This is a genomic window from bacterium (assembly GCA_036382775.1).
Classification (GTDB): domain Bacteria; phylum Hydrothermota; class Tepidihabitantia; order SM23-42; family JAOAFX01; genus DASVHD01.
In genome coordinates this window covers 57672-114593 of sequence record DASVHD010000038.1, presented here as the reverse complement: position 1 = coordinate 114593, position 56922 = coordinate 57672, and the positions used below count along the sequence as shown (strand labels likewise).

The following is a 56922-nucleotide window of genomic DNA, read 5'->3' as shown; positions in this document are numbered from 1 at the left end:
GTTAAGTTATTTAACCATTTATCCGCCAATCAGCATGGCGGAATTCAACCAGTTAACCAGGTCGTCTGGGATGGTTCAGACGACGTGGGCCGTTCGGTCCCCGCCGGTGTTTACTTTGTCCGGCTGGAAGCGGATGGGCAGGAAAGAATAGAAAAGGCGATTCTTTTAAGGTAATCCCGTGTTTTTCTTCGAAAAACGGGACGCTCAATTTTCCAGTCAAATCAGGAGAAAGATTTGGGGAAAATTGGCGAAAGCGATCTTGCTTCGCTAAAAGATCGAGGTTAAGGGGTTAGGAGGTTACGAAGAGCGGAAAAGACGAGGTTAAGAGGTTATGAAGAGCCGATGTTATGAAATGGATTTTCTTTATCATCGCCTCTCAACTTCGCACCTTCTTAGCTTCAATCTCTATTAGCTTCCTGACTTCCGCTTTTTGAATTCAAAGATTCAAACCTAGCGCTTCACCATGCGTTTCACATAATCTTTCACTTCGTTGACACCAAGTAAACGGCAGACAATATAGAAAACAAGCAGACTTACAGAACCTGCCAATAAGATCGCAATAACCTGGGTGATCAATGTAGCTTTTATGGTAGGAAAAGCCAATTTTATAAAGATCAAACCGCAGACCCCGGCGATCCCAGAAGATATCGTCAATAGACCTGAGTACTTCAGGATAGGTTTTATGTCGAATTGTCCGATCTTACGGGGCAGGTAGTAAAATAGAATAACCAGGTTGGCAAGCGCAGCTACCGAGGTGGTTAAAGGAAAAGAACGAAAACCAATGAACCACATAAGTACAAGGTTGAGCGCGATGTGGACTCCGATCGAGGCGAAGCTTGCGTACATAGGTGTTTTTGAATCCTTGAACGCATAAAACACGGCAGCGAGATTGCGTATGCCGGACATGAACGGTACGCCGATCATGTAAAGTATAAGCGCCTGTGTTGTCGCCCGAGTGTCAAACCCGGTGAATTTTCCTCTTTCATATATGATCTTTATGATCGGATAGGAAAGGAACGCGATGATAACGGACGTCGATATGGTCAGGAACAGCACCAGTTTCAGAGCATCGAATGTTGCCTCGCGCAGTTCAGGGAATTTCTTCTCAAGGACGAACTGCGAAAGCGCCGGCAGCGCCACGGTGCCGACTGCGATTCCGAACAAGCCCAGGGGGAGGTGCATGACCCTGAAGGCGTAATCAAGCCAGGTCATGCTGCGTTCCTCCAGAAACGATACCATAATGACATCCACCGCGACATTGATCCTCGAACCGGCAAGTCCGATCGCCACGGGTATGAAGATCGCCAGTACTTTCAAAAATTCCTTATCCTTGAGATTCACATAAAAATAATAATGGAAACCTTTTTTAAACAACATGGGGACCTGGATAAAGAACTGCATTAAGCCACCGACCAGAGCGCCGATAGCGAGAGCAAAGATCGGGTCGATGCCACGCCGTGCCAGGTATGCATACAGAACGATCGTCGTAACGATGGAAAACAGGTTGAACGCGGCAGGCGCCAGCGACGGTATAAGGAACTCGTTTTCAGTGTTCAAATAGCTCATTGCCCATGCCGCCAGGGCGATGAACAGCAGGAACGGGAACATAACCGCGGTCAGCTGACTGGTTAGTTCGAGTTTGCCCGGGATGTTCACGAAACCGAAGGCGATTACGCGGGTGATGTACGGCGAAAGAAAAATACCGGCTAGCGTTATGATACCTACGAAAATAAACAGGATATTGAATATGTTGCTGGCGAGTTTGTTCTGTTCGGTTATGCTTTTTTGTTTCTGCGCGGTGAGAATCGGAACGATGGCTGCCGAGAGAGTGGATTCAGCGAAAAGATCCCGCAGCAGGTCGAGGATGCGAAATGCAGCGAGATAAGCATCGGTGGCGCGTCCAGCACCGTAGAGGAACGCCCGGACTGATTCCCTTGCCAAGCCAAGGACCCGGCTGACCGCTGTACCGAACGTGAAAGCCCTGACGCCCCGGGTAATATCGGCCATGGATGAGTAGATTATATTGAAATGCCTGCTTAAGTCAATGAGATTTCTATAAAACGGAAATCTTCGATTACGGTGATGCGAAGAGAAATTACAGTGATTTTATTCATTGACTTTAATATTCTATTATATATAATAGTATCTATTGACCCAAATTTATGCAGATGCACAAAATAGTTATATTATTATCATAAATAGTAATAATGAAGGAGGATAAATGAAACCCCTAGTTGCAATAAACGGATTTGGCAGGATCGGGCGCCTGGTTTTCAGGGCCGGGTACAAAAGCGATAAATTCGATATTGTCGCTATTAATGATATCGCAGATGCCAAGACCCTTGCTCATCTCTTGAAATACGATTCAGTTCACAGGATATTCAATGCTGAGGTCGAAGCAAAATCCGATGCCATCGTGGTCGATGGCAAAACCTACAAGGTGCTTGTTGAAAAAGATCCGGCCAAGCTTCCCTGGAAGGATCTTAAGATCGATTACGTGATAGAATCAACCGGAAAGTTCAACGAACGCAGCCAGATCGAACAACATATAAAGAACGGCGCCAAGCGGGTGGTTGTTTCCGCACCGGCAAAGGGCGAACCCAGGGTTCCGACATTCGTCATGGGGATCAACGAAGAAAAGTACGATCCCAAGAAAGATATTATTATCTCCAACGCTTCGTGCACGACCAATTGCTTTGCGCCCATGGTAAAAGTCCTGCATGAAAAATACACGATCAAAAAGGGGTATATGACTACGATCCACGCATACACGAACGACCAGCGGATACTTGACCTGATGCACAAGGACCTGCGCCGCGCGCGGGCTGCGGCCGTATCAATGATCCCGACTTCAACCGGAGCAGCCAAGGTCATCGGCGAGATCTTCCCTGAGCTTAAGGGCAAGCTCGACGGCGTCGCGATCCGGGTTCCGACTGCCGACGTGTCGCTCGTAGATTTTGTCTGCTTCGTTCAAAAAGAAACAAATAAAGACGATGTCAATAAGGCGTTCAAGGAAGCAGCGGTCGGTAAAATGGGGAAATACCTCAGGTACTGCGATGAGCCATTGGTGTCGATCGACTTTGTCGGTGATCCTCACTCATGCGTGTTCGATCCTGCATTGACCATGGCTGCGGGCGACATGGTGAAGGTGTTCGCCTGGTATGACAATGAATGGGCGTATTCGGTACGGATCGTCGACATGCTTGAATACATCATCGGGAGAGAATAATGGCGAAGCTGTCAGTAAAAGACCTGTCGTTTGACGGTAAAAAGGTCTTTGTCCGGGTGGATTTCAATGTGCCGTTGGATGATAAAATGAACATTACTGACGACACGCGTATCCAGGCTTCGCTGGACACGATCCAGTACATATTAAAGCACGGCGGCATACCCGTGCTCGCTAGCCATCTCGGCAGGCCCAAGGGAAAGGTCGATCCGAAACAGAGTCTTGCGCCCGTGGCAAAAAGGCTTGAACAATTACTGGGCAGAAAGGTGATGTTTGCCGGCGATTGTGTGGGCGTTGAAGTAAAAAAGATCGTCACGGGGTTGAAAAAAGGCGATGTTCTGCTCCTGGAAAATCTGAGGTTCCACGCCGAGGAAGAAAAAAACGATTCCGATTTTGCCGAAGAGTTGGCTGCGCTTGCTGATCTCTACGTGAACGACGCTTTCGGTTCGGCACACCGCGCGCACGCTTCGACCGAAGGCATGGCGCATTATTTTAAAGAACCCGCAGCCGGTTTTCTTATGGAAAAGGAAGTGCGATATCTCGATGGGGTCCTTAAAAGTGCGAAAAGACCGCTCGTGGCGATTATCGGCGGCGCGAAAGTATCAACCAAAATCGGCGTACTGAAAAATCTCCTTAAACTCGTCGACAACCTGGTGATCGGTGGCGGCATGTGCTTTACCTTCTACAAGGCAAAGGGTTATGCGGTCGGTAAATCGCTTTGTGAGGATGAATTTATCGCTGAGGCAAAAAATCTACTGGGAGATAAAAAGCTGTATCTGCCGGCGGATATCGTCGTAGCCAAAGAAGCAAAACCCGGCATTAAAGGAACCGTCGTGGCCGCGGATAAGATACCGGCGGATATGATGGGCGTGGATATCGGATTCAGATCTATCGGAGACATTAAGGTTCTGATCGGCAAGGCAAAGACCATTGTCTGGAATGGTCCCATGGGGATCTTCGAGATCGAAGAGTTTGCCAAGGGTACGGTAGAGATCGCTAAGGCGGTCGCTGACGCCACTGCCAAAGGCGCGGTTTCAGTCGTGGGCGGCGGTGATTCGGTCGCGGCGCTGGAAAAATTCAACCTGGCGGATAAAATCAGTCACGTTTCCACAGGCGGCGGCGCGTCGCTGGAATTCCTGGAAGGCATTGAACTGCCAGGAGTTAAAGTACTGAAGGAGAAATAAATGGTGCCTGTCATAGCGGGAAATTGGAAGATGAACAAGGACCCAGCAGAATCCAGAGCGCTGGTCTTGAAACTCCTGGAACTTGCTGGCGATGTAAAGGACCGCGATGTCATTCTGATACCGCCATTTACCTCATTGCCTCATGTGGCTGAAATAATAAAAAACACCAGGTTCAAACTCGGCGGTCAGAACATGCACTGGGAAAGAAGCGGAGCTTTCACGGGCGAGATCTCAGGGTTGTTCTTAAAAGCCGCTGGCTGCGAATACGTGCTGATCGGGCATTCGGAAAGACGTCATGTCATGGGCGAGACTGACGAGTGGATAAACAAAAAACTTAAGACGGCGCTCGAGATCGGGCTTATTTCGATCTTTTGCGCCGGCGAGACCGAGAAAGAAAGGGAACAGGGTAAGACCGAGGAAGTGCTCAAGACCCAACTGCAGCGGGGATTGAAAGGCATTGAGAACGAAGTGCACAAGATGATCTTTGCCTATGAACCGGTCTGGGCGATCGGCACGGGCAAGACCGCCACGCCCCAGCAGGCGTCGGAAGCACACAAGTTCATCCGCAGCCAGATAAACAAGCCGGTGACAATACTTTACGGCGGCAGCGTCAAAGGCGACAATATAGATACGCTGATGAAGGAAAAGGAACTGAACGGCGTGCTGGTCGGCGGCGCAAGCCTGAAAGCTGAAGAATTCGCGAGAATCATTAAATATAATAGTTATTAAGTTAATATGTAATTGTGTAATTGAGTTATTTCAGATAAACCCTTGACTTTTTGAAGCCAATATGTATAATTAAAATCTGTTGAAATATCGCTGATATTTTGAAAAGAAATCGAATGAAATACTTGAAGGAGATATAATGTACGGAATAATCTTGGTCATTCATGTTTTGATCTGCGTCCTGCTGATCATCGTTGTTTTGCTTCAGCAGTCGCGCGGCGCCGGCATGTCCAGCGTTTTCGGCGGCGGCGGCGGCACGGATGCGTTGTTTGGCGGCAAGGGCTCGACCCCGTTTTTCATTAAATTGACATCAGGTCTGGCGATCGGATTTTTCGTCACCTCGCTTTCGCTGGTTCTGCTATCACGGCGGCCCAGTGCGAAGAGCGCGGTGCAAAAGGGATTGGAGACGGAATTACCCGCGGAAGAGGGGACAGGCATACCAACCGAGGGCGGCCCGGTGATCCCCCACGAACCGGGTACAGGTACGGGCACTGAAGGAGGTAAATAATGTTCGCGGTCATTAATACCAACGGCGTTCAATATGTCGTGACCAAAGGCGAGAACATTAAAATCCCGGCCCGCATCGGAGAACCCGGGAAAAATATCGAATTCGACAAGGTCCTGATGTTCAAGGAAAACGGCAATACGGTCGTAGGCAAGCCCTATGTCGACGGCGTTAAGGTTAAGGGTTTGGTTAAGAAACACGGGAAATCATCCAAAGTCATGGGTTTCAAATTCACGCGGCGGGAGAACTATCGCCGCAAACACGGGCACCGGCAAGATTTTACTGAAGTCGAGATCACCGATATCATCGTGAAAAAAGATTAAGGCTACAGGGAACATATTAGGAGGATAAATGGCACATAAAAAAGGTACCGGTACTGCGAAAAACGGACGAGATTCAGCCGGCAAGAGGCTGGGCGTGAAAAGGTTTGACGGCCATCAGGTTAATGCGGGCACGATCATCGTGCGGCAGCGCGGAACGCGGATCCATCCAGGCATGAACATCGGCGTCGGCAACGACTTTACGCTTTATGCGCTGGTTCCGGGCCGGGTCCAATTTGCATACCGAAAAGGCGGCAAAAGAATAGTATCGATCATACCCTAACTGGTATGATCCGTTCAATCCCTTTTTGACCACCGCAACATATTAAACAAATAGTTTGTGCTGAAGAGATCCAGCGCTCAGATCTTGCGTCTGAACTGTTGAGCCTGGATATTGAGTAGTTCGCGGTACTTGGTCACGGTCCGCCGGGAAAGAATGATGCCCTCCCGGCTTAATTTCTTGGCGATCTGGGCGTCCGAAAGGGGCGCCGAATTGTCTTCCTGAGCGATAATGTTCTTGATCTTTTCGTGGATCAGCCGTTTGTCGATCTTGGCGACCGGCGCGCTGAAAAAATACTTCATCTTGTGAATGCCCCACGGCGATTCCAGATATTTGTTGGCGATCGCGCGCGATATCGTCGAGGGATTTACATTGAGCATGCCGGCGAATTCGGTCATGGTTATGGGCCGCATATTGCCGGGACCGCGTTCAAAGAAGTCCCGCTGGTATTCCAAGAGCTGATTCACGATCTTATGCAGGGTTTTGCGCCTTTGTTCAATGGCGATGATCAAGTTCTGAGCAGACTGGGCTTTTTTCTTGATGAACTCATATTCCTCCGGTTTCAGGTTCGCCTTGTTCTTGAGCATTTCCAGGTAATAGGTTTTGACCCTGATGCGGGAGCTGTCATTATCGTTCAGATGCCCGATCAGCTGGTTGTCCTGCCACTTAATGACAAAATCCGGCACGACATACCTGGGCATTGCGGCTGAACACTGAAGACCGGGGCACGGATTCAGTTTCATTATGGCTTTCTTGGCTTTCAGATACTGTTCTTCCGAAATGTTCAGCGAGTTGATTAAACCCGAAGCGTGGTTATGTTTCAATTCGCCGAGGTGGTCCCTGACCAGCATGTATTCAATGCTGTCGGGAGCATAGCCGCCCGCTTCGAGTTGGGCAAGCAGCGGTTCCTTTATGTCGCGCCATGCGCATCCGACCGGGTCGAACCGCTGGATCTCCCTGATGATCCTATTTATATCGCTGATATCGTAGTCCTCTTGAGCCATCTCTTCGGGCGAGGCGGCCAGGTATCCGTCTTCTTCTATATTACTGATGATCAGCTCGGCGATCGCCAGGTCCTTGCCCGTGAATTTTCTTTCGGCCTGGCGCTGGAGGTGGGAGTACAACGGATCACTATCCGCTGGTGCGTTGTCCAGCGGATCGAATTCATCGTCGACCGGTTCCGTCGAGACGGTCGATGCCTCGGAAAAAAGTTCCAGGATTGAAAAATCATCCTTTTCTTTTCCGGTATCGCCGGTTTTGTCATCGGTAGCCGGCGTTTCTTCAGATGATGTGTCCTCGTCCTGCGGTACTTCCTCCAGGACCTGATTCTCCTCGAGCGCCTGCCTGATTATTGTTTCAAGTTCAAGGTTGGGAAGTTCCAGCAGGCGGAGGTAGTAGGTCAGAGTGGGCAGCAGATACTGCTTGACTTCGTGCCGGTTTTGAAGCGTTGGGTATTTTTTGATCATAAGTCTTCATAATATTATAATCACGAGGCACGCATTGTCAAGGGATGCAGTCTCTGACTGCATTTGCAGGATTTTGAACGGACCTGAAGGTTACGATTTTAAGGGTGCAGGTTGCTTACTTTTTTAATATCCCGCGCGATCGCGGTTCGCAGCGCAGCGTCATCGGCAAAATGCCGGATATCCCTGATGCGTTCCAGGATCCTTACCTGGACCGGAATATCATAAAGATCGCCGGTGAAATCAATAATGTGAACTTCAACCAACCCGTGACGGCAGAACATTCCGCCCAGGTGTTCTTCATTATCAAATAATACCGTTACTTTGTAGACGCCATCAAGAGGCAGCAGTTTTTCCTGCTCGACCTGCAAGTTTATGGTGGGGAAACCGAGATGCGTGCCTTTTCCTTTCCCCTTGACCACCGCTCCGTGGATTGCGTATTCCCTGCCCAGAAGGTGGTTAGCCGCCTTGATGTTGCCGAGCAGGAGGAGTTCGCGGATCCGGGTGCTGGAGATCGTGCCTTCGTCCTTGACCTTCGGTACGATATCGACTTCAAACATTCCTGACGCGAGGTCTTTGAGGATCTTGGCCGAGCCCTTACGGTCCTTTCCAAAGTGAAAGTTCTCGCCGACGACAATCCAAGCCGGCGCGATCATTTTATGAACGTACTTTGCGAACGATTCGGGGGTCAAACCCGCGAACTCCGCGGTGAAGTCGATGTAAAAAATAAAATCAAGTCCGAGTACCTCCAGCAGCTTTTCTTTTTCACACCGGGGCGTCAGGTAAAATATTTCCTTGGTTTTAAGAACAAAGATGGGTAGGGGATCGAACGTTATGACACCGGTTTTTTTCTGCGTGCCAGCCAGCTCCAGCGCACGTTGGATCAGCGCCTGATGCCCGCGGTGGACACCGTCAAAACCGCCCACCACGCAGACCGCTTCGCGGGTGATATCGTCACGCACGCTTGGCAGTATTTTCATTTTCTTATTCCTGGTACCGGGAATGTATCGCGTAACAAACAGTGTTGTTTCACTTACGCCGGGGCCGGTCCGCGTTCAGATGCCGGCTGATCTCAGCGAGGACCAGTTTTTGGGCGATCGTCATTTTTTGCGGCATACGCATGCCGGCAGCCATCCGGTGCCCGCCGCCGCCGAACCGGCGTGCCACTTCATTCACATCGACCAGGCCGTCGCTGCGCAAGCTGACACGCGTCCCGCGCTTTTCCTCGCGCAGGAACACCGATACGTGGACATCGGTGATCGCCTGTAGAAAAGAAAGGAAATGCTCGGAATCCGACATCCGGGCGCCGGTTTCGGCGAGCATCACGAGCGACAAATGCATAACGCCGATGCCTTTTTTGATCTTGATGGTGTCGAGAACCGCGCTCAGGAGGCGGGTGCCCTGGAGCGTTCTGCCGTGCAGATTTTTAACCAGCGTCGATGGCTGTACCCCCCGGCTGACCAGGTCGGACACTACCGCGAACACGCTGTTGGTTGTGTTAGGATACGCGAAACCTCCGGTTTCGATGTATATCCCGCTGTAAAAGATCCCCGCAGTCTTTGATGTGATTGGGACCTTTAGGTCCTTGAACATGCGGTATATGATCTCGCATGCGGAAGATGCTTTTTCATCCACGTAGTTGACATCTCCGAACCCGTCATTGCTCCGGTGGTGGTCGATATTGATGATGGTTTTATGTTTCCAGGGGATCTTTTTAAAATGATCTTCCGGGATCACCCGGTCAATGCCGGCCGAGTCTACGGCAATAAGCAGGTCGAACGCCGGCAGGCGGTTAAGAAAGGCGCGGCCGTCCATCAGGAATGAATGCTTGGATGGCACCACGGATTGACAATACAACTGGGGTTTTGTTCTAGTGAAATGTTCGACCAGCGCGGCGCCGCATAACGCCGCGCAAATGCCGTCGCTGTCCGGATCTATGTGCGTGCCGATAAGGATGCGGTCATTCTTTTTTATGGTCCTTATCCAGCTGTTCAAAAAGTTTTTCCATTTTTTGTTCATACTCATAGCTTTCATCGAGCCGAAACTCGATCTCGGGGATGAACCTGAGGCTGACCCGCTGGGCAAGCAGCGTTCTGACAAATCCTTTTGCGTGTTCCAGGGTCTTCAGGTCGCTCTTCTTATCTCCCATGGTTGTAAAAAAAATTATCGCGTTTTTCAGGTCCGGCGTCAGGAATACTTTCGTGATGGTCACAAATCCCAGCCGCGGGTCGTTCACCTCGCGGCTGACGATCACGGACAGTTCTTTCGCCAACTGCGCAGCGACTCGCTCGGCGCGCATGGTTAGAGTACTTTTTGGACGGCAGCCGCGTTCATACGTCCGCCGGGATGACCGTGGATTTGGAGTTTAGCAGGGTCACAACGCCGCTTCTTTGAATGTATTCAGTCGCTTCTCTCAGGATCGAATCAACGATCCGCTGGTCGTTGCTGCAGGTAACCAGGCCAAGCTGGGTCCGCTGCCACAATGACAGATCTCCATACTCGCAGACCGATACGTTGAATTGGTTATGGATCTTTTTTTTCAGACTGGCGATGACCCGGCGTTTGTCCTTGAGGGACTGGCTGTTCTCGATCAACAGGTCGACGCTGCAATAGCCCACGAAACATTTATCCGGCATCGGTCTTTTGTACTTCTTCCACCTTGTAGAACTGGATGGTATCACCTTTTTCAAGGTCCGCGACGTTTTCAAATCCAATGCCGCATTCATAGCCAGCGACGACTTCCTTAACATCATCCTTGAACCGTTTTAGGGATGTGATCTTGGCGCGCTCAATTTCCTTGTTGTTGCGCAGGATCGAAGCGATCGCGTTGCGGATGACCTTTCCGTCCTTGACATAGCTGCCTGCCACCAGTCCCAATTTGGTGATGTTGAACACTTCGCGCACTTCGGCCTCGCCGATCAGGATCTCCTGGATCTTGGGTTCGAGCATGCCGACCATCGCGGCGCGGATGTCTTCAAGCGCCTCGTAGATCAGGCGATAGGTTCGTATTTCGACCCCCTCGCGCTCGGCGGCTTCCAGGGCGTTGGTGTCCGGTCCCACGTGAAAACCGACGCAGATCGAACCGGTCACCTCGGCCAGGAGGATGTCGGATACACTGATCTTGCCGACGCCTTTATGGATAATGTTGATGCTGACCTCTTCCATGGTCAGTTCATTAAGTTTCTCGTCGAGTACCTCGAGCGAACCGGCCGTATCGGTCTTCAACAGGATCCTTAATTCTTTCATTTCGCCACTCTTGATCTTTTCTTGTAGGTCGAGCAGCGTGACCTTTGCCTTGGCCACTTTCATTTTCCGGCTTCGCTCCAGCATTTCCCGCTGGTAAGCCAGATCGCGCGCCTGGCGTTCATCATCGACGACGAGGAATGGTTCGCCCGCCTGGGGCAGACCGCCGAAACCGAGCACAAAGACCGGCGTTGAAGGACCGGCTTCTGCCACGCGTTCTCCCTTTTCGTTCAGCATCTCGCGGACCCGTCCTGATAGCGAGCCGCAGACAAAGGGATCACCGCGTCTGAGCACGCCTTCCTGGACAAGAACGGTCGATACATTTCCCTTACCCCGTTCCTGTTTCGCTTCGATGACAACGCCTTTGGCTTTCTTTTGAAGAGGGGCTTTAAGGCCGAGTTCCTCGGCCTTGACCAGGATCGCGTCGAGCAGGTCGGTTACGCCCTGATTCTTGATCGCCGATGTTTCAACGCTTATCGCCTTGCCGCCGAAATCCTCGACGATGACGTTGGCTTTTGCGAGCTGCGTCTTTACCAGGTTCACGTTGGCTTTGGGCGAATCGATCTTGTTGATCGCGACGATCATCGGGACGTTCGCGGCCCGGGCGTGGTCGATCGCTTCGATCGTCTGCGGCATGACCCCGTCATCGGCGGCCACGACGAGCACGACAATGTCCGTGACCTGAGCGCCGCGCGCCCGCATGCTGGTGAATGCCTCATGACCCGGCGTATCGAAGAAAGTTATTTTCTTGTCATGGTAGACGATCTGGTGAGCCCTCATCTTTTCCGTGATCCGGCCGTACTCGGTTTCCGCGATGCGCAACTTGGTGATGGCGTCCAGCAGCGTTGTCTTGCCGTGGTCGACGTGGCCCATCATGGTTACGACCGGCGGACGTTCAACGACCTCGCCCTGTTCTTCCGGCGCGATGTGTTGTTCCACAGTAACGGATTTCATGACGCACTTGAATTCATCGCAGAGCACGGATATCGTATCGAGATCAAGACGTTGGTTAAGACTTGCCATGACCCCCAGATCGAGGCATTTCTTGATCACTTCGCTGGGCGTTACGTCGAGCGCCTGCGCTAATTCGGCAACGGTCATGAAATCAGTGACTTCCACGACCTTTTGCTGTGCGACCTGGCGGGCCGGTGTCGTTTCCTCTTTGCGGTAATGTTTCTTAGTTTCCCGCCGCTCGATCTTCACGAGGGTCGATTTTATCTTTTGCTTGATCTCCGCTTCGTTGATCTTTTTCGGTTTTTCTTTCGTGCCGCTGACGTGATGCCTGGTGAATTCTTTCCTGAGCCGCCTTTTCTCCTCGGCGATCTTTGCCTTCAATTTATTGATCTCGTCTTCGGTGAGGGTCGACATATGGCCCTTAGCCTTGATGCCGATTTCTTCGAGCAGCTTGATCAGGGCGTCGCTTGAAAGCCCGAAGGTCTTGGCGACGTTGTGGACCTTATTGGACGACATTATCTTCCTCAGGCGGCGGCGGTACGGCAGGCCTTAGTTTTTCCAACAGCTTGGTCACGGCTTCATCATCCAGCGACAGCAGGAACTTGAGCTCTTCCGGCGTGGCTTTGAGCACGCTGAGGACGTTGGTGTACCCCTTTTCGATCAGTATCTTCTTTAACGTTTTGCTGACCCCTTCCACATCTTCGATTTTGGCTTCAGCCAGCAGTTTTTCCTGGAGTTCCTTCTTGTATTCCGAGACCTTTTTAATCTCGATCTCGATCCCGGTCAATTTTGAGGCGAGGTCCACATTGACGCCGTTCTTGCCGATCGCTTTTGAATAATCATCATCCGGGACGACTGCCAACACGTGCCCTTCGCTTAAAGCCAGCACCAGCTTCACCTTGGCTGGCGATAGGCTGCGGTTGATCAGCAGGTTGGCGTCCTTTGACCACTGGATGACATCGATCTTTTCCCCGGATAGTTCCTTGACTACGGATTGGATCCGGCTGCCGCGGTAACCGACGCATGCGCCGATCGGGTCGATCTTGGGATCGATCGTCTGCACCGCGACCTTTGCCCTGACGCCTGGTTCACGCACGATCTTTACGACCTGAATGATCCCATCCTTGACCTCGGGTATCTCGTAAAAGAGCAGGCGTTCCAGGAACTTCGAGTCGGTCCGAGAAAGAATGATCTTGGGTCCCCACTGGGCGCGGTCGACCTTGAACACGACCGCCCTCAGGGGCGAATTTAGGCGGTAATGCTCGGTGCGCATCAGACCATAGCTTGGGATGGTGGCTTCGACCGGGCCGAGGTCGACCAGCACTTCGTTGCGACTCACGACCTTGATTATGCCTTTCACGATCTCGCCGACCTTCTTTTCGTATTCGGCCAGGATCCGGTTCCGTTCCGCTTCGCTGATGCGCTGGGTCAGGGCCTGTTTCACGGACTCAATGGCGGTCCGGCCCAGGTCGGAGAGAGTGATCTGCAGCCGGTATTCATCGCCGACCTTGTAATCGCTGTTCTTTTCCTGGGCAGAGGCAAGGTCGATCTCCTTGTCCTTGTCGGTCACCGTCTCCACGATCTTTTTGACGATAAAGATCCGGATCTCGCCGGTGGATTTGTTGACGACGACGTCGGATTCGACGCCTTTTCCGAATTTCCGCTTGATCCCGCTTTTGATCGCCTCACCGAGTGAATCAACCACGTAGTCGAATTTTACGCCCCGGGAGCGGGCGATCGATTTCATATTGTCAATTATTATATTATCTTCGTTTGCCATGTTCTATTTCCTCCATGACTCTTGCTCTCACAATGGTGCTGAAGGCGATGTATTCTTCGCCGCTGTCGGTGGCGATGGTAACGCCGCTCTCGTTGACGTCCCGAAGGTGACCTTTTATCCTGGTCTTGCCCAGGTCGATCTCCGCAATTTTCCCCAGCGCCCATTTGTAGTGATCAAGTTTTTTCAGCGCACGGTTGATGCCTGGCGACGAGACTTCAAGCGTATATGACGATGGGATCAGGTCCGCGCTGTCAAGCTCCTGCGAAAACTGGGAACTCACGCGCCGGCAGTCATCGACCGTGACGCCGCCAGCCGTTTTGTCAATGAACACGCTCAGGATCCGCGAGACGGGATTGAACTGTACATCGTACAGGCGCATGTTCATGTCCTCGACGATACCCTGAACCAGCGCCGTGATCTTTTCCAGATCGGCGTTATTCATTGATCCTCCCAAGGAGCCGTTCTTTGATCTCGCGGCACTGCGCGGTTATCGACGCCCTGTTCGTTTCACTGACTTCGCCGGTTTGCCTTATGCTGATGTCAAAACGGTTATTCTTTATGCCCTTGGGTCCTATGGTCAGGCGGATGGGCATACCCAGCAGCTCGGCATCGGTGAATTTTACACCCGCCGCAAGGTCGCGGTCGTCAACGATGACCGCGAAACCGGCCTGGATCAAAGACGCAGTCGTTTCATCGGCGAGCGTCTGGATATTTTTCTCCTGCGGGTTCAAGACGACGATATATATGTCATAAGGGGCGATCGTGATCGGCCAGACCATGCCTTTGTCATCACCCAGCTGCTCGGCAGCGCAGGCCATTATTCTTTCCAGCCCGATGCCGTAACTGCCCATGACGACCGGCTGTTCTTTGCCGCGTTCGTCGATAAAATGCGCCCCAAGGGCGATCGAATATTTCGTGCCCAGTTTGAAAATATGGCCCAGTTCCAGCGCGCTGCGCAGCTTGAGTTCGCCGCCGCATTTCATGCAGCGGTCGCCGGAATGCGCCGTTCTCAAATTAATAAATGCCGTGACCTTGATATCGCGGCTGATATTGAAACCCTTGATATGGTATCCGTTCTGGTTCGCGCCCGTGATCATTCCCTGGGTGTCCTTCAGCAGATCATCGGCATAGACCGCGATGCCCGACACCCCCACGGGCCCGATATATCCGGGCTCAGCGCTGAAATGCTTCACTATATCATCGGGGGAAGCCGGTACGAAATCGGCGCCGATGGTTTGCTTAACCCTGGTTTCATTTATCTCATAATCGCCTCGGACCAGGACCAGGACCGGTTGTTTTCCGGGCGCCGTATAGAACATGTTCTTGACCAGGTTGTCGGGAGTCACCTTCAAAAATGAACTGACCTCCTCGACGGTTTTGCGGTCAGGCGTTTCGACCTTCTGGATGGCGGAATCGGTGTATGACCGGTACTCGCTCTTGCCTTCGGTAACATCAAGGTTCGCCTTGAAGTCGCAGGCACTGCAGACCATGACCCGGTCCTCGCCGCCTTCCACCAGGGCCATGAATTCCTTGGATTCCCCGGTGCCCATGATGCCGCCTGATGCATCGACCACCACGAAATCAAGCCCGCATCTCTTGAATATCCGGCAGTAAGCTTCCCGGTGCAGGTTGAAACTCGCATCAAGGCCTTTTTCATCACGGTCGAAACTATATGAATCCTTCATTATGAACTGACGTGAACGAATAACGCCGAAACGGGGACGCGGTTCGTCCCGGAATTTCGTCTGGATCTGGTACCAGATCTGGGGTATGTCCCGGTAGGAACGGATCACGGTCCGCGCGATATCGGTCATTATCTCCTCATGGGTGGGGCAGAGACAGTAATCTCGGTTCTTGCGGTCCTTGAACCGGAACATGTCGTCGCCATAGTCGAACCAGCGTCCGGATTCCGCCCATATTTCTTTCGGCGCGATCGCGGGGCAGAGCATTTCCTGGCATCCCACGCGGTCCAGTTCATCGCGGATAATGGCGGCGATCCTGGAGAGCACGCGCCAGCCGAGGGGCAGATAAATAAAAATACCCGATGCCAATTGCCTGATAAAACCGCCGCGCACGAGCAAGCGGTGGCTTTTACTCTCGGCATCGCGGGGATCTTCCCGCATGGTTTCGATCAATGATCGGGTAAACTTCATAACATGAAATATATCACAAAACCGCGTAAAAGTCAAGAGGACGGCGGAGCCGATCCTGTGTGATCGTGAAAAAATAAAGGATAGACCGGACCCGGCGCCTACCGACGCCGGATCTTCGTGCCGGGATAATAATGAAGGAGGATCTGCTTAAAGGATTTCCCTCGGCGGGCCATTTCCATGGCTCCGAACTGGCACATGCCGACGCCGTGACCCCAGCCTTTACCCATGACCGCGATGGTGTCTCCCGTCGCAGGCTTTATACTGAACCAGGTTGACTTGAGGAGTCCGCCTGGATCGCGGTCGTCTCCGAACACGGTGCGGATGCTGTTGATCCCGATCTTGTAACTGTTTTTGTCCGTTATGATCGTAGCCATGACGACGCGCTGGGTTTTTCTATTACGGTGTAACACAATGTTTTTGATCAGTTCGCTGTCGCCGATCGCAACACCTGCCCGGGGGAGGCGCGAGCGTATCTGCGTGAAAAAATCATGGTTAGACCATAGTTTTTGCCAGGTGTAGTGGGGACTGTTTGAACAGAGGCCGCATGGAACGCTGGTCAGGTAAGTTGGTCCCTGGCCTGGCCAGGCGTCATTGAAGTCCGCGGTCATGCCGCCGCATGTTGAATGATACTTGGCGTCAATGGGCAGCCCATGGTCCGTGATCACCATTCCTCTGGTTTGGGCTATCGCATCGCTGATGATCCCGCTCTCGGCGCCGATACCTTCATATACCTGATCCTTCACCGTGGCGTAAACATCGAATCCCAGTTCCTTGTGCCGGCCCATATGACCGTAGGCATAGGTGCGGGCGGCGACCGCCTGTGCTTTCCCGACTTCAAAAAGTCCGCGGTTGATACTGCCGATCTCGCAGGGCACAACGCCCTTCAAATAGTCCTCGACGTCCAGGACGTTTATAACCCAGAGTTTGCCGCCGTGACTGCGGACCTCAACGCTGCCGCGGTATCGTTGGCCGTTCACGGCGACCGCTTTGTCCATAGGTTTAAAGTACAGAGTGCCGGTGTCGCCCGGCATCAGGGCGACGCGGTTATTCTCGTAATAAATGCGGTTCCGGATGCCCCTGATGAAGACCGAATCAGCGCCGGCAAGGACCGCGACCCTAATCAGGTTGCCACGGGCTCTGGTCTGGACATAGGGCAGACAGCCGGGCAGCAGGCCGGCAATCGCTTCAAAAATGATCAGCGCAACTAATGCGCGGCAAGCCCGATTACGCTGCCGGTTGGGGACCGTCATTGGGATCATCATGGTGCGGTCGTCTCGATATCGCGCTTCATCTTCTGGTAATGGCTTCCCTTCCAGTACACGCGCCGGCATTTCGGACACTGGGCGAATTCATCGAAGTTGTTGTATGTGAAGAAAGGAACGAGCTTCCGGATATCTTCCTTGGCCGCTTTTTTCAAAGGTTCGTTGCAGAGCAGGCACCGGCCCAGGAAGTTCATCGAACCATGGATACAGAAATGTTCATAAACACTGCGCAGTTGTTCGTGCGGCGCGTCTGCAGTGATAAAAAAAACATGCTTTTGCCCGCGCATCCTGGTATTCCTGGTGAGCAGAACCCGGTCTTCCTGAAGCGCGCTCACCAAAGCCGTTTTGCTATCGCGGGCATAAGCGGTATCGAAACCGGACATGCGCAGGTACTTGCACAGCGTGCCGAGCATGCGGTCGCAGATAAACCGGCAGGTCATGACACCGGGATCGCTCAGCGCAGCTTGAGCAGGATGTTCGCGACCAGCAGGAGATGGTTGGCGTTCGAATCCAGGCTGTTGATGCAGTTGTTCAACTCGGTGATCAATGCAATGGCATCCTCCGGCGAAAGGGACCGCGCCTTTTCAACGATTTCCTTCTCGAACGGAATATCATCGCGCATGCCGAGCTTGTGATATAGTACTTGGCGGTAAAGAAGCATGAGCTCGTAGAAAAATCCCGACAGGTTCTTTCTTTCCAGCTCCCGCGCCGCCTCGACCGCGGTGCCGTCATCCATCGGCGCCTGCTTGAATATCTCAAGGGTTTTATCGAACATTTCGCTTTCCCGCAGGCGCATGATATCGCCCGGACTTCCCAGCATGAACGAGTCCTGAGCGTCAAAGACAATGTCCTGGATCTGGCTCGCGCTAAGGTAGTTGAAAGGCACGATCTGGCAGCGGGAGCGGATCGTGGGCAGCAAGAAGTCCGGACGCGAGCTCGTCAGGATGAACAGCGTGTCAATGGGCGGTTCTTCCAGCGTTTTCAAGAAACAGTTCGCGGCATCGTTTGTCATCTTGTCCGTTTCGAGGATAAGGACGACCCGATGGCTCCCGGGCATAGGCATATGCACGAGCTGGCCGATCAGGTGTCGGATCTGACCGATCAGAATGGACTCTCTGTCCTCAATATCAACGATGCCGTGTTCAGGCAGGTACTTTTTCATGTATTCCTGCAGTTTTTCGTCTTTGTCCTTGAGTTTCGCAGGCACGGGACCGATCAGGATGAAATTCGACGAGCGGGGATGACATCCCATTGCTTTCGCCATAGCGAATCCAAACATTCTTTTACCCACACCCTTGGGACCGATGAGCAGGATATTGTACAACCTGTCTTTCTTCATCGCGGTCTGGACGAACCGCTTGGCGGTTTCCTGGCCTATGATATCGTCGAAAATTTCCATGACCACTCTAGGCGATTATCTCGTCAATAATGGCGCCGCCGAGAACGGTTCTGTTCTTGTAGAATACAACCGACTGGCCGGGCGTCAATGCCCACTGCGGCTTTATAAAACGGACCTTTATCCGACCGCAGACCATCCGGATAGTAGCGGCAGAAAGTGCGGCGAAATACCTGGCTTTTGCCAGGACGGTCATTTCCCGGGTCAATTTCCTGCCGGATATGAAGTGAAGATTGCCGGCAATGAGTTCCTGCTTGTAAGCTTTGCTTCTTCCGCCTACGGTGATCGTGTTCTGGCCGGCATTAATGTCGGTGACATAGTAGGGTTCATAATGGCTTATACCCAGTCCCTTGCGCTGCCCATGCGTATAAAACATGATGCCTTTATGCTTGCCGACGACCACGCCTTGCTCATTGACGATCGGCCCGGGCCGCAGGCGGATGCGGAGGACTTTCTTGAGGAACGATGCGTAATCACCGTCGGGCAGGAAACAGATATCCTGGCTTTTTTCGCGTTGAGCAGTCGGCAATCCAATCTTGCGCGCCAGATTGCGGACCTGGACCTTGGTCATACGGGCCAGTGGTAACACGGCCCTGGCCAATTCTTTCTGTCCCAGTCGGTAGAGGAAGTATGATTGCTCGTTGCGATCGACGCCCTGGACAAGGGAGTATCCATGTTTACGCCGGACAACGCCGGCAAAATGGCCGGTGGCGATCGCTTCGAATCCATGGGCGAGAGCATTCTGTAGGAATGAGCCGAATTTAAAACGCTCGTTGCAGAGCACGCACGGGTTGGGCGTGCGGCCGCGGCAGTATTCATCAATAAAATCCCGGATCACGGTATCGCGGTATTTTTTTCTGAAATCAAAGGTCCGGTGCTTGATGCCGAGCGCCGCACAAGCTTCCCGGGCGCTCATCACATCATCCGTTAAGACACCCTTGAACAGCATGGTCGCGCCTTCCACGTAATGGCCCTGCTTGACCAGCAATGCGGCTGCGACCGATGAGTCCACGCCGCCGCTCATTGCGACCAGTATCCGGTGCCGGTTCACGGTCGTTTCTTATATGCGGAGATCGAACGCAATTCCTTTACCACGCGGGGAAATTGTTCAATGACATAGCTGATATCATCGTTGGTCGTCAGCCGGCCCATCGTGATGCGGACCGACCCGCGGGCTTCCTCGGGCGGCACGCCGATGGCCGACAGCACTTGTGAAGGTTCGAGCGAACCTGATGTGCAGGCCGATCCGCTTGATACTTCGATGCCGAGTGTGTCAAGTTTCACAAGTAGCGCTTCGCCCTCGACATACTTTACGATCAGATTGACATTGTTCGGCAGTCGCTGCTGGGGATGTCCGTTCAGCTTCAGATCCTCGACCTGCTTGAAGAGCGATTTTATAAGTCGGTCTCTGAGCGTGCGGACATGTTCGACGCGTTCCGGCATCTCCGTTATTGCCAGTGCTGCGGCCTTTGCCATGCCGACGATACCCGGCACGTTGTGGGTTGAAGCCCGCTTGCTCCATTCTTGTCCACCGCCATGGATCAGAGGCACGATCCGGGTTCCTTTTCTGACATATAGCGCGCCCACGCCCTTGGGGCCGTAGAACTTATGGGCGGTAATGGAAAGCAGGTCGACGCCGAGGTCGTCGACCGCGGTGTTGACAGATCCGAACGACTGTACGGCATCGGTATGGAGGCACACTTCTTTCTCCCGGCATACGGCGCTGATCGCACTGAGCGGCTCGACCGTACCGATCTCGTTATTGGCGTGCATGATGCTGACCAGTATCGTGCGGGGGGTTATTGCTTTTTTAAGATCATCCGGATCGACCAGTCCGTACTTGTCGACCGGCAGGAAAGTGATAGAAAAGCCCTGATCCTGCAGAAAAAGGCAGGGTTCAAGCACGGCGTGATGTTCTATTTTTGAAGTAATGATGTGATCGCCTTTCTTCCTCAACGCGTAGGCGGCTCCCTTGACCGCGAAGTTATCCGATTCGCTGCCGCCGGAGGTGAAAATTATCTCGTCGGGATGGGCTTTTAGACAGCGGGCGATGGTTTCCCGCGCGGCTTCCACGGCCGATCTTGCCTCAATTCCGGTCGTATGAAGGCTCGAGGCATTGCCGAATTTATTTATGAAATAATCCTGCATCGCCGCCATGACCTCGGGATGCACCGGCGTCGTCGCCGCGTAATCGAGATAGATGCGCTTCATTTTTGTGTTCCTGAATAAATATAGTTATAAAAAAAATGAAGTCAAGGTAGCGGACAACGTTTTTCCCTTTTGATAGAGTTGACTGAATGGCCCGGCTGGATATAATTAAATGCTATTTGTGCAACTTCCATATCGGGCTTGGGAGGAACTTGACCGACAGCAGAAATATTGTCTTACTTGGGTTTGTCGTTTTTTCCGCGGTTTTTCTGATATTTTATCCCTCCAACTACGGCATCGTCGATGAAGCCGCGTATTTAACGACATCACACATTTTCGCCAAGGGTGAGGTCTACTACGATCGGGCAGGTATGAACCAGGTGCCGATGATGGTTACAACCTCGGCCGGCCACCTTGTGTCAAAATACCCGCCAGGTAACTCTCTTCTCCTGCTGTCCTTCGCTGCTTTCGGGTGGCGGACCGTGTTCCTGCGCGGTTTGCTGTTGACCGGTCTATGCCTGCTGCTTTTCACAATGCTGCTTGCGTTTTACCGCATCCCCAGAATATATGCTTTGTTATTTTTATTCTTCCCGCCGGTCGTTTTGTTCTCCCGGACGATCATGAGCGATATGCCGGCAATGCTGCTGGCATTGGCGGGCATGTATTTTTTTGTGACCAAAAGGAACGTGTGGGCAGGCGTTTTTACGGGGTTTGGTGTTTACATGAGGTATCCGCTTGCTTTGCTGGTCATTGCTTTTGCGCTGGTGCTACTGGCGAGGAAGGAAATAAAAGGCTTGTTTATTTTTTGTGCCAGCGCATTGCTGAGTTTGATCCCGCTTTTGGTGTATCACTTCTTCGTTTTTGGAAATTTCCTGGGACCGGCATTACAATATGGTACAGACCTTGGTTTCAGGGTCCATTGGGGTACGCTTGGCGGTTACGCATTCTCTTTGACAGTGTTATATCCGTTGATGCTGATCGCGCCGTTCGTATACCGCGGTAAAGGTAACGGTCTATTTATAACAACGGCGGTAATTTATATCCTTTTTCATGCTTTCCAGTCGTATATTGATACAAGCACTGACTTCATACAATGGCTTGTGATGAGCCAACGGTATATGCTGCCGGTCATTCCATTCATGCTGGTGCCGTATGCCGCTGTCCTGGACCGGATCAAGATCGTGCGAAAACTCATAATACCCGTTGTCCTGGCTCTGGCGATCGCCTGCGCTTTTATCAATTACCGGCACGCCCGGTTCCTAAAAGTCCAGGACCGCTATCAGCGGCTGATATATCATTACGCATATGGCAGCGACGTGCTGATCTGTAACAAAGATATCTTGGAACTGGTGAACCCTTATGTTAAATACATTAATTGGCTGCCTTTTGAAAAGCAGAGAAAATTGGCCGATGTCGTTATTTTACCGGGAGATAAAAGAAAGATTTTTTTAGCATGTCTCGCGCGCGACGCGCAGATGGTTGAATTGTTCCAGAAAACGCTTGAAAAATTCCCTTTTAAAACAGGTATCTATACAGAAAACTCGCCAAACTACTTTTCGATCTACCGGACCAGCGTCACGGGTTTGACCATCGATTCACTGCCCGTTGTCAGGTGAACGAAATAGACGCCGGCAGGGACAGGACGGCCATTCTGGTCTGAACCAGACCAGACGACTTGGTTAAATGGTTGAACGGTTAAATTGTTAAACTGTTTCACTACTCTACCACTCGCATCGTAGATCGCAATTGACATTTGGGATTGGGCATTCATTTGATATTTGACATTTGGTATTTGGAATTTGATTCTCAGATTCTCAGTAAATGGGTTAGGCTCACAGGTCATGAATACCTGCGGCACGATCATATTACCGTATTCGTCGACCGCGGTGCTGGTTATGAACTTGTAATATGTGCTTTCCGGCGCGCAAATCGGATCGGTATTCCATATATCGATGGCGTTGGCAACACTGAAAGAATCTTCTGCCCAGAGTAGATAACCGAGCGTGCAGGGTTGAGCGACGACCGGGATCGTATAGAAATAATCATCGGCCACGACGCTGTCATGACCGGTGCCGAGGAACGGGCCGCTATTGATCCGGTAAAAGAGCGAATCCGCGCCGATGCCGGTGGAGTCGGTGATCGTGGTTTTCACGATGAAAGGACCGAGATAGTTGGTATCTGGCCAGATCGTGGTGTTGACAAAATCCGGGCATCTCAGGTCCCAGCCCGGGATGAACAGCGTGTTAAGTTTAAAGAAATTGTCGACGATCATGAAATTCTGCGCGCCGCCGTTTATGCTCTGGGCCGCGGCAACGCCGTTGGCGCCGCTGAACCTTCCCGGCACGACCCATTCGTATATCCAGCGCATGTCCATGGTCCCGAAATTATCGGAGAAGGTCATGTAGTCGCGGATCACCAGGCAGGGCCAGAAATGGTTGCCGCTGAACGGTACTTTGACCTTGCCCTTTGCCACTACGACCTTTTGATGTTGTTCGCTTGCCTGGTATGGCCAGCCTATTCCGATATCGCATTGCCAGGACCAAGCCGTGTTCCAGCCGGCACCGTCATTCATCGGCGTGGTATAGACCTTGTAGTCTGGCTGGTAATTGCCGAGAAAGCGGAAACCGCCTGTTGAAAAATCGATCCCCTGGATATAAAGGTATAGATTCGTCCGGGACATGTAAGACCAAGTGACGTCGCCGCTGCCCAGCGTGTCAAGTTCAGCGACCTCGGCGTTGGGAAACGTGTCAGGCGCGGGATAGATACCCTGGTCAGGGTCAAGGAGCTTGACTCGCGCGATGTTATCGTTCGGATATACGGTCAGGTCCCACCAGGTGCGCATCGAATCGAACGGCATCCATTCAAAGTCGCCTATCTGCTGGTCAAAGCGTGCCCATGACCCGATAATTATGGGTAAGTCTTCCTGGCGGATGATAATATCTGGTATAGCCCATGCCGCATACAGCATGCCGATGACGGTTATTGTCAAAACGATTTTTGTTTTCATGAAAAACCTCCCGGTATTTAATAATAGTATAAACCAATTGAGGTTTAAGTCAAGAGGTGAGCTATTGACTTCGCTCGGGCATGAAATATAATGAAGTGAAAAAAGGATCGCGGATCAAAAGGAGCGCAATAAATCATGAAAAAAATAACATCGGAGATCATTTACTGGCAAAAACCCGGTAAAGAAAACACGGGACCGACCTTGGAAGCAGCGCTGCGCCGATCAAAAAAGTTAAAGATCAGGCATTTTGTCGTAGCTTCGTGCACGGGATACACCACGAGAAAATTGCTGGCTATGGCGCGGGGGTTGAAGATCGTGTCCGTAACCCATCACGCCGGTTTTGCCAGACCCGGCAAACAGGAAATAAATGCCCGGACTATCCGGTATCTTCATGAACACGGCGTTTCGGTTCTGACCACAACCCATTTTTTTGGAGGTTTTGGCCGAGCGGTCAGGTTCAAGTTCGGCGGTCTCCAGCCCGAGGAAATGGCCGCTAACACTCTGCGGATCTTCGGTGAGGGTACGAAAGTAGCGGTTGAAGTGGCGGTGATGGCGCAGGACGCCGGTATGATACCTTACGGCAAGGAGATTATCGCGATCGGCGGTACGGGTAATGGCGTGGATACTGCGATCGTATGCGTACCCAAACATGGCAAGGATTTTTTCTCGTTTGAAGTCCGCGAGATCATCTGCAAACCGCGGAAAAGATGAAGAAACACCCTTTATGTCATTGCGAGGAATCCCGCATCCTTAGTAATAACAAAAAAGAGCGGGAGACGAAGCAATCCTCTTTTGTTTTACAAAGAATGAGATTGCCACGCCTTGCTTCGCAAGGCTCGCAATGACAAAAAAACTATGAGATCTAAAGTCGCAGTTCTAAAAACATCGCCGGGAACGGTCCTCGATGATATTGACCGGGTGATGAAGATGGCCGGTGTTAGTGAATTTCTGACGAAGGGAACACCAACCATCCTGAAGGTCAACATATCCTGGCATTATTATTATCCTGCATGTTCGACCACGCCGTGGCAGCTTGACGGCGTCGCGGCGTCGCTTAAGGATCAGGGTTATAAGGAACTCATCCCGGCGCAGAATCGGACCGTGGTCATCAATCCGAAACTCGGCGCTGATAACAACCATCTCGTGTCGGTCATGAGAAAACACGGATTGAGCTTTGTGCACCTGTACGAACCTCATATAAAATGGATAAACTACCGGCCCAAGACCAGGATGCTGGTGCTGGACAAGGTGTTCGGCGGCGACATTCAGATCCCCGAGATACTCTTGGGCAAGAATGCCGTGCATCTCCCGACGCTCAAGACCCACGTGTTCACGACCATGACCGGTGCCATGAAAAACGCCTTTGGCGGTTTACTGAACGATAACCGGCACTGGACCCATTCGGTGATCCACGAGACCCTGGTCGACCTTTTGCAGATCCAGAAAGAGATCCATCCGGGATTATTCTGCCTGACCGACGGTACGATCGCCGGCAATGGAGCCGGCCCGCGGGTCATGGAACCGGAGATCAAAAATTATATTCTGGCAAGCGGCGACATGGTTGCGATCGACGCGATCGCGACCAAAATGATGGGATTTGATCCGATGAGCCTTAAATTCCTAAGGCTTGCCCACGACCATGGATTGGGAAAGGCAGACCCCGGGGAGATCGAGATCCGCGGTGAGGATATCAGCCGGGTCAATTTTCATTTCCAGGTCAGGAATACCTTTGCGTCGCGTGGACAGAAGATGATCTACTGGGGTTGGCTCAAGCCATTTGAGCATTTTCTCCTGCGCACACCGCTGGTGCCCTGGTCATACTTTGCTTCACGCGCTTACCATGACTTCTACTGGTATAACGTGCATGGCCGGCCGCGCGTGCGCAAGATCTTAAATTCAGATTGGGGTCGTCTCTTCGAATCCTATAAATAGATCAGTGATTCACGATCCATCGAAATTCTCTGCTGACAAAATGGAATATAATCCTCCTTATTCCCTCTCCCTCTTTAGCAAATGGGGACAGTATAATCCCCCTTATTCCCCCTTTAACAAAGGGGGATAGCATAATCCTCCTCTATCTGTACGTTACCCTGAAGTCATACGTCGCGCGCCAGACCAGGTCGCGCGCCATTTCGCCGTAAGCCGTTTCCGGATCATCGGCATCGAACGCAAAATGACCACCTTTAATGAAAGTTATCCCGCCGATCGTCCTTTCATCTTGGCCCGATCCAGTCCACAGGGTTGCTCCGTTATCAACCAGGTACATGCGGGCAACAAGCTCGGCTTCAACATCCGCCGAGATATCGATCAGGGTGATGCCGGGAAGAATGTTGACGCGAGGATGGATATCGGATATATCCAGGTCACCGGCAATGATCGTCTTCACTCCGTATTTTTCGCCGATGGCTTTCATGGCTTCGGGACCGATCTTTGCCACCCCGGCTTTTTTCAGGACTTCCTTCTGGGTACCCAGTTCTATGATCTGGATCATTTTCTGGTCTTCAGTGATGGCTTCTATGAACTTCTGGGTCACAACTTTGTTCAGCTTGCCTTCTTTGTTGCACTGGAAAACAACAATGCCAAGCGGTTCAAAATCCTTCAAGTCGATCTCCGGCGGAACCACGATGCGGGGTTGATGGTGACAACTACTAATGACGAGAAATGACGTAATGATCATGGTTATGTAAAATTTGTTCATCATAACTCCTCCTTTCAGTTGTTTTTCTTGTTTGTTGTCTGCCGATGCGAAGGTTCCCATATATAGATCATATGCAATACTTACACCCGCTATAACTCACGATATTCCATGCAAATGTAATGAAAAAAGCACAAAAACGTATAATATTGCCCAAAAATAGTTCACCGGTACGAATTAATAGATATATATTTTATGATCTTCATTCCTTGTCCGTTTTGACCGCAAACTCAAGAATGCCGATCCCATCAATACCGGCTTCCATATGGTCGCCATGTTTCATCGGACCGATGCCCTCGGGCGTGCCGGTTGCGATAATATCATGTGGCTCCAGGGTCATGATCTGCGAAATGTAGGCGATCAGCTTATCCACGGGGTGGATCATGCTGCGTGTATTGCCTTGCTGCTTGAACGCACCATTGACCTTGAGCCAGAGATCAAGGTTCGCCGGGTCAAGTTTTTTAGCATCCACAATGCGCGGACCCATGGGCGCGAACGTATCAAATCCCTTGGCAATGGCCCACGGCATACCCTGCTTTTTAGCTTCGTTCTGAATATCGCGAGCGGTTACGTCGACGAAAACCGTGTAGCCCAGCAGACTATTCATTACTTGTTCAGGTGTGCATTTCTTCAACCGGTTTTGGATGATCACGGCAAGCTCCACTTCATAGTCTACGCGTTGGGACATACGCGGCAGCACGACAGTGCCCTGATGGCTGGTTAGCGAAGACACGGGTTTTAAAAAGAACTGCGGCTCTTCGGGCGCGGTACTGTTCATTTCCGTGGCATGCGCCCGGTAGTTTCTTGCCACCGCGATGATCTTAGTGGGTTTTAAGTCGAATTTATGGTCTTCGAAATCGATTAGCACGCTTACATCGCCGACGCGTTGGCATATGCCGCAAGATCGCAGATGAGCATCAGGTATTGGTAGAAATCAAGGATGTTTTTTGTTTCGCATGTAAAGGTCCGGCCGGACTGCCGCTTAAGGCCCGGTATCTTCTTGATGACATCGCCGATCTGCGAATTAATCACGGCGATCTCGCATTTAAGGGGCGCTTTGAAATTGAAGGGTTTGATAGTACGCGCCTTCCGTACTGCGCGTTCGGCCATGAGTTCCAGTTCTTTCTGCACGTCCAATGGATGACGGCATTTTGCCGCGTATCGCGAAATGCTGTATTTGGTGATGACCGTCTCGATGTGCTTTGTAAAGAAATGGCGGACTTCTTTGATCAGGGTGTCATCACCCGAGACCAGGCCCAGGGGCACGCCATGATACCCGGCGATCGCCGCGTTGATCTCGGTCTCTCCAACGGGTTGGCCGTTCAATACCACCTGGTATATTGATGAGGAAGAATAGGTATGATCCATCATGCCTTTTTCCGAACCGGCCATGGCATGATAACCGATGAAAAAGGCAAGATCGAATTGCGGATTTATCCCTTCCATCATATAGTAGTTCCGCTGGGTTCCTTTGATCAAGTACGCCCCTTTTTCCAGCTCATCGATGAGCAGGTTCTCGCCATTGGCATGGGCGTCGCAAACCAGGATCTCGCCGATACCGGTATTTTTTCCTCCCTTTTTCGCGCCTCGGATCGCAGCGTTGACCTCGCGGGTGGCGAGCATTCTGATCCGCTCCAGGTCGGGCGAATCTTTTTTCATTTCCCGCCACGATGTGACGCCGCTGATGCCTTCAAAATCAAATGATACGAAGATGTTGTTTTTTTTTTGCATAAGTTATTATAGCAATAAGTCAAAGGCAGTCAAGTATACGCGAAGGACCGGTTGGCATGGTCTTTCCTGCGATGTTGACTTGGCTGGGTTTTTGCGTATAATCATATCTTAATTTATTACCATGACCATAAAGGAGGTTTTTTCATGAAACCATTTAAAAATGCGTTCTATCACGATTTTACCAAAGGAGTAAATAAAAACAAAATGGAACAGGTATTGGCCAACGTGCAGGCGCAGCTTGGCAAAGAGTATTTTTTGATCATCGGCAACGAGAAGTTTAAAACCGATAATAAGCTGATCTCCTACAATCCGGCAAATAAGGGCGAGGTGGTCGGCGTTTTCCAGAAAGCGGATGAGAAGATCGCCGAAAAAGCAATAAACGCAGCCCTGAAGGCGTTCGAAACATGGCGGTATGTGCCGGCCAAAAAACGGGCTGGCTATCTTTTCAAACTCGGCAATATCATGCGGAAGAGACGCCTGGAACTCGCTGCCTGGATGGTCTATGAAGTCGGCAAAAACTGGCTGGAAGCCGACGCGGATGTCGCCGAGGCGATCGATTTCTGCGACTACTATGCCCGGGAAGCGCTCCGCTACGATAAGGGGCCGAAACTACTCCAACTGCCGGGAGAACGCGACGAACAGACTTACATCCCACTGGGCGTTGGTTTGGTCGTGCCGCCGTGGAATTTCCCACTGGCGATCCTGGCGGGCATGACCACCGCGGCGTTTGTTAGCGGGAACACCGTGATCCTGAAGCCGTCCAGCGATTCACCCGCGATCGCGGCGAAGTTCATGGAGTGCGTGGAGGAAGCCGGGCTGCCTCCGGGCGTGGTCAATTTCATGACCGGTCCGGGCGCGCTCGCTGGAGATTACCTGGTGCGCCATCCCAAGACCCGGTTCATCGCATTTACCGGTTCTAAGGCCGTTGGCCTGCGAATCGTCGAGCTTGCCGGGAAGACCCAGCCCGGACAGATCTGGATTAAGCGCGTCATCGCCGAAATGGGCGGTAAGGATGCCATCCTTGTGGACGCTGAAGCGGATGTCGATAGTGCCGTGGCGGGAGCGAGGGCATCGGCTTACGGGTTCCAGGGACAGAAATGCTCGGCCTGTTCGCGGTTGATCCTGGACGAAAAGATCTACGATGAATTCATGGCTAAATTCATTCCTTCGGTTGAAGCGATAACCGTTGGACCGACCAAGAACTACAGTAATTACATGGGCGCGGTGATCAATGAAAGCGCGTACAATTCAATGCTCTCATATATCAGTGCCGGAAAGGCTGAGGGTAAGTTACTTTGCGGCGGCACGCCGGCGCAGGGCAATGGCTGGTTTTTGAAGCCGACCGTGATCGCGGTCGACAGCCCCAAGGCAAAAATATTCCAGGAAGAGATCTTCGGACCCGTTCTGGCAGTGATCAAAGCCAGGGATTTTGATCATGCGCTCGAGTTGTTCAACGATACCGAGTACGGCTTGACCGGTGCGGTTTATGCCAAAAACAGCAAGAAACTGGAGCGGGCAAAGAAAGAGGCTTTCTGCGGCAACCTTTATCTGAATCGCAAATGTACTGGCGCCATGGTGGCGGCTCACCCGTTCGGCGGATTCAACATGTCGGGCACTGATTCCAAAGCCGGCGGGCCTGATTACCTGGGTCTATTCACGCAGGCAAAAGCCACGGCTGAGAACGTGCTGGCAATGAAGAAGTTCAAGGGAAAACGTAAATGAGAAAAAGTTACGGCGGCATTCTCGAACAGATAAGAAAGAACAAGGTCAATTTCGTCGATCTCTGGTTCTCCGACATCCTCGGCTCGGTTAAGAACATAACCATCACCATGGCCGAACTGGGAAAAGCGCTCCAGGATGGTATCTGGTTCGATGGTTCCTCGGTCGAGGGGTTCGGACGGATTTGTGAGAGCGACATGTTCTTAAGGCCTGATCCGGATACTTTCGCGATCATCCCGTGGCACGAAGAAAAGACCGCCCGGTTCATCTGCGATGTGTATGGCCCCGATCACAAACCGTCGGCCGTGGATCCGCGGGGCGTGCTCAAGCGTAACCTTGAAACATTACGGAAAAAAGGCATGCATTTCATGGTCGGTACCGAGCTGGAGTTCTATCTCTTCAAGCGCGACGGCACCCGTATCAGCCCCTTGCCCCATGACCAGGTCGGATATTTTGACCTGGGCGGCGACCTGGCGCTCAGGATCCGCAAGGAGATGTGCCAGAAGATATCCGAATACGGGATCGTGGTCGAAGCCGGGCACCATGAAGTGGGGAAGAGTCAGCATGAGATCGACCTTCGTTACACGAATGCCCTGAAGCTCGCCGATAACCTGCTCACCGCGAAAACCGTGATCAAGCGGGTGGCTGAAGAGCATGACCTTTACGCGACCTTCATGCCCAAACCCTTATATGGCATGGCGGGTTGCGGCCTGCACACGCACCAGAGTATTTTCAAGGGAAAGGTGAATCTTTTCGCTCACGGCCGGGACAGTTATGGACTATCGGAATTTGCGTACAGCTACCTGGGCGGTGTCCTGAAACATATTAAGGAGATCTCTGCTGTCCTGTCGCCGATCGTGAATTCTTACAAACGGCTGGTCTCCGGGTTTGAGGCGCCGGTCTATATATGCTGGGGCCAGATGAACCGATCAGCCCTGGTGCGGGTTCCCCGCATCACCAGGAACCGCCCCGCGAGCACGCGACTGGAGCTGCGTTCTGCCGATGCCGCGACGAATCCCTATCTTGCGTATGCCCTGATACTCCGTGCCGGCCTTGACGGGCTGGAAAACAGAATGAAGGCGCCCAGGCCGGTAGAAGAGAACGTTTACAAGATCGACCAGCCCGACCTTAACGAGAAAGGCATAGATGTGCTGCCGAGGTCCCTGTGGGAAGCCCTGGAGTACTATCATGACAGCAAGCTGGCGCGGGAAGTGCTGGGGGAGACGATGTTCGAGAAATATTACGAAATAAAACAGCACGAGTGGAACGAGTATTCGATCCAGGTCACGAAATGGGAGCTGGATAAGTACCTCGAACTGTATTAAGAAACGCAGGAGTCGCACAGAAAAAAGGAATTAACTCGTAAGAGTTTTATAAAAGCCTGACGGCTTAAGTCCGTTAAGATGCAGGAAACGCTACAACTTAGCGCCGAATTTGTTATAAGAAACGATCTCCTTCAAGTCTTTACGCGCTCTTGGCGATATGCCCCCGATACCTTCGAGGGTTGATTTTTCCGCGGGGTAACCCATCGCCACCAAACAGGCAATCTTATAAGCTGATGGAATACCTAAAAGAGATCTTAATTTTTTCTGGTTGAACCAACCGATGTAGCAAGTACCGATGCCGAGCTCGGTCGCGGCCAGGACCATGTGGGTCAGGGCGATCGATATATCGATCAGGAAGTTTTCATGGTCGAAGATCTGACCGATATAATGGGACAGCGCTTTTGCATAGCAGCCGGCGATCACAACGGGCGCGTCTTTTATCCAGGGGATGATAAGGCGATCACCCATTGCCACTTGCTTCGGTATCTGTTCCAATACTTTTTTGTCATCAATCACCACAAAATGCCAGGCTTGCCTGTTGCTCGAAGAAGGCGCGAGCCTGGCGGCTTCCAGGATCTGCAGTAGCCTTTCTTTCTCGATCGGCTGCGGGCTGAATTTCCTTACTGACCGGCGCCACTTGATGGCTTCAAAAACATCCATGCTGGCAGCCGGCTCGCTATAATCCTTCGATCGTCGAATCAACCGGCGTCTCGACCGTGAACGCGATCGTGATCTTCGTTTCCTTCTCGGGAGCGATCGGAATCACCCATTCATAGATGCCCAGTTCAGCTTCTTTCTCACTGGTCGGCTTCGGTTCGATGCTTACGTTGGTGACCTTTATATCCGGATGCTGGGCAATGGGGATCTGGTCGAGCACCTTGCATTTGATCTCTTTCTTGTGGAAGTTCTTGATGGTGTTTTCATAACAGTATTCGTACCTAGTCGCTTTTTTCACGAGTCCGCCCTTGGTGACATCGCTCTTTTTCAATTTCCTTTCCACTTTCACGCGGTCATCAACGCCGAACGATAATATCGCGGTGTCGCCAGGCGCGATAGTATCCAGCGCGGTCTTGCCTGTAAAGTCATCACCAACGTACGTGCTGCCTTCGCCCGACAGGAACAGGTAATCGGTCGTGTTCTTAAGCTTGCCCGTGGCATACGCATGCTCATCGTACCGCGGCACCGTCACGTACTCGAACTCGGCATCGAAAGGTTCTTCGACGATCTTTAATTTTTTCTCGGGTTCGCCGCTCTTCAGGGTGTACTTACCTGGCAAGGGGTATGACACCGCGATCCCGGTGTCGACCGGGGGCGCGGCTTCGAATTCCTCATCCATCACGGCTTGTCCTGCCGGCGCGGCAGGCGCAGCTCGGCTTTCAGCTGCCATCATCCTGTCTGCGCTTTTCTTTGGACGCGGCACGTACAGGTTAACATACCATGGTGACGGTTCTGGCGGCGTGCCGCCCAAAGCCGGCAGCGCGGTCGAGAGGATGATACCCGTGTCTTCCCAGTCCTCGCCCGTGCGCTGGCTGATCTTGCCAAAATAAGAGAGGTTGACTTTCGCGGCCAATGTATCGGAACGGAGTTCATAATATGTCCGCCAGCTCGCGCCGTACAATATGTAACTGATGTCGAGTTCATACGCTTGCGCTTTTTCCGGATGGACATCGAAGATGATCGATTTTGAGTTCTGGCTGACCTCGGCGATATCGTTCATTTCATTGTTAAGCGCGTCGATCTTTTCCTTTATCTCCTGCCGTTTTAGCTCGATCTCAGCGATCCTTTTTTTAATGTCGACCGACTCGCTGCCGACGAACTGCAAGGCCTGCCGCCAGGCATCGGGCGCTAATTTGCCCATAAAGATTTCCTTGGAAATTATATTAGGACTGGTTATGGTCACGGCGCCGAGGAATTTTTGTTTGTCATGCAGCACCGTTACCTCATCGGCCAAGCCGCGGTCCTCGATCTTCAAATTCTTTATCTTATCTTCGATCTTTTTGACCGCTGGGGTCAAGGTTTTCGCATAACCGGTCTTCACCTGGATCTCGCCGACCTTAAGTTCTTTCGCGCGGACCCGGACCGTTTGGTCATCGAGCGCGCCTGGAAGGTCGGGGATCACGATGTCAGCCGTTTTATCAAGTTCGATGCGGCCATGCCGGGTGACCATGACGCGGTCGCTGTAGATAGTCACCGAACTGACATTTGATTTTAATTCAATGTTAGCCATGAAAACCTCCATTCCGATTGGTAATTGGTGATTGGTAATTTGTTAAATAAACAATTAATAAGATAATTACTTCTCTGCATCGTACATTACTTTACCTAATTTGCCGCCGGTGTCAAGTTAATGCAAATTATAAGTAATCGCATCGGCAAGAATGATCTCCGCGTAATGCGCGGGAAAAGGACCAGGGTTGATGATGATCGTTTTCCCGATGCGGTCGCTCCCCCTTGCTTCATGGATGTGCCCGCAGATGGCGACATCGGGCTGGAACCGCTCGATGAACGAGCGGATGGCTTTGCTGCCGACATGCATGCCCATCATGGTTTTGTCGATGACCGTGTTCAGTGGCGGCTGGTGGCTGACGAAAACATGAAAGCGACAAGCCGGCTCCTTTTGATAACGATCGAGTATTGTTTCAAAGTCCTCTTCGGGGGATTCCTGCGGGGTTCCGGAAGGAGTTCTGATGCTGCCGCCCACTCCGTAGAAGGCCACCGAATCCTGCTGTTTTATTTTACCGTGGAGGCCGATGTTGTTCTTTTCCAACAACAGGTTGACAGCGGGACGGTCGCAGTTGCCATGCACCATGAACAGCTGCGGGTTAAGGTCCTTGAGTCCTTCGATGATCCTGGCCGCGTCGTCAGCCCCGCCGAAATTCGTGATGTCGCCGGCACATACCATGATGTCGGCACTGGCGATCGTCTGCTCAATGCTTTGTGAGAATCCGGACCGTCCGTGGATATCAGTGATCGCTATGAGCTTCATTATTTTCCTTAAAAAGATCGTACAAATAGGCGGCCGCGCCCGGCGCTCGTATGGCATCCACCTTTTTCCCAAGCAGATCCAGATACGAGATGAACAGTTTTTCTTCGTCAACCCCGTTCCAAGTTGAGATATGGGACATAATGACCCACGCCCGTTTATGTCCTCCTGAAGCAAGCTTTTTCAGATCATCATAATACTTCTGCCAGTTATCCCGTGCTTCCACGCCCTGAATATAGCCGTCAGTCTCAAAGCCAAAAGTTCGAGCGTAATACTTAAAAGCGTTCACTGCTCCGTAATAAACATAGATCGTTTGATCCGGCGCTCTCCTGCACTGCAACTCGACCAGCACAAGGCGGAGTTCTTCGGGTGCGCGGGGCTTAGCCAGATGGTAGCAGGCAGACCCGACCGGATATGCCATAATCAGGGCCAGGGCCAGCGCCCCGGCGGTTTTTGACGTCCGGCTGAACACTTCCCTTACCTTTTCAGCGCCAGCCGCGATCATGACCGCGATAAAGGGAACAAGAAAGAGCAGGAGGCGTCCCTCGAACGGGTAAATATGAAAGCCAGACGCGAAAAGGGTTAGCAAGATAGGCAGGATAAGGATTAAGGCATATATTTTTTTTGTTTTCCAGTATACGGCCAGGCCGGTCAGACACGCGCACGCGGCGATCAGGGCGTCATAGACAGAAAAACCGCCGGGATTTTTGAAAATGCGCATGGCCGCAAAGACGATCCAGCCGATATCAGCAAATGATAAAGGAGGAAGCGGCATGAAACTGCGCTGCCAGAAGTTCAGAAGCTCCCCTTGCCGGCTTGCGGCCGCAAGGATGACGATATAATTTGCCAGCCAGCTTGAGATCGCGATAACCGCGGCGATGACCAGCCATGGTATGTTCCGGGTTTTGTGGTCGCGCCGCAAAGCAACGAGAATGACGCAAAACAGGGCAGCACTGACGAAAAGGGACGGGTGTGAAAACCATATCGCGATCCCGCTGAACAGGCCGAAAAGAATGAGCGGAATTATTCTGTAACTTTTTTTAATGACCCATAGACCCAGAAGAAGGAGCGCGGTCGCGAACATGACGTCGGTCGAATACTGCTTTATTTCCGATGCAAAATAGATGAGCTGGTCATTGACCGCGAACAGAACGAGTGCGGTCAAAAGACCGGTGCCTTCCAGAAATACCCGCGCGGCATAATAAAAAAGAACGAGCGCCAGGATGCCGGCGATCAACGGGATGAAGCGCAGGGTATATTCGGTGTTGCCGAACGTGCTGGCCATGAATTTCTGCATAAAAAGGAACCCGACCGGAGCCGCCTGGACATAGGAAAGGGGTTGGGCAAGCTGCGCGTACGACCTTTCCAGGATATTCATTGCCAGGGGTGCTTCGCCTTCGGTGAGCGAGCGGTTACAGGCGTACTGGCCGACGCGGAAAATAACGCCGAGCACAAGGATGCACAGAACGGTAATGGGGCAATATTTTATCTTCATCGATTCATTCGCCTGCCATAACAATACTTGAATTATATGAATCAGGCAGGTTAAGTCAATATCAGGGGAGCGGGGTGAGAAATCGTGTCCTCATTGACTTCAGGCGTGTAGTGAATATTATTATCAAGGTCCCATGAAGCAGACCAGGTACGTCTTGACCGCCATTATCCTGACCGTTATTCTCGGTCTCTTTCTTATTTTCAGCACGATAACAAGCCGCCGTACCATGCTCGACCTGATCAAGGATGAGGCGCGTTCCATGCTGTCGCTGGTTGCGCTGGTCCAGGAAAACTCGATCTTCGGCGAAGCCATGCTCGAAGACCAGGTGATCGACAAGCTCATTGATGTCGTGAATTACTGCGAGGAAACCGGCCTGAGCCGGTCCAGGCTCGATGATCTAAGGCACGCCTTTGGCCTGAACTCCATTACCGTCTTTAGCGAACAGGATGGAAAGTTGTTGATAAAGTCAGGAAGTCCTTTCAACCTTTCGGATACTGTCTATAAGGGCAGCGGCAATATTTTCTATGAATATTTTCTTGTACGTGAAAACAAATACACCCGTTTTATCTATAAAACTAACCACCGAATCTACCAGGTGGAACTGTCAGCCGAGGATATAAAGCAGTTCAACCAGGAATTCGGCATCAACCGGATCCTGAACCAGATTTCGGTAAACCCGCTGATAAGATACCTCGCCCTTCAGGACTCGAAAGGCATTATTTTTGCCACGCCCAACGTGAAAACGCTCAGTAAGATCGAGGGCGATTCGTTGCTGATGAGCGTGCTCAATGGGAAAAAGGAGGTAACGCGCATCGCCATGTTCGATGAGCGCAATGTCCTGGAGCTGGCCCAGCCGTTCATGGTGGACGACAAGGTGGTAGGCATTTTTCGGATCGGCATCAGCCTGGATTCCTATGACCAGCACACCCGCAAGACCCTGCTCGAACTGGCCGCGGTCTTTGTTACGCTCTTTATGCTTGGTTTTTTCCTGCTCTTTATGTTCGTGAAATACCAAAACTACCGCGACCTGGAGGAACTATTCTCGCGGACCCTGGGCGCGATCGAGGAAGGAGTGATGCTATTGGACAAGAAGGGCACGATCACGGGTGTGAACCACAGGTTCTGCGCGATCAGCGGTATGGAGGAACGCGCGGTCATGCATGCCAGTTATTTGGCGGTATTCAGTCAACAGGACATCTTCAGCATCAACTACGTTACGAACAACAAAACCCGCATCGAGGAGGAAAAAGACCTGTTCGGTGGCAAACGCATACAATACGCTTCATATCCCTTGCTGAACAGGGCGGGTGTAGTTACCGGGATCATTATCATTATCCGCGATGTGACCAAGATCCGGGCGTTCGAGAAAGAGCAGAAGGAATCCGAACGCTTAAGTTTTTTAGGCAACCTGGTAGCCAATTTCGCCCACGAGATCAAAAATCCTTTGAACGGTCTGTCCATTGCCAGCCAGCGCCTGGTGCGGGAGTTCCCGCAGAAAAACCCCGATTACCAGCTGCTGACCGGAACGCTGCTCAAGGAGATAAATGCTTTGAACCAGGTCCTGAACGATTTTCTGGGGTTGGTCAGACCCCATGTAAAAAGGGAGGAAGTCTTTGACCTGGGTCTTGTCATTAAGGACTCGGCCAATGTCGTACGCGAACAAGCCCGGGAGCGGGGATATAAGTTCACTGAACAGATCGCTAGCAACCTGAAGATGACCGGGCATCCCGACGATCTTAAGCGCGCGGTCTTGAATATCATGGTCAACAGCATCGACGCGTTATCCGGTTTGACCGGCCGACCGGGCGAGATCAATATCGAATTTTCCCAGGACAAAGATAAACTGATCCTGGTTATCCAGGACAACGGGCCGGGCATCAATAAGGAAGAACAGGACAAGATATTTACGCCATATTTCACGACCAAAAAGGGTGGTACGGGCCTTGGTCTTTATATTGCCCAGAGGATCATTTATGATCACGAAGGAACGATCATCGTGGAAAGCCAGAAGGGGAGCGGCACTAAATTCACGATAACTTTTCCCGCCCGGTTTTCTTCTTGACATATTTTTCTAGATGGTTATACTACGTATGATGGTATACGTAAAAACTAGACTTAAACCTATGATATATTCCGTTTTTTCGATGGAAAAGTCAGTGCTGCGGCGCTTGGAGGCCGTATTACGAGAGCCATGAAAACCTGTGCATACTGCAAGTCGACGGAAAACGTAGACGACGCTAATTACTGTGCGGTTTGCGGGTCCCAATTCCTGGCTGGTCGGAAACAGCTGATATCGGAACGGCTGGCCATGCTCGGCGGCGAGCTCAGGCTGTTGACCGCGGTTTTCGTCAATTTTACCGGTTTTGAGAAACTTTCGACGATCACCGAGTACAAAAAGATCATGGTCTTTCTGCGCGAGGCATTGAATCGCATTGAGGACGTCATTCATTCGTTCGACGGCACTTCCAATAAGATCCTGCCGGACCTTCGGGTCCTGGGGATCTTCGGCGCGCCGCGCGCGCATCACGACGATATTATCAGGACCATGCGCTGTGCGTTCGAGATCCAGGCGCAGTGGCGGAAACAGAAACTTGCGAACAATGAACTTGAGAGCATCAATATCACGATCGGCATCAATACAGGGCGGGCTTTTTTCGGCTATGTCATGGGTGAGTTCCTGACCGTGATCGGCGACACGATCAATACCACGGCCCGTATGGCCGAGATCTGCCCGCCGGGCGAGATCCTGATCAGCGACGCGACCGCACGCCGGGCGCTTGAGTATATTGTCACCGAGGACTTCGGCGAGCGCATGGTAAAAGGGAAAAAAGAGCGGATCAAAACCTACATGCTTAAAGGATTAAAAGAAGACGCCCTGTTCCTGAGGGTGTTGCAGCTGCCGGTATTCGGACGCGTCGATGAACTGCGGCGCCTGACCACGCTTACCCAGGGGCTGGCGAAGAATTGCCTGGTCATCAGCGTCATAAACGGCCAAATGGGCATCGGCAAGACGCGCGTAAAAGAGGAGTTCGAAAAACAGCTGGCTAAAGATGGTCTGTATAACTGTTATGAAGCACAGTGCGCGGCGGACGTGCAGTCGGCATACTATCCTTTCAGGTTTTTTCTTAAGAATTATTTCAGCATTTCAGACGCGGAAAAGCAGGATGCCGCTCAAACCAAGGTCCAGCGGATCGGTTCCCAGTTGGGATTATCGCCCCAGGATATCAAAGGTCTGAACAATTTCCTGTTTGGCGACCTGCCGAGGATCTCGACCGAAGAACTACGTGCTGTGGATGAGGAAATACGAACTGCGATCAGGGACCTTTTGCGTTATGAATGCAAAAAGCGGCCGATGGTTGTTATTTTCGAGGAATTCAATCGCGTGGATTTCATGACCAAGGATTTGATAAGTTACCTGGCTGCGGAATTGAAGGATACGCCTTTGATGATGGTCCTGGTGAATCCATCTCGGGATTATGTGGTCAAGATCCCGGTCCAAGTCGAGGAATTGAACCTTATGCCGCTTTCTTTTGACGATGTGCGCTCGCTTGTGACTTTTCTGCTTGGTGACGTTGACGCCAAACTAGTCGATTTCATCTTCAGGTCAGCCGGCGGCAATCCGATGTTCACAATCGAAGCGATCCGTAACACCCGCCGTACCAATATGATCAAAGAGGTATCCGGACGCTGGTATCTCGAAAAGGAACAACGGCTGGCGTTCCTGGACGATCTCTATGGCGTGGTCATGGCAACGATTGATTCGCTGCCTTCCAACGACCGTCTGATCGTCGACCACGCGTCGGTTCTCGGGTACAGTTTTAACTTCCGGATCCTGGAGGAACTTCTGGATAACCGGGATATCAGTGACCGGCTGGATTTCCTGGTGGGTGAAGGGTATTTCGTGATCTCCAAAGGTGAGACCGATCCGGTTTTGATATTCCGTCACAATCTTCTGAAGGACGCGGCTTATTCGGTGCTGCCGGTCCGGAAACGCAAGGAACTGCATCAGCGGGTCGGCGGGCTCATGGAACATGTCTACGCGAGCCGGTTATCGGATTTCTATGAAGATATCGGGTTCCATTACGCGTACGGTGAGAACTGGAAAAAAGCGGCTTATTACAATAAGCTGTCCGGCGATAAAGCCAAGAACCTGTTCGCGATCGACCAGGCTTTCACGTTCTATAATTCCGCCCTCAAGATCCGGAAAGAATGGCAAAACCAGGTCCCGGATGAGCTGGCGCGTGAGATATCGCTGAGCCTTACCGATTTGTACGAGGTCACGGGCAATGTCCAGAAGATGAAAGAGACCGCGCAGGAAGGGCTTGAAAGCGCGCGCCAGGCCGGTATTCTGCGGGACGAACTGCAGTTCATTGAACGTTTGGGTTACTCCTATATCATGGCCAATCAGTACAACAGCGCCGAGGAATTGTTCCTGACCGGCATCCAGAAATGCGATGAGCCCAACCAGGACCTGAATACTATACTGAATGCGCATCTCGGGTTCGCGTACGCCGGGAAATATGAGTATGAAAAAAGCCTGCTGTACTATAATGTCAGCTGGAACATCGCCCGGAGCCGCAGCATCCGCAACGGCGAGGTTGCGTGCCTGTACAACCTCGCCCACCTGCACAAGGACCTGGGCAACTACGAACAAGCGCTTGAATATCTCACTTACGGTATCGAGATGTTCTCCAAGACCGAGGAGATCCGGCGCATTATCCAGTTCAAAGGTCTAGCCGCGGATATTTATTGCCTGATCGGCAATTATGAGAAGGCCAGGGAGCAGTATCTCGACATTTACGTCTCCGCGGAAATGATCGGCAATATCGATAATGTCGTCCGGTCGGGCGCCCGTCTTGCCCTGTTGTTATCAAAGAAGGAAGATCGGGTTGAATCAATGAAGTACCTTGAAGCCATCGACAAGAAAGCCGGTCAATTCGCGCGGGAGAACATGCTGGCAGAGATCGATCTTTACAAGGCACTGACCTTTATCAACCTGGGTGATCAGACCAAAGCCGCTGATTTCTTGAAGAATGCCATACATATCGCCCAAAAATTCTATCAAAAGGACATCGAATGTGAATCCCTGGTCCAACTGTCGCAATTTGAGCAGGATCAGGAGGAATACATGATCCGGCAAGCGATGACGATCGCTGAGACAATCAAACTGCCGCCTTTGATCGCGCGCAGCATGTGCCAGCTCGCGGTCGCTTCACACCGCAGCGGGGATGACGATAAAAGCCGTTACTATGGCAGCCGGTCCCTTGTCATTTTCAACGATATAAAGTCGAAACTGGGACCGGAAAACCAGAAATTCTATCTGGCCAAACAGGAATACCGGCAGCTGCTCGAGGTATGATGATAAAATGCCACCAATGTGAAAAAACGATTGAGCGTCCGTCGAATTTTTGTCCATTCTGCGGCAGCTTCATCGGGCAGTTCAGTGACCTTCCTTTCGAGGAGACGAACCTGACCTTCTTGCGCGCCGACATATCCGGGTTCACGTCGATGTGCGAAGCCATGCAGGCCGAGGAAGTCATGTCGTTCTTGAACGATATCTTCAGCATTTTCTCGACGATCGTGACCTCGTACAAAGGCAGCGTGTACCAGGTCATTGGCGATGAAATGGTTTGCGTTTTCGGTCTTACCAAGGGTTCCGGCTTTGCGCCGCATATGGCGGTCTTAAGCGGTGAAGAGATGATCTTGAAGCTGCAAAAATACGCGCGGAAGGATTCCCGGAAGAACATCGGATTGAAGATCGGGTGTGAGATGGATAAGGTCTTTGTCCACAACGTGAAGGAAAGCATGCAAAGCTCATATATCGTGACCGCGGGATTTACCCGAGCCCAGATCCTGCAAAAGAACGCGGATGAAAATTCGATCTACGTGGGCGCCAACCTGTACGCGGCGACGAAATCGTTCTTTATCTACCACGAGATCGGCGAACTGATCAAAGATAACCTGACGGTCATGGCTTATGAATACAAAGTGGAGATGAAATAATACATCATGGCTGACCTGACTTCGCAGTTCCACGCCGAATTCATAAAACAGATCGGGCTGGGCATCAATATCAGCCGGACCTATCCCAAGGGCCACCCGTCGCTCATGCCGATCATTCAGAAGGTCAAGATCATGCTCAAGGAAGTTCCCATGGAAAAAGAGTCGCTGTCGATAGTAATCATCGAGGACGTCATCATGATCGATGAGGATCGCTTTGAATCAAAGCGATTGCCGATCGTGAGGAGCCTGGTGGACCGGTTCGGGCAGCTCGATGTCAAAAGCATAACCTTCAGCGTCGATGTTTCAGATGAACAGCTCAGGGAGTTTTTCACGGTCATGGCAGCGACCCCAGTTGATCTGGCAGATTACGGCGACATCGTTTCCATGATGAAAACAAAAGGCATTCTTGGCATCAAGGTGAATAAATTCCGGGTCGGCGTAGTCTCGTCCGAGCAGGAGATGCATGAGATAAACTGGGACAACTTCCTGGAGTCGCTGGTCACCGTGGACACGGCGGTCAGCGACGAGGAGCGCGTGAAGCAGCTGGGCAGTTTTCTCTCAGGCGTCGGGGTCATGGGAGCGGAACCGTCGAATGTCCAGACGGACAAGGTCATCGCCGGGCTCGAGAAACTGTCGGCCATCGTCGCTGACCAGTACGGCGAGGGAAGGTGGGATGAATATTCACTCGTTTTTTCGCGGATCCTGTCGTTCCTTTCACCCACGATAAAGAAAAACATTGCGATGCACAAGATCGAGAACAAAAAGCTGGCCACCTTATTCAAGACGCTGATCCCGACCATGCCCGACGAGGACCTGGTCGATATCATTTCCGCCAAGGCGCGGAGCAAGACGGGCGACACTGAAACCGAGATCGTCGAGATCCTGAAGAACGTTACGGGCACGCGGCTGCCGGACATCCTGTCGACCCTGCGTGTCAACGTACCCGAACTCAATTTTGAGAAGATCGTGAGCCGTCTGATGAGCGAGCTGAAAACAACCAAGGGTACCAAGGAAGCCGACCGGTTCCAGAGCCGGAACATCGAAATGGAATTGAGGCGGATCTTCCCCCAGCTACGCGACGTTTCCCATGAGGCGCGCATTAAGGGGATCGATGAGATGATGAAATTCATCCCCAAGTTGTTTGAGCAGAAAAATTATGACCTGGTGCAGACGATCGTGGACCGGCTGGACACAATGGCGGACGCAGAATCCGAACTGAAGACGTTCGACCGCGTGATCGAGGCGTTGAAAAGTATTTATGTTAAATCGGGACAGCTGAAACTGAACGATCTGTTGCAGCTGGTATCAAAAAAGTTCGGCAAACACCTCATGCGTAAGGAAGCCACCTTGATGGACAAAAAGAAAAAGGTGATCGAGGTCATTACCCAATTGAAGGACCAGAATTACGTGCCGGAAATGGTGTCTCTGTTATGGGATCAGGGCTCGTTCGTCGAGGCCCGGGAAGCCCTGGTTGCCATGGCTGAGCTCTCGGTCCCGATGCTAGTCGATACGCTGCGCGAGGCCGAGGACCGCACGGTCCGCATGAAGATCATTGACGTGCTGATCCGGGTCGGCGAGAAAGCCATTGCCGAGGTTTCGAAGATGCTTAATTCATCGGAATGGTTCATCCGGCGCAACGGCGTCTACATTCTCGGCGAACTTAAGCTGGAGAGTGTGATCGGCGTGATCGGGCCGCTGGTCGAGGACCCGGATGAACGCGTGCAGGCCGATGTCATTGAAGCACTGCAGCAGTACAAAGCGCCCGGCACGATAGAATATTATAAAAAGGCGCTGAACAGCAAATACCCGCGGACCGTGATCGCGGCCATGAAAAATCTGGATCGGGAAACGGTGCGCCCGAAGCTTCCCGCCGCGTTGAACTGGCTGAAGCAGCGGCGCAGTATCCCGGACGAAAAAGAGGAAAAATTCAGACAGGAGATCCTGCGTGTCCTCGGCAAGGTTGGTGACGATACGGTGATCGATGCTGTTGCCGATGTGCTGGCCGAACGGGCGATATTCAAAAGCGAACTGCTTTATGCCACCAAAGAGGCCGCGTTGAACGCGCTGGCGTTACTGAACACCGAGAAAGCAAGACAATTCCTTCAGGCCGCAGCGCGGCACAAGGACGCGTTCATCGCATCGTCAGCCCAGGATATCCTGAAGAAAAGCGGCGTTGATTACAGTTGATCGGTTGCCCATGCCGTCATTCAAGGGGAAAGGAGCGTTATGATCGGAATGCCTAAGGTCAAGAAACTTATCTCGTCGGTCCTCCGTGACTCCAGGGCAGATCAGGTTGAGGTCATGGTCTTTAATTTCAGCCAGGCGCTGACCCGGTTCGCCAATAACTACATCCATCAAAATGTCCAGGAAGCCAATACAACCGTATCGATAAGATCGGTCTTCGGAAAAAAGGTCGGTTATGCCATGACCAATTCGCTGGAAACCGGAAAGATCAGGGAAGCTCAGAACTGGTCAGAAACGATCGCTAAACTGCAGCGTGACAATCCTGATCTCGCCAGCCTGCCGCGTTCCGATCCGCGGGGCTATAAAAAGGCCGTCACATACAAAAGATCAACTGCCGGGTATACCGACCGCAAACGGGCAGAGGCGGTCGGGGTGATCGTCGGCGTAGCCGCGCAGAAGAAGCTCAAGGCTTTTGGATCGGTCTCCAACGGATCAGCTGAGATCGCGATCGGCAATTCAGCTGGCACTTTTGCCTATAACACGTCCGCCGATATTTTTTGCAACATTGTGATGTCGACCGATACTTCGTCGGGTTACGTGCAGTCCGGCTCCCGCGATGTCTTGGCGCTTGACTTCGAAAGCTTGGCTAATACCGCTGCTGACAAGGCGCTGCTTTCAATAAACCCGGCGGAATGCGTGCCGGGAGAGTACATGACCATTTTCGAACCCCTTGCCATGGCCGATCTGTTGGGTTATCTTGCATTCTACGCGTTCAACGGTAAGCTCTACGAAGAGGGCAGATCATTCCTTGCAGGTAAGCTCAAGACCAAGGTCGTAAGTTCCCGCGTTACACTCGCTGATGATCCCTTCAATGCCGCCGGGTTTGCGATCCCTTTTGATTTCGAAGGCGTGCCTAAGAAAAAAATGGTGCTCATTGAGAAAGGGATCGCCAAAAACGTGGTCTACGATTCCCAAACCGCGGGCAAAGCACGCAAGGCGACGACCGGCCATGCACTGGCCGCGCCTAATCCTTTTGGTCCGTTGCCGGTCAACCTGGTCATGGAAGGCGGACGATCAACGGTTGACGACCTGGTCAGGACGACAAAGAAGGGCATCCTGGTCACGCGGCTCCATTACACGAATGTCATTGATCCGTATAAACTGACCATTACGGGAATGACCAGGGACGGAACATTCCTGATCGAAAACGGTATTATTACAAAGGGATTGAAAAACCTGCGGTTCACGGAGAATGTTTTCAGAGCGTTTAAAAATATCGATGGAATTTCCAGGGGGACTTGCTGCGTTCCCGATGAGCCAGGGTACGGGGGCAGGTTCGCTCGGGGTTCGATCGTGCCCTATGTTCGGATAAAGGATTTCACCTTCACAAGCGCGACGGAGTTCTAAACCACGAATTTGACGAATAAGGCTCGAATAGAACGAATGAAACGACAATGCGAATTAAACGAATGAGGCGTGAATCACCCCTGAAGATCAAATGGTAAATCCTAAATCCGAAGCTCTAAATTCTAAACAAATCCAAAATCCAAAATCCAAAACTTTTTTTTATTTAGAACATTGGTATTTAGTGCTTAGTGCTTGTTTAGGATTTAGAAATTAGTATTTAGAATTTAAGGACAATGACAGCACTGTCCTCCTACCTCCGTCTCCTTCGCCCTAACCAGTGGATCAAGAACGTGTTCGTCTTTGCCGGGCTCATTTTCAGCCGGCAGTTCCATGATCCCGCAAACATCATCAGGAGCATAGCCGCGTTCATAATCTTTTCCATGATCAGCAGCAGTTCTTATATCCTCAATGACGTTATCGATCATGCCGAAGACCAGATCAATCCAGCCAAGAAAAACCGACCGATCGCCTCCGGTGTGATCCGGCGCGATCATGCTCTGATGTTAGGGGCACTGCTCGCGCTGATCGCGCTTGCGTGCGCTTTCGCGATCGAACGGCATTTCTTTTATGTCTGCCTGTTGTACCTGGCCCTGATGACGCTGTATTCGCTCTGGGCAAGACAGGTAGTGATCCTTGACGTGCTCTTTGTCGCCGGCGCCTACGTGGTTAGGGCCGTGGCCGGAGCGGCGGTCATAAGGGTGGATATCTCGTCCTGGCTGATCGTCTGCACGTTCCTTCTCGCCCTGTTCATCGTGCTTTTAAAAAGAAAGGGTGAAATGGTCATGCTTGGCGATACTGCCGCAGATCAAAGAAAAGTGCTCGGATCATATACCCTGCCCATGCTGACCCAGCTTATCACGGTTGCGGTCACAGCCTGTATTGTTTCTTACTGCATATATACGCTTTCGCCCGAGACCATAATCAAATTTCATACAAAACGTCTTGTCTATACAATACCCCTGGTCATGTACGGGTTGCTGCGTTACCTGTACATCGCGGACAAAAAAAGCGGGGCTGACACGCCCGACCGCCTTTTGTTTACCGATGCCGCACTGCTGATATCGATCGGGTTATGGGTGGTCGCTTGCATACTAATTCTGCTGTAATTTCATCATTTAGCATAAACTCAAAGCCATATTTTTTGTCTAATATATTAGTGAAATATGAGATACGATAGATTTACGCAAAAAGCCCAGGAAGCTCTTGCCCTGGCGCAGGAGATCATGGAAGAATACAACCACCAGGAACTTGACACCGAACATATGTTCCTGGGGTTATTAAGGCAGGAAGACGGCCTCGTGCCGAAAATACTGAAGAAGATCGACGTGGCGCCCGATGTCGTGCAAAGGCGGCTCGAAGCCACGCTGGAAGCGAAACCAAAGGTCTACGGCGGAGCCGGGACCGGGCAGATCTATGTCACGCCACGCAGCAAGCGGCTTTTTGCCCAGGCGCAGGCAGAAGCCGAGCGCATGAAGGATGAATATACCGGCTGCGAGCATCTCCTGCTGGCGATCACCGGCGAAGGCGAAGGCGATACGGCCCGCGTGCTCCGCGACTACGGTATTACCAAGGAAAGAATTTACCAGGCTTTGCAGGTCATACGCGGGTCTCAGCGGGTGACCGATCAGGACGCGGAAAATAAGTATATGGCGCTGGAACGGTTCACGCGGGATCTCACGGCGTTGGCGCGAAAGGGCAGTCTTGACCCGGTGATCGGACGCGAGAACGAGATCAAAAGGGTCATCCAGGTGCTGTCGCGGCGGACCAAGAACAATCCGGTGCTGATCGGTGACGCCGGCGTGGGGAAGACCGCCGTCGTTGAGGGGCTCGCTTCAATGATCGTGGAGAAGAACGTGCCGGAGATCCTCAAGGATAAACGCATCCTGGCCCTGGACATGGGAGCGCTGGTGGCGGGTTCCAAATTCCGGGGTGAGTTCGAGGAACGTTTAAAAGCGGTCATGGACGAGATCCGTAAAGGCAAGGGCGAGATCATTCTTTTTATCGATGAAATGCACACGATCGTGGGCGCGGGTGCGGCCGAAGGCGCGATCGACGCATCTAACATGCTCAAACCTGCCCTGGCGCGCGGCGAGCTTCAGTGCATCGGAGCGACCACATTGAACGAATACCGCAAGCACATCGAAAAAGACGCGGCGCTGGAACGCCGGTTCGCGCCGGTTTTCGTCGGCGAACCTTCGGTCCAAGATACGATCGCGATCCTCAAGGGCCTCAGGAGCCGGTATGAATCGCACCATGGCGTGGTCATTGACGACAGCGCGATCCTGGCGGCGGCCAGACTTTCAGACCGCTATATCACGGAACGGCATCTGCCGGATAAGGCGATCGATCTCATTGACGAAGCCTGCGCGCGCGCGCGCATCGAGATCTACTCGATGCCGGACGCGCTGAAAGACATGGAAAAAAAGCTTGAAGGGCTGATCGAAGACGGCAAAAAGGCGGTCGACTTGAGGCAGTACGAAAAAGCGGCGGAACTGCGGGACGCGACCGATCGGCTGCAAAAAGAGTTCCAACAGAAAAAATCGCAGTGGATGAAACAGAAAGGGATCGACGACAAGGTCACGGAAGATGATATCGCGCAGATCATCGCTTCCTGGACCGGAATACCGGTAGCGCGCATGCTGGAATCGGAATTGAACAAGCTCATGAGAATGGAAGAGCGCATCCATGAGCGGCTGGTCGACCAGGACAGCGCGGTGACCGCGGTCAGCGACGCGATCCGCCGTTCGCGTGCGGGCTTGAAGGACCTGCGGCGGCCCATCGGTTCTTTCATTTTCCTTGGTCCGACCGGCGTCGGCAAGACCGAACTGGCAAAGGCGCTGGCTGAATTCCTGTTCGACACGGAAGATGCCATCGTCCGGATCGATATGACCGAGTACCAGGAAAAACATACGGTCTCGCGGCTGATCGGCGCGCCGCCGGGATACGTGGGGTTCGAGGAAGGCGGGCAGCTGACCGAAGCGGTAAGACGCCGGCCTTACCGGGTGGTGCTCTTCGATGAATTCGAAAAGGCCCATCCCGAAGTTTTCAACATCCTGTTACAGCTGCTCGACGACGGCCGGCTTACCGACGGGCAGGGCCGGACCGTCGATTTCAAGAATGCCATCATAATCATGACATCGAACCTGGGTAGCGACGTGATCACGGAAAGCCTTAAGAACGGCAAATACGACTATGAAAAAGTGCGCGGCGAGGTCTACACGATCCTGCAGCGCAGTGTAAAACCCGAATTTTTGAACCGTATTGACGAGGTCATCGTTTTCAAGCCGCTCCAGTTCGAGGATATCAAATCCATTGTCGCGCTGGAACTCAAAAAAGTGGCAAAGAACGCCCAGGAGTTCGGTTACGAACTCCGGTTCGATGACCAGGTGATTGACCATCTCGCCCATGAAGGGTTTGATCCGGTCTATGGCGCCCGGCCTTTGAAAAGGGCGATCCAGTGCCTGGTCGAAAACCCGCTCTCCAAGAGCATCATATCCGGAGCGTTCAAAAAGAACACCGCGATCAAAGCCACCGTGCTTAAAGGTGAAATAACGTTCAATACTGACTGATGTCCTAAAGGATCGTTTTCGCGAGGGGGAGAATGTTCTTCAGCGAACTGGTGCAATACAGCACCCTGATCCGTAAAGCTGCGGGCCGTAACGAAAAAATTGAGATCATATGGCAGTTCTTAAGGAAACTTGACCCTGGTGAAGCCGAGATCGGGGTCTTTTTTATTTCCGGAACGATCCGCCAGGGAAAATTGAACCTTGCCTGGAAAGGATTATCGTCGCTGATCTCAACCGCTTATGTCGGTGGACAACCGGTTGACCTGAAAACCGTGGACGGTTATCTCGAACGCTCACTGAATGCCAGGGGACAAGAAAAAGTCGCATTATTGCGCCCGCTTTTCATGCGGCTCGATGTTCTGGACAAGCGATACCTTTCAGCGCTGATCCTCGGGGACCTGCGGCAGGGGGCGGGCGAGGGGTTGGTGCGGCAAGCGATCGCGCGGTTCCATGAGCTCGACGAGGGGGACCTGGAAAGGGCAAGCCTGCACGAACCAAGCCTGGCAAAGCTGCACGCGCACCTCCTGGTCAAGGGCCGGGATGGCATCCGTGATCTGTCGATAAGGCTTTTCCAACCGGTCAAGCCGATGCTGGCCGAGGTCGCAGAGTCGCTGGATACGATCTTCAGCGAACATGGGAATGAAGGTCTGGCTCTCGAGCACAAGTTGGATGGCATCCGCATTCAGGTGCACCGGCATGGGAAGGATGTCAAGATCTTTTCCCGGTACCTCAAGGATATTACCAGCCACTTTCCCGACCTCGTGCTCATGATGCAGGACGTACCGGTCAATGGAGACTATATCGTTGACGGCGAGGCGATCGGGATCGATAGCCACGGACGGGCCGTGGCATTTCAGAAACTCGCCCGACGGACCACCCGCAAAAAAAACATCGCTGCGGTCCAGACCGCGGTGCCGGTCGTGCCCAGGATCTTCGATATCCTGTTCGCGGCCGGGCAGGATATGACATCCTGGGATTATGAAAAGCGGCGGGGTATTTTGAAGGACATCATGCCCGCGTCGTATCTGGCTTCGCGGCTCGCGGCGGCGGACCTGGACAAGGCCCGGCGATTTTTCGAGGAATCGATCGATCAGGGGAATGAAGGTGTTGTGGTCAAACTGCTGTCGTCCGGGTATCATGCCGGCAAGCGCGGGGCGTATTGGTTCAAGATAAAGCGGGTCCACACCGCCGACTGCGTGATCCTGGCGGCAGAACGGGGACACGGTCGGCGCAAAGGCTGGCTGTCAAACCTCCATCTCGGCGTGCTGGATGAAACGCGCACCAAATACCTGATGGTAGGCAAGACATTCAAGGGACTGACCGACGAGATGATGGGCTGGCTTACCAAAACCCTGCCGCAGATAAAGGTGCATGAGGACCAATGGACAATATATGTAAAACCCGAGGTCGTGGTGGAGATCGAGTTCAATGACGTGCAGGACAGCCCTCATTATGATTCGCGGTATGCTTTAAGGTTCGCCCGGGTCAAGCGTATCCGGCAGGATAAAAGCGCTTTGGAAATAAACACGGTCATGGATCTGGAAACAATAAAAAGGAGCGGCCATGAGTGATCTCAGGAAATACGTCAAGCAAGCACTGGCACTGGGAGCGACGCGCGCGCGGATCGTCAGTGCCAGAAATGTAGTCATCGGGAACTGGGTGCGCCTGAAGTGTCAGTACGGATGTGATTGTTACAATACGCGGTACACCTGTCCGCCGCACTCGCCGACGCCCGACTACACCAGAAAGATGATGAAGGAATATTCAAGGGCTCTATTGATCCAGGTGGAGAACATCCGTTACCGGGGAGAGCGCACGCTCCGGATGCGGTTCAAAAAGATGGTGTCCAGGCTTGAGCGCACGATATTTCTTGACGGTCATTATAAAGCATTCGGCATGGCATCAGGACCATGTCGGTTCTGCGCGAAATGCGATCTGACGAAACCTTGCCGGTTCCCGGAAGACGCCCGGCCGGCTATGGAGGCATGCGGCATTGACGTGTACCAGACGGTCAGGAACTGCGGTTTGAAGCTTGAGGTCGTCAAGAAACTGGATGACCCGTGCACTTACACGGGACTGATACTGATCGATTGACAGAGCAAGTCAATATTTTATTATTATAATCCTCCTTTTTCCCCCTTTAGAAAAGGGGGGATGGGGGATGTGTATTTCAGACGATGACGATATTTATTGTATTACACCGACCGGCGTTATGCCATGTACTTCCGAGATCAGCACCTGCCTGATCTCGCCCGGCGCGATCTTCTCCCGGACGATCACATCGGTGTTACCGCGGGTTTTGCCCCTGGCGCCGCCGCTTAACGATCCCGATTCAAAAAGAACTTCATAGGTCTTGCCTACCATCTCGTTCATGCGTTCCTTAAATATGCGGTTCTGAAGGTCGATCAGGGTCTGCAGACGGTGCTTGCGTTTTTCTTCGGGCAGTATTTCGAGTTTCGCGGCTTCGGTGCCTTCCCGCGGCGAGTAGTAATACATGTAAATGTTATCGAATCGGATCTTCTCCAGCAAGGTCAGTGTTTGCTCGAATTCCGCGTCGGTTTCGGTCGGGAACCCGGCGATGATATCGGTGGTGACCGTTGCCTCGGGCAGGGTATTCCTGATCTGCGCGACCAGGTTTGAGTACGCGGCGGCAGTGTAGCTGCGGTTCATCAGAGATAGTATGCGGTCGCACCCCGACTGGAGTGGAAGGTGGAACCAGTCGCATACGTTGCGGTGTTTGCTTACCGCTCCGATGATGGAAGGCTTAAGATCTTTTGGGTGCGAAGTAAGGAAGCGGAGCCGGAAAACGCTGGTGCGTTCAGCGACCATGGATAGCAGGTCGTCAAAACCGATGTTTGAGTAGGAATATTCGTTGACGTTCTGGCCGAGCAGGGTGATATCCTTGACCCCTCCAGCCACCAGGCCGGCGATCTCGGTGATGATATCTTCTGCCGGTCGCGAACGCGCCCGGCCCCGGACAAAGGGGACAACGCAGTAGGAACAGAAATTGTCGCAGCCGCGCATGATCGAGACAAAATCGGTGATCCCGCGTGGATTATGGTAGATGCCGCAGTATGTCGTGTCCGATAGGCTCGTGTCGATGATCTTGGTGCGGTTTGCGCAGATGTTATCAATATGGCGGTGGATCTGTGCGTACGAGTCCGGACCCAGGACCAGGTCGACATAAGGAAACCTGACCGCGATATCCGCGCCCATTTTCTGCGCCATGCAGCCGATTACTCCGAGCACGCGCTCCGCCGACGCGATGCGCCATTTTTTCATGGATGTAATATGGCCAACAGCTCTTTTTTCCGCATGCGCGCGCACCGAACAAGTGTTGACCAGGTACACATCGGCGTCCTGTGGATCCTGCGCGGGTTCGTGGCCGGCCGACGATATCAGCGCGTAGATCACGTCCGAGTCGTTCTTGTTCATCTGGCAACCGAATGTCTTTATATAGATGCGGTGTTTACTCATGTCCAACGACAACGCCCGCGGTCTCGCGGTCCGATACGCTTGTGATCCGCACGAGGCGCAGATCTTTTTCTTCGCCTTCGTTGATCAGCACGCGGACATATGTGTCGGACAATCCGTAGAGGCGGTCCTTTTTCCTTTCCACGGTCACCTGGTATGCCTTCCCGAGCATGGCCTGGCGAAAAACCTTGTTCTTGTCCTTGATCAGGTTTTTAAGCTCCCACAGGCGCTTTTTCTTTTCAGTCGTGCTCACCGGATCTCCCAGTTCGTAGGCCTTGGTGACCGGCCGCGGCGAATAGGGAAAGATATGCAGATGCATGAATGGCTGTTCCCGGATAAAGCGGTATGTGTTCTTAAAGCGTTCGTTATCCTCGCCCGGGAAACCGGCGATGATATCGGCACCCAGGCCCGCGTCCGGGAAAGACCGGTCGAGCAGCTCGATCTTTTCCGCAAGTTCGCGCACCGTATAGCCCCGGTTCATGACGCGCAGGATGTCGTCGTCGGCGCTTTGTATAGGGATGTGAAAATGCCGGCACAGGGGCAGACCTTTGAGCGCGGATACCAGATCGGCTATGATAAAGGTCGGCTCGATCGATGAAAGACGGATCCGCGGCAGGTCAGGGATCGATCCGAGTTCGCGGGCCAGCGCCGTCAGCGATGAACCGCTGTCCAAACCATAAAGTCCGATATTGGCGCCAACCAGGACGATCTCGTTGAAACCGCATTTAATAGCCCAATCGATCTCTTCCCGGATCCGCGCGAAAGGCTTGCTGCTTATCACATCGCGAAGATAAGGGACCACGCAATAACTGCATTTCCCGTTGCATCCGTCCTGGATCTTTAAGAAGAAGCGGGACCGGTCAGGCAGCGGAAAGATGCCGTCGATAATGCCGTTTCGGCGGATATTATCGATGATTAAGTGGGCGTTGGAGAATTCGTGCGGCAAAAGCCGGCACGTGCACCCGGTGACGATTATCTTTTTATCGGGGAATTTCCTTGCCAGGTGCTTGAAGCGCCGGATCGATCTGGTTTCGGCTTCTCTGGTGACGCAGCAGGTATTGAGTATGATGACATCATCATCACCGGCGTATTTCTGGCGAAGGCAATAACCTTCGTACTGGTTCAGTTTGCAGCCCAGATTATACAGTACTGCCAAGCGCTGTTATTTTTCTTCCTGATTTTCTTCTTCTGTATCTTGCTCTTCCTGTTCGGTGTCTTCTTCCTCGGGTTCTTCTTTTTCTTCCTCGAGTTTCTGGGCGCCGATGATGTCGGCGATCGTGAACTTATCGTACTTTTCGGTGAACTGCTTTACCGATTCGTCCTTTTTCCTGGGCGCGGCCTTTACCGGCTCTTTCTCGCTGAGAATGATGCGGCGCAGTTTCGGATTGATCTTTTTAATGGTGACTTCGATCTCTTCGCCCAGCTTGTAATTATCCTTGGGTTTCTTGGTCCGCCGGCCGAGATACTTGGAGGGAATGAATTCCTCCAGGCCATCTTCCAGGATGACGCGCAGGCCCTTGGGTAGGATATCGCTGACCTTACCCGTGGTCTTTGCGCCCTCGGTGAATTTTTCCGCGAATTTCGTGAATGGGTCTTCCTTGGTATGCTTGATGCTCAGCGAGATCTTTCGGTTTTTCCGGTCGATCGAGCGGATCACCGCTTCCACGCGCTGTCCCTTTTTCAGGTAATCCGACGCTTTTTTGACTTTCTTGTCCCAGAAGAAGTCATTGACATGGATCAGTCCCTCGATGCCGTCGGGCAGGCGCACGAACGCGCCAAAATCCTTAAGATTCGTGACTTTGGCGGTGACTTTCTGTCCGACCTGGAACATCTCTTCAACCATGGACCAGGGATCAGGCTGGGTCTGTTTCATACCCAGGAAGATCTTGCGTTCTTCACGGTCCACTGAAAGGATCACGGCTTCGACTACATCACCGACCTTGAGCATTTCGCCGGGAACAGTGACGTCCTTTGACCATGATATTTCGGAGACATGAACGAACCCCTCGACGTCTTTCTCGAGTTCCACGAATGCGCCGTAGTCTACGACCTTGGTCACTCTGCCCTTGATCTTGGTGCCGGTCGGGTATTTGTTCTCGATCGCTTCCCACGGGTGCGGCGAAAGCTGCTTAAGGCCGACCGAGATCCTGCCCGTGGCTTTATCCATAAGAAGTACTTTGACCTTGATGCGGTCGTTGACCTTTACGATCTCGCCGGGATGGGTCACCTTGACCCATGAAAGATCGCTGATGTGCAGGAGCGCGTCCACACCGCCGATGTCGATGAAGGCACCGTAGTCGGTGAGGTTGCGGACCGTGCCATCGATGATGTCGCCGGACTTAACTTTGCTGAAGATCTTCTTCCGGCTTTTTTCCTGTTCTTCTTCCATCGCCATGCGCCGGGAGACCACGATATTCTTGCGCATCATGTTGATCTTGACGATCTTGACCCCGACGGTCTGGCCCAGCATCGCATCGGGCTCAGACTGCGCCTTAAATTCTATCTGAGAGCTGGGCAGGAACGCCTCGACGCCAAGCAGGTCGACCGCGAAACCGCCCTTGATCCGTTTACGGACCGTTGCCATGGTAAGCTCGCCGTTCTCGTACAGGTGGCGGATCTTATCCCAGGCAAGCTGGAAATCCGCTTTTTTCTTTGAGATAACGGGAAATCCATCCCGGTCTTCATACGCTTCGAGAAAAACAAAAACTTCTTTGCTTTCCACCGCGTCCGCGGGGACCGTAAATTCTTCAAAAGGTAAAAAACCTTCGGCTTTCAACCCAAGGTTTAGCAGAACTCCGTTCTTTGAACGCTTTATGATCGTGGCTTTTACAATGTCACCTTCTTTGGGTGTGACGAACGACGATTCCAACATCTTGCTGATCTGCTCATTAGTATGGTTCTCCATCCGATAAGTCCTCCTTGGAATTCGCCTTTGGCAAATTCCGAAGACCGAATTATATCTAATTCAATGCCTGATGTCAAGGCAGCCATGACTTCACGACCGAAGCATTTGACTTTTGAAAGGAATTATATATAATTGGGAGATGACAAGCATTCAAAGGAGGCATAATGAAATATATTGTCCTTGCTGGATTGCTGCTCCTGGCATGCGGGGGCACCAGGACTGAGAAAGTGGAGACGCCCGTGGATATTACGCCGAAAACACCGTACATGTATATCCAGGTAAAAGACTACGGAACGCTCGTAGTTAAGATGAATCCAGCCGACGCGCCGAAAAACGTAGAAAATATCATAAGTCTTACCAAAAAGGGTTTTTATGACGGGCTGATATTCCACCGCGTCATTAAGGATTTTATGATCCAGGGCGGCTGTCCTCTTGGTAATGGAAGCGGTGACCCCGGTTACAGCGTGGATGATGAGTTCACGCCGAACATGAATCATTTAAAAGGCACGATGTCAATGGCGAATGCCGGTGCCAATACCAATGGTTCCCAGTTCTTTATCTGCCTGGCAGCTCAGCCTCATCTTAATAACAAACACACGGTTATCGGCCAGGTCGTGGAAGGTATGGACATCGTGGAAAAAATTGGCAGTATCAAGACTGGCGCAATGGACCGGCCCCTTACCAACGTCGTGATGGAAAAAGTCTGGATCGAAGAGAAATAACAACTTCAAATAAATAAATGATAATCCCCCTTAATCCCCCTTAAAAAAGGGGGAAAGGGGGATTTGTCTTTAAGATGGATCAGGCAGATCAATATTAAACCTTTTGTCCGGTCAATTCGTCATATCTACAGAAGGAGGCAACAATGAGGCAACTGATTTTCTGCATGGTGGTCATGAGCTTGACGGCAATCGCGGGTTTCGCACAGGAACCGCCGCCGCCGCCGGACATGCCGCCACCGCCTGGAGTGGAGAGAGGGATGGGTGTTGAAAAAGAGCTCATGCGCATGTGTGAAACGCTTGATCTGACCGCGGAACAAAAAGAAAGCATGGAAGCTGCTCAGGTCGAGGCGCAAAAGGCCATAATCCCGATCAAGGCCGAGATCGAATTAAAGCAGATCGACTTTCGGACCGAGATGAAAAAGGACAATCCTGATCGCGCGAAGGTCATGAAGATCGCCAAGGAAATAAACGATCTTGAATGGAAGATAAAGCAGACTGATATCGATAAAAAACTCGGGATCCATTCCATATTAACGCCGGAACAAAGGGAGAAGATGAAAAACTCCCATCGCAAGATGATCATTAATAGAGAAAAATTCGAAATGAAGTACGATTAAAGGCGGCGATCAGTTTTAAATCAATAAACCGACAGCAGTAGTATAAGCACGGGGGTCAGGATAACTGATCCCCGTTTCGTTATTATGTTACTTTGTAATTATGTTATTAACAAAACTACATATGCACATATGTACATATGTATATATGTATATATTTACCCATTGCTTAATCTTTCAATTACATATTAACATAATTACATAATTACTCTTTTTTTAAGGAATGCGGTTGACAAAAAATCCATTTGGTATATAATACGGCAATGGAAATGTCGTTTAAAACGCTAATTACATTTTTAACGCTCCAAACGCCATTAACGCTATTAACAATATTAACGAGCTTAACGATCACCCCTACCTCTATCCTTCTCCCTCGAGGGGGAGGAAAAAGGAGAGGGGGATAAGGAGGAGGTCTGATGACCTTTGTGACCACGCTCGACGTGATCCCTGGC

The 56922-nt window shown here is 52.0% G+C and carries 49 protein-coding genes (1 of these 49 cut by a window edge); 23 read left to right on the top strand and 26 right to left on the bottom strand.

The window, feature by feature from the left end:
* Positions 1 to 450 precede the first annotated feature (450 nt).
* Positions 451 to 2007, bottom strand: coding sequence for a murein biosynthesis integral membrane protein MurJ (gene murJ / locus VF399_10265; GenBank protein ID HEX7320722.1), 1557 nt, complete (start codon positions 2005 to 2007; stop codon positions 451 to 453).
* Positions 2008 to 2221: 214 nt separating this feature from the next.
* Between murJ and gap the strand changes: the two genes are divergently transcribed.
* From gap to rpmA, 6 genes are all read left to right on the top strand, one after another.
* Positions 2222 to 3229 (top strand): type I glyceraldehyde-3-phosphate dehydrogenase, encoded by a 1008-nt coding sequence (gene gap / locus VF399_10260; GenBank protein ID HEX7320721.1) that lies wholly within the window; start codon positions 2222 to 2224, stop codon positions 3227 to 3229.
* Positions 3229 to 4410 carry a phosphoglycerate kinase gene (locus VF399_10255; GenBank protein ID HEX7320720.1) on the top strand — a complete coding sequence of 394 codons (1182 nt, stop codon included), beginning with the start codon at positions 3229 to 3231 and terminating at the stop codon, positions 4408 to 4410. Before gap ends, VF399_10255 begins: the two co-directional genes overlap by 1 nt.
* Entirely contained in the window at positions 4411 to 5139 is a 729-nt protein-coding gene (tpiA, locus tag VF399_10250; GenBank protein HEX7320719.1) for a triose-phosphate isomerase, read from the top strand.
* A 136-nt stretch (positions 5140 to 5275) separates the two neighbouring features.
* Complete coding sequence (gene secG, locus VF399_10245) at positions 5276 to 5644, top strand: preprotein translocase subunit SecG (GenBank protein HEX7320718.1); 369 nt, start codon at positions 5276 to 5278, stop codon at positions 5642 to 5644.
* On the top strand, positions 5644 to 5964 hold the full coding sequence (rplU, locus tag VF399_10240) for a 50S ribosomal protein L21 (protein HEX7320717.1): 321 nt from the start codon (positions 5644 to 5646) through the stop codon (positions 5962 to 5964). Before secG ends, rplU begins: the two co-directional genes overlap by 1 nt.
* Positions 5965 to 5992: 28 nt before the next feature.
* Entirely contained in the window at positions 5993 to 6244 is a 252-nt protein-coding gene (gene rpmA, locus VF399_10235) for a 50S ribosomal protein L27 (protein HEX7320716.1), read from the top strand.
* Positions 6245 to 6321: 77 nt separating this feature from the next.
* Here rpmA and rpoN read toward each other — a convergent pair whose 3' ends face one another.
* The 14 genes from rpoN to nifS form a co-directional block, all read right to left on the bottom strand.
* Positions 6322 to 7707, bottom strand: coding sequence for an RNA polymerase factor sigma-54 (rpoN, locus tag VF399_10230; protein ID HEX7320715.1), 1386 nt, complete (start codon positions 7705 to 7707; stop codon positions 6322 to 6324).
* Positions 7708 to 7805: 98 nt separating this feature from the next.
* On the bottom strand, positions 7806 to 8684 hold the full coding sequence (ribF, locus tag VF399_10225) for a riboflavin biosynthesis protein RibF (protein ID HEX7320714.1): 879 nt from the start codon (positions 8682 to 8684) through the stop codon (positions 7806 to 7808).
* A 49-nt stretch (positions 8685 to 8733) separates the two neighbouring features.
* Complete coding sequence (locus VF399_10220; protein HEX7320713.1) at positions 8734 to 9723, bottom strand: bifunctional oligoribonuclease/PAP phosphatase NrnA; 990 nt, start codon at positions 9721 to 9723, stop codon at positions 8734 to 8736.
* Positions 9665 to 10003, bottom strand: a complete 339-nt coding sequence (rbfA, locus tag VF399_10215; protein ID HEX7320712.1) for a 30S ribosome-binding factor RbfA — start codon at positions 10001 to 10003, stop codon at positions 9665 to 9667. Before rbfA ends, VF399_10220 begins: the two co-directional genes overlap by 59 nt.
* 31 nt (positions 10004 to 10034) lie before the next feature.
* Positions 10035 to 10340 carry a DUF503 domain-containing protein gene (locus tag VF399_10210; GenBank protein HEX7320711.1) on the bottom strand — a complete coding sequence of 102 codons (306 nt, stop codon included), beginning with the start codon at positions 10338 to 10340 and terminating at the stop codon, positions 10035 to 10037.
* A complete protein-coding gene (gene infB / locus VF399_10205; GenBank protein HEX7320710.1) occupies positions 10330 to 12417 on the bottom strand; it encodes a translation initiation factor IF-2 in 2088 nt (695 codons plus the stop codon). The genes VF399_10210 and infB overlap by 11 nt, the downstream gene beginning before the upstream one ends.
* A complete protein-coding gene (gene nusA / locus VF399_10200) occupies positions 12404 to 13681 on the bottom strand; it encodes a transcription termination factor NusA (GenBank protein ID HEX7320709.1) in 1278 nt (425 codons plus the stop codon). Before nusA ends, infB begins: the two co-directional genes overlap by 14 nt.
* Positions 13665 to 14123 carry a ribosome maturation factor RimP gene (rimP, locus tag VF399_10195; protein ID HEX7320708.1) on the bottom strand — a complete coding sequence of 153 codons (459 nt, stop codon included), beginning with the start codon at positions 14121 to 14123 and terminating at the stop codon, positions 13665 to 13667. Before rimP ends, nusA begins: the two co-directional genes overlap by 17 nt.
* A complete protein-coding gene (locus VF399_10190) occupies positions 14116 to 15834 on the bottom strand; it encodes a proline--tRNA ligase (protein ID HEX7320707.1) in 1719 nt (572 codons plus the stop codon). The genes rimP and VF399_10190 overlap by 8 nt, the downstream gene beginning before the upstream one ends.
* A gap of 98 nt (positions 15835 to 15932) precedes the next feature.
* Positions 15933 to 17084 (bottom strand): SpoIID/LytB domain-containing protein, encoded by a 1152-nt coding sequence (locus VF399_10185; protein HEX7320706.1) that lies wholly within the window; start codon positions 17082 to 17084, stop codon positions 15933 to 15935.
* A gap of 8 nt (positions 17085 to 17092) precedes the next feature.
* Positions 17093 to 17536 carry a Mut7-C RNAse domain-containing protein gene (locus VF399_10180; GenBank protein ID HEX7320705.1) on the bottom strand — a complete coding sequence of 148 codons (444 nt, stop codon included), beginning with the start codon at positions 17534 to 17536 and terminating at the stop codon, positions 17093 to 17095.
* 14 nt (positions 17537 to 17550) lie between these two features.
* A complete protein-coding gene (locus VF399_10175; protein HEX7320704.1) occupies positions 17551 to 18495 on the bottom strand; it encodes an AAA family ATPase in 945 nt (314 codons plus the stop codon).
* A gap of 7 nt (positions 18496 to 18502) precedes the next feature.
* Complete coding sequence (gene mnmA / locus VF399_10170; protein ID HEX7320703.1) at positions 18503 to 19543, bottom strand: tRNA 2-thiouridine(34) synthase MnmA; 1041 nt, start codon at positions 19541 to 19543, stop codon at positions 18503 to 18505.
* Positions 19540 to 20703: a cysteine desulfurase NifS gene (gene nifS, locus VF399_10165; protein HEX7320702.1), complete on the bottom strand. Its 1164-nt coding sequence runs from the start codon at positions 20701 to 20703 to the stop codon at positions 19540 to 19542. The genes mnmA and nifS overlap by 4 nt, the downstream gene beginning before the upstream one ends.
* Positions 20704 to 20852: 149 nt before the next feature.
* On the opposite strand from nifS, the gene VF399_10160 reads away from it, so the two are divergent.
* Positions 20853 to 22256: a hypothetical protein gene (locus VF399_10160; GenBank protein HEX7320701.1), complete on the top strand. Its 1404-nt coding sequence runs from the start codon at positions 20853 to 20855 to the stop codon at positions 22254 to 22256.
* Here VF399_10160 and VF399_10155 read toward each other — a convergent pair.
* Positions 22202 to 23647 (bottom strand): T9SS type A sorting domain-containing protein, encoded by a 1446-nt coding sequence (locus VF399_10155; GenBank protein ID HEX7320700.1) that lies wholly within the window; start codon positions 23645 to 23647, stop codon positions 22202 to 22204. The two genes, VF399_10160 and VF399_10155, sit on opposite strands and share 55 nt — an antisense overlap.
* A 135-nt stretch (positions 23648 to 23782) precedes the next feature.
* Here VF399_10155 and VF399_10150 point away from each other — a divergent pair, with 135 nt between their 5' ends.
* Together VF399_10150 and VF399_10145 are read left to right on the top strand one after the other, a co-directional pair.
* Complete coding sequence (locus VF399_10150; protein HEX7320699.1) at positions 23783 to 24358, top strand: pyruvate kinase alpha/beta domain-containing protein; 576 nt, start codon at positions 23783 to 23785, stop codon at positions 24356 to 24358.
* 144 nt (positions 24359 to 24502) lie between these two features.
* The gene (locus VF399_10145; GenBank protein HEX7320698.1) at positions 24503 to 25579 is read left to right on the top strand and encodes a DUF362 domain-containing protein; all 1077 of its coding nucleotides are present in this window, start codon (positions 24503 to 24505) and stop codon (positions 25577 to 25579) included.
* A gap of 142 nt (positions 25580 to 25721) precedes the next feature.
* On the opposite strand, the gene VF399_10140 is transcribed toward VF399_10145, so the two are convergent.
* From VF399_10140 to VF399_10130, 3 genes are all read right to left on the bottom strand, one after another.
* Positions 25722 to 26348, bottom strand: a complete 627-nt coding sequence (locus VF399_10140; GenBank protein HEX7320697.1) for a hypothetical protein — start codon at positions 26346 to 26348, stop codon at positions 25722 to 25724.
* Between the two features lie 196 nt (positions 26349 to 26544).
* A complete protein-coding gene (locus tag VF399_10135; GenBank protein HEX7320696.1) occupies positions 26545 to 27210 on the bottom strand; it encodes a fumarylacetoacetate hydrolase family protein in 666 nt (221 codons plus the stop codon).
* Between the two features lie 2 nt (positions 27211 to 27212).
* The gene (locus VF399_10130) at positions 27213 to 28073 is read right to left on the bottom strand and encodes a M55 family metallopeptidase (GenBank protein ID HEX7320695.1); all 861 of its coding nucleotides are present in this window, start codon (positions 28071 to 28073) and stop codon (positions 27213 to 27215) included.
* A gap of 144 nt (positions 28074 to 28217) precedes the next feature.
* Here VF399_10130 and pruA point away from each other — a divergent pair, with 144 nt between their 5' ends.
* Positions 28218 to 29795: an L-glutamate gamma-semialdehyde dehydrogenase gene (pruA, locus tag VF399_10125; GenBank protein HEX7320694.1), complete on the top strand. Its 1578-nt coding sequence runs from the start codon at positions 28218 to 28220 to the stop codon at positions 29793 to 29795.
* A complete protein-coding gene (locus VF399_10120; protein HEX7320693.1) occupies positions 29792 to 31117 on the top strand; it encodes a glutamine synthetase family protein in 1326 nt (441 codons plus the stop codon). Before pruA ends, VF399_10120 begins: the two co-directional genes overlap by 4 nt.
* Before the next feature lie 90 nt (positions 31118 to 31207).
* On the opposite strand, the gene VF399_10115 is transcribed toward VF399_10120, so the two are convergent.
* The 4 genes from VF399_10115 to VF399_10100 form a co-directional block, all read right to left on the bottom strand.
* On the bottom strand, positions 31208 to 31777 hold the full coding sequence (locus VF399_10115; protein HEX7320692.1) for a nitroreductase family protein: 570 nt from the start codon (positions 31775 to 31777) through the stop codon (positions 31208 to 31210).
* A 16-nt stretch (positions 31778 to 31793) separates the two neighbouring features.
* Positions 31794 to 33344, bottom strand: coding sequence for a mucoidy inhibitor MuiA family protein (locus VF399_10110; GenBank protein HEX7320691.1), 1551 nt, complete (start codon positions 33342 to 33344; stop codon positions 31794 to 31796).
* Between the two features lie 117 nt (positions 33345 to 33461).
* The gene (locus VF399_10105; protein ID HEX7320690.1) at positions 33462 to 34103 is read right to left on the bottom strand and encodes a metallophosphoesterase; all 642 of its coding nucleotides are present in this window, start codon (positions 34101 to 34103) and stop codon (positions 33462 to 33464) included.
* The gene (locus VF399_10100) at positions 34081 to 35595 is read right to left on the bottom strand and encodes a glycosyltransferase family 39 protein (protein ID HEX7320689.1); all 1515 of its coding nucleotides are present in this window, start codon (positions 35593 to 35595) and stop codon (positions 34081 to 34083) included. Before VF399_10100 ends, VF399_10105 begins: the two co-directional genes overlap by 23 nt.
* A gap of 133 nt (positions 35596 to 35728) precedes the next feature.
* Here VF399_10100 and VF399_10095 point away from each other — a divergent pair, with 133 nt between their 5' ends.
* From VF399_10095 to VF399_10055, 9 genes are all read left to right on the top strand, one after another.
* Positions 35729 to 37657, top strand: a complete 1929-nt coding sequence (locus VF399_10095; protein HEX7320688.1) for an ATP-binding protein — start codon at positions 35729 to 35731, stop codon at positions 37655 to 37657.
* Positions 37658 to 37786: 129 nt separating this feature from the next.
* Positions 37787 to 40954, top strand: a complete 3168-nt coding sequence (locus VF399_10090; protein ID HEX7320687.1) for an adenylate/guanylate cyclase domain-containing protein — start codon at positions 37787 to 37789, stop codon at positions 40952 to 40954.
* Positions 40954 to 41598 (top strand): adenylate/guanylate cyclase domain-containing protein, encoded by a 645-nt coding sequence (locus VF399_10085; protein ID HEX7320686.1) that lies wholly within the window; start codon positions 40954 to 40956, stop codon positions 41596 to 41598. The genes VF399_10090 and VF399_10085 overlap by 1 nt, the downstream gene beginning before the upstream one ends.
* A gap of 6 nt (positions 41599 to 41604) precedes the next feature.
* A complete protein-coding gene (locus VF399_10080; GenBank protein ID HEX7320685.1) occupies positions 41605 to 43785 on the top strand; it encodes a HEAT repeat domain-containing protein in 2181 nt (726 codons plus the stop codon).
* Between the two features lie 39 nt (positions 43786 to 43824).
* Positions 43825 to 45189, top strand: a complete 1365-nt coding sequence (locus tag VF399_10075) for a TldD/PmbA family protein (GenBank protein ID HEX7320684.1) — start codon at positions 43825 to 43827, stop codon at positions 45187 to 45189.
* A 233-nt stretch (positions 45190 to 45422) separates the two neighbouring features.
* Complete coding sequence (locus VF399_10070; GenBank protein ID HEX7320683.1) at positions 45423 to 46295, top strand: decaprenyl-phosphate phosphoribosyltransferase; 873 nt, start codon at positions 45423 to 45425, stop codon at positions 46293 to 46295.
* Between the two features lie 57 nt (positions 46296 to 46352).
* A complete protein-coding gene (locus tag VF399_10065) occupies positions 46353 to 48758 on the top strand; it encodes an AAA family ATPase (protein ID HEX7320682.1) in 2406 nt (801 codons plus the stop codon).
* 32 nt (positions 48759 to 48790) lie between these two features.
* Positions 48791 to 50326, top strand: a complete 1536-nt coding sequence (locus tag VF399_10060) for an ATP-dependent DNA ligase (GenBank protein HEX7320681.1) — start codon at positions 48791 to 48793, stop codon at positions 50324 to 50326.
* The gene (locus tag VF399_10055) at positions 50319 to 50849 is read left to right on the top strand and encodes a DUF2284 domain-containing protein (GenBank protein HEX7320680.1); all 531 of its coding nucleotides are present in this window, start codon (positions 50319 to 50321) and stop codon (positions 50847 to 50849) included. Before VF399_10060 ends, VF399_10055 begins: the two co-directional genes overlap by 8 nt.
* A 93-nt stretch (positions 50850 to 50942) precedes the next feature.
* On the opposite strand, the gene miaB is transcribed toward VF399_10055, so the two are convergent.
* From miaB to VF399_10040, 3 genes are read right to left on the bottom strand one after another with little or no spacing between them, the layout of a single operon-like run.
* Entirely contained in the window at positions 50943 to 52232 is a 1290-nt protein-coding gene (gene miaB / locus VF399_10050; protein HEX7320679.1) for a tRNA (N6-isopentenyl adenosine(37)-C2)-methylthiotransferase MiaB, read from the bottom strand.
* Entirely contained in the window at positions 52225 to 53385 is a 1161-nt protein-coding gene (locus VF399_10045) for a MiaB/RimO family radical SAM methylthiotransferase (GenBank protein HEX7320678.1), read from the bottom strand. The genes miaB and VF399_10045 overlap by 8 nt, the downstream gene beginning before the upstream one ends.
* Before the next feature lie 6 nt (positions 53386 to 53391).
* Positions 53392 to 55134: a 30S ribosomal protein S1 gene (locus VF399_10040; protein HEX7320677.1), complete on the bottom strand. Its 1743-nt coding sequence runs from the start codon at positions 55132 to 55134 to the stop codon at positions 53392 to 53394.
* Between the two features lie 164 nt (positions 55135 to 55298).
* On the opposite strand from VF399_10040, the gene VF399_10035 reads away from it, so the two are divergent.
* The 3 genes from VF399_10035 to VF399_10025 all read left to right on the top strand — a co-directional run.
* Positions 55299 to 55856: a peptidylprolyl isomerase gene (locus tag VF399_10035; protein HEX7320676.1), complete on the top strand. Its 558-nt coding sequence runs from the start codon at positions 55299 to 55301 to the stop codon at positions 55854 to 55856.
* A 143-nt stretch (positions 55857 to 55999) separates the two neighbouring features.
* Positions 56000 to 56473, top strand: coding sequence for a periplasmic heavy metal sensor (locus VF399_10030; protein HEX7320675.1), 474 nt, complete (start codon positions 56000 to 56002; stop codon positions 56471 to 56473).
* A gap of 413 nt (positions 56474 to 56886) precedes the next feature.
* On the top strand, positions 56887 to 56922 hold the 5' end (the start) of the coding sequence (locus VF399_10025) for a hypothetical protein (protein HEX7320674.1). Its footprint extends 213 nt past the window's final position; only the first 36 of its 249 coding nucleotides appear in the window; the start codon lies at positions 56887 to 56889; its stop codon lies off the right edge, out of view.

What these genes read in the sequence shown, in the direction of transcription:
- infB (HEX7320710.1), bottom strand. Translation starts at nt 12,417, where the DNA reads ATGTCGTCCAATAAGGTCCACAACGTCGCCAAGACCTTCGGGCTTTCA.
- rpoN (HEX7320715.1), bottom strand. Translation starts at nt 7,707, where the DNA reads ATGATCAAAAAATACCCAACGCTTCAAAACCGGCACGAAGTCAAGCAG.
- VF399_10080 (HEX7320685.1), top strand. Translation starts at nt 41,605, where the DNA reads ATGGCTGACCTGACTTCGCAGTTCCACGCCGAATTCATAAAACAGATC.
- VF399_10040 (HEX7320677.1), bottom strand. Translation starts at nt 55,134, where the DNA reads ATGGAGAACCATACTAATGAGCAGATCAGCAAGATGTTGGAATCGTCG.
- VF399_10055 (HEX7320680.1), top strand. Translation starts at nt 50,319, where the DNA reads ATGAGTGATCTCAGGAAATACGTCAAGCAAGCACTGGCACTGGGAGCG.
- VF399_10035 (HEX7320676.1), top strand. Translation starts at nt 55,299, where the DNA reads ATGAAATATATTGTCCTTGCTGGATTGCTGCTCCTGGCATGCGGGGGC.
- rbfA (HEX7320712.1), bottom strand. Translation starts at nt 10,003, where the DNA reads ATGCGCGCCGAGCGAGTCGCTGCGCAGTTGGCGAAAGAACTGTCCGTG.
- VF399_10145 (HEX7320698.1), top strand. Translation starts at nt 24,503, where the DNA reads ATGAGATCTAAAGTCGCAGTTCTAAAAACATCGCCGGGAACGGTCCTC.
- VF399_10210 (HEX7320711.1), bottom strand. Translation starts at nt 10,340, where the DNA reads ATGCCGGATAAATGTTTCGTGGGCTATTGCAGCGTCGACCTGTTGATC.
- VF399_10220 (HEX7320713.1), bottom strand. Translation starts at nt 9,723, where the DNA reads ATGAACAAAAAATGGAAAAACTTTTTGAACAGCTGGATAAGGACCATA.
- VF399_10255 (HEX7320720.1), top strand. Translation starts at nt 3,229, where the DNA reads ATGGCGAAGCTGTCAGTAAAAGACCTGTCGTTTGACGGTAAAAAGGTC.
- rimP (HEX7320708.1), bottom strand. Translation starts at nt 14,123, where the DNA reads ATGAATAACGCCGATCTGGAAAAGATCACGGCGCTGGTTCAGGGTATC.
- VF399_10175 (HEX7320704.1), bottom strand. Translation starts at nt 18,495, where the DNA reads ATGGAAATTTTCGACGATATCATAGGCCAGGAAACCGCCAAGCGGTTC.
- miaB (HEX7320679.1), bottom strand. Translation starts at nt 52,232, where the DNA reads ATGAGTAAACACCGCATCTATATAAAGACATTCGGTTGCCAGATGAAC.
- VF399_10090 (HEX7320687.1), top strand. Translation starts at nt 37,787, where the DNA reads ATGAAAACCTGTGCATACTGCAAGTCGACGGAAAACGTAGACGACGCT.
- VF399_10110 (HEX7320691.1), bottom strand. Translation starts at nt 33,344, where the DNA reads ATGGCTAACATTGAATTAAAATCAAATGTCAGTTCGGTGACTATCTAC.
- VF399_10075 (HEX7320684.1), top strand. Translation starts at nt 43,825, where the DNA reads ATGATCGGAATGCCTAAGGTCAAGAAACTTATCTCGTCGGTCCTCCGT.
- nusA (HEX7320709.1), bottom strand. Translation starts at nt 13,681, where the DNA reads ATGGCAAACGAAGATAATATAATAATTGACAATATGAAATCGATCGCC.
- VF399_10070 (HEX7320683.1), top strand. Translation starts at nt 45,423, where the DNA reads ATGACAGCACTGTCCTCCTACCTCCGTCTCCTTCGCCCTAACCAGTGG.
- VF399_10095 (HEX7320688.1), top strand. Translation starts at nt 35,729, where the DNA reads ATGAAGCAGACCAGGTACGTCTTGACCGCCATTATCCTGACCGTTATT.
- VF399_10130 (HEX7320695.1), bottom strand. Translation starts at nt 28,073, where the DNA reads ATGCAAAAAAAAAACAACATCTTCGTATCATTTGATTTTGAAGGCATC.
- VF399_10065 (HEX7320682.1), top strand. Translation starts at nt 46,353, where the DNA reads ATGAGATACGATAGATTTACGCAAAAAGCCCAGGAAGCTCTTGCCCTG.
- murJ (HEX7320722.1), bottom strand. Translation starts at nt 2,007, where the DNA reads ATGGCCGATATTACCCGGGGCGTCAGGGCTTTCACGTTCGGTACAGCG.
- VF399_10030 (HEX7320675.1), top strand. Translation starts at nt 56,000, where the DNA reads ATGAGGCAACTGATTTTCTGCATGGTGGTCATGAGCTTGACGGCAATC.
- rplU (HEX7320717.1), top strand. Translation starts at nt 5,644, where the DNA reads ATGTTCGCGGTCATTAATACCAACGGCGTTCAATATGTCGTGACCAAA.
- VF399_10060 (HEX7320681.1), top strand. Translation starts at nt 48,791, where the DNA reads ATGTTCTTCAGCGAACTGGTGCAATACAGCACCCTGATCCGTAAAGCT.
- VF399_10120 (HEX7320693.1), top strand. Translation starts at nt 29,792, where the DNA reads ATGAGAAAAAGTTACGGCGGCATTCTCGAACAGATAAGAAAGAACAAG.
- tpiA (HEX7320719.1), top strand. Translation starts at nt 4,411, where the DNA reads ATGGTGCCTGTCATAGCGGGAAATTGGAAGATGAACAAGGACCCAGCA.
- gap (HEX7320721.1), top strand. Translation starts at nt 2,222, where the DNA reads ATGAAACCCCTAGTTGCAATAAACGGATTTGGCAGGATCGGGCGCCTG.
- VF399_10100 (HEX7320689.1), bottom strand. Translation starts at nt 35,595, where the DNA reads ATGAAGATAAAATATTGCCCCATTACCGTTCTGTGCATCCTTGTGCTC.
- nifS (HEX7320702.1), bottom strand. Translation starts at nt 20,703, where the DNA reads ATGAAGCGCATCTATCTCGATTACGCGGCGACGACGCCGGTGCATCCC.
- VF399_10150 (HEX7320699.1), top strand. Translation starts at nt 23,783, where the DNA reads ATGAAAAAAATAACATCGGAGATCATTTACTGGCAAAAACCCGGTAAA.
- ribF (HEX7320714.1), bottom strand. Translation starts at nt 8,684, where the DNA reads ATGAAAATACTGCCAAGCGTGCGTGACGATATCACCCGCGAAGCGGTC.
- VF399_10155 (HEX7320700.1), bottom strand. Translation starts at nt 23,647, where the DNA reads ATGAAAACAAAAATCGTTTTGACAATAACCGTCATCGGCATGCTGTAT.
- pruA (HEX7320694.1), top strand. Translation starts at nt 28,218, where the DNA reads ATGAAACCATTTAAAAATGCGTTCTATCACGATTTTACCAAAGGAGTA.
- VF399_10115 (HEX7320692.1), bottom strand. Translation starts at nt 31,777, where the DNA reads ATGGATGTTTTTGAAGCCATCAAGTGGCGCCGGTCAGTAAGGAAATTC.
- VF399_10140 (HEX7320697.1), bottom strand. Translation starts at nt 26,348, where the DNA reads ATGATGAACAAATTTTACATAACCATGATCATTACGTCATTTCTCGTC.
- VF399_10085 (HEX7320686.1), top strand. Translation starts at nt 40,954, where the DNA reads ATGATAAAATGCCACCAATGTGAAAAAACGATTGAGCGTCCGTCGAAT.
- rpmA (HEX7320716.1), top strand. Translation starts at nt 5,993, where the DNA reads ATGGCACATAAAAAAGGTACCGGTACTGCGAAAAACGGACGAGATTCA.
- VF399_10105 (HEX7320690.1), bottom strand. Translation starts at nt 34,103, where the DNA reads ATGAAGCTCATAGCGATCACTGATATCCACGGACGGTCCGGATTCTCA.
- VF399_10190 (HEX7320707.1), bottom strand. Translation starts at nt 15,834, where the DNA reads ATGAAGTTTACCCGATCATTGATCGAAACCATGCGGGAAGATCCCCGC.
- VF399_10180 (HEX7320705.1), bottom strand. Translation starts at nt 17,536, where the DNA reads ATGACCTGCCGGTTTATCTGCGACCGCATGCTCGGCACGCTGTGCAAG.
- secG (HEX7320718.1), top strand. Translation starts at nt 5,276, where the DNA reads ATGTACGGAATAATCTTGGTCATTCATGTTTTGATCTGCGTCCTGCTG.
- VF399_10185 (HEX7320706.1), bottom strand. Translation starts at nt 17,084, where the DNA reads ATGACGGTCCCCAACCGGCAGCGTAATCGGGCTTGCCGCGCATTAGTT.